This window comes from Ignavibacteriales bacterium (assembly GCA_026390795.1).
Classification (GTDB): Bacteria; Bacteroidota; Ignavibacteria; order Ignavibacteriales; family Melioribacteraceae; genus Fen-1258.
Genome location: JAPLFG010000003.1, coordinates 692,057 through 749,727, shown reverse-complemented (window position 1 = coordinate 749,727; position 57,671 = coordinate 692,057). Strand labels below are relative to the sequence as shown.

The 57,671-nt window shown below is 36.0% G+C and carries 54 protein-coding genes (2 of these 54 running past the window's edge); 34 read left to right on the top strand and 20 right to left on the bottom strand.

From position 1 onward, the window contains the following. The 3 genes in view from menH to NTX65_06880 are tightly spaced (each overlapping or abutting the next) and all read right to left on the bottom strand, a layout consistent with a single transcriptional unit that may run on beyond the window. A protein-coding gene (gene menH / locus NTX65_06890) for a 2-succinyl-6-hydroxy-2,4-cyclohexadiene-1-carboxylate synthase (protein MCX6169045.1) crosses the window boundary here: on the bottom strand, positions 1 to 26 show its beginning. It extends 805 nt beyond the left edge of the window; the window shows 26 of its 831 coding nt (coding positions 1-26); its start codon is at positions 24 to 26; the stop codon falls past the left edge of the window. Next, the gene (gene menD, locus NTX65_06885) at positions 10 to 1,776 is read right to left on the bottom strand and encodes a 2-succinyl-5-enolpyruvyl-6-hydroxy-3-cyclohexene-1-carboxylic-acid synthase (protein MCX6169044.1); all 1,767 of its coding nucleotides are present in this window, start codon (positions 1,774 to 1,776) and stop codon (positions 10 to 12) included. Before menD ends, menH begins: the two co-directional genes overlap by 17 nt. Continuing rightward, a complete protein-coding gene (locus NTX65_06880; protein MCX6169043.1) occupies positions 1,754 to 3,160 on the bottom strand; it encodes an isochorismate synthase in 1,407 nt (468 codons plus the stop codon). The genes menD and NTX65_06880 overlap by 23 nt, the downstream gene beginning before the upstream one ends. A 281-nt stretch (positions 3,161 to 3,441) precedes the next feature. Between NTX65_06880 and NTX65_06875 the strand changes: the two genes are divergently transcribed. Then, positions 3,442 to 3,867 carry a MarR family winged helix-turn-helix transcriptional regulator gene (locus NTX65_06875; GenBank protein MCX6169042.1) on the top strand — a complete coding sequence of 142 codons (426 nt, stop codon included), beginning with the start codon at positions 3,442 to 3,444 and terminating at the stop codon, positions 3,865 to 3,867. 4 nt (positions 3,868 to 3,871) lie between these two features. Here NTX65_06875 and prmA read toward each other — a convergent pair whose 3' ends face one another. From prmA to purM, 4 genes are all read right to left on the bottom strand, one after another. Further along, positions 3,872 to 4,720: a 50S ribosomal protein L11 methyltransferase gene (gene prmA / locus NTX65_06870; protein MCX6169041.1), complete on the bottom strand. Its 849-nt coding sequence runs from the start codon at positions 4,718 to 4,720 to the stop codon at positions 3,872 to 3,874. A gap of 14 nt (positions 4,721 to 4,734) precedes the next feature. Further along, positions 4,735 to 6,174 carry a D-alanyl-D-alanine carboxypeptidase/D-alanyl-D-alanine-endopeptidase gene (gene dacB, locus NTX65_06865; protein ID MCX6169040.1) on the bottom strand — a complete coding sequence of 480 codons (1,440 nt, stop codon included), beginning with the start codon at positions 6,172 to 6,174 and terminating at the stop codon, positions 4,735 to 4,737. A 13-nt stretch (positions 6,175 to 6,187) separates the two neighbouring features. After that, positions 6,188 to 7,546 (bottom strand): YchF/TatD family DNA exonuclease, encoded by a 1,359-nt coding sequence (locus tag NTX65_06860; GenBank protein MCX6169039.1) that lies wholly within the window; start codon positions 7,544 to 7,546, stop codon positions 6,188 to 6,190. 111 nt (positions 7,547 to 7,657) lie between these two features. Further along, positions 7,658 to 8,653 (bottom strand): phosphoribosylformylglycinamidine cyclo-ligase, encoded by a 996-nt coding sequence (gene purM / locus NTX65_06855; GenBank protein MCX6169038.1) that lies wholly within the window; start codon positions 8,651 to 8,653, stop codon positions 7,658 to 7,660. Positions 8,654 to 8,825: 172 nt separating this feature from the next. Between purM and hrcA the strand changes: the two genes are divergently transcribed. The 7 genes from hrcA to coaD all read left to right on the top strand — a co-directional run bounded on the left by hrcA (position 8,826) and on the right by coaD (position 14,334). Next, complete coding sequence (gene hrcA / locus NTX65_06850) at positions 8,826 to 9,872, top strand: heat-inducible transcriptional repressor HrcA (GenBank protein ID MCX6169037.1); 1,047 nt, start codon at positions 8,826 to 8,828, stop codon at positions 9,870 to 9,872. Beyond that, positions 9,832 to 10,572: a nucleotide exchange factor GrpE gene (locus tag NTX65_06845; GenBank protein MCX6169036.1), complete on the top strand. Its 741-nt coding sequence runs from the start codon at positions 9,832 to 9,834 to the stop codon at positions 10,570 to 10,572. The genes hrcA and NTX65_06845 overlap by 41 nt, the downstream gene beginning before the upstream one ends. Positions 10,573 to 10,584: 12 nt before the next feature. Further along, on the top strand, positions 10,585 to 11,694 hold the full coding sequence (gene dnaJ / locus NTX65_06840; protein MCX6169035.1) for a molecular chaperone DnaJ: 1,110 nt from the start codon (positions 10,585 to 10,587) through the stop codon (positions 11,692 to 11,694). Between the two features lie 67 nt (positions 11,695 to 11,761). Then, positions 11,762 to 12,268 (top strand): helix-hairpin-helix domain-containing protein, encoded by a 507-nt coding sequence (locus tag NTX65_06835; GenBank protein MCX6169034.1) that lies wholly within the window; start codon positions 11,762 to 11,764, stop codon positions 12,266 to 12,268. Between the two features lie 29 nt (positions 12,269 to 12,297). Continuing rightward, positions 12,298 to 13,212, top strand: coding sequence for a hypothetical protein (locus NTX65_06830; GenBank protein MCX6169033.1), 915 nt, complete (start codon positions 12,298 to 12,300; stop codon positions 13,210 to 13,212). After that, positions 13,212 to 13,775 carry a 16S rRNA (guanine(966)-N(2))-methyltransferase RsmD gene (gene rsmD / locus NTX65_06825; protein MCX6169032.1) on the top strand — a complete coding sequence of 188 codons (564 nt, stop codon included), beginning with the start codon at positions 13,212 to 13,214 and terminating at the stop codon, positions 13,773 to 13,775. Before NTX65_06830 ends, rsmD begins: the two co-directional genes overlap by 1 nt. Before the next feature lie 70 nt (positions 13,776 to 13,845). Then, positions 13,846 to 14,334: a pantetheine-phosphate adenylyltransferase gene (gene coaD / locus NTX65_06820; GenBank protein ID MCX6169031.1), complete on the top strand. Its 489-nt coding sequence runs from the start codon at positions 13,846 to 13,848 to the stop codon at positions 14,332 to 14,334. Between the two features lie 72 nt (positions 14,335 to 14,406). Here coaD and NTX65_06815 read toward each other — a convergent pair whose 3' ends face one another. Continuing rightward, positions 14,407 to 16,524, bottom strand: a complete 2,118-nt coding sequence (locus NTX65_06815) for a sodium:solute symporter family protein (GenBank protein ID MCX6169030.1) — start codon at positions 16,522 to 16,524, stop codon at positions 14,407 to 14,409. A 7-nt stretch (positions 16,525 to 16,531) separates the two neighbouring features. Continuing rightward, positions 16,532 to 16,744 (bottom strand): hypothetical protein, encoded by a 213-nt coding sequence (locus NTX65_06810; protein MCX6169029.1) that lies wholly within the window; start codon positions 16,742 to 16,744, stop codon positions 16,532 to 16,534. A gap of 174 nt (positions 16,745 to 16,918) precedes the next feature. On the opposite strand from NTX65_06810, the gene NTX65_06805 reads away from it, so the two are divergent. The 6 genes from NTX65_06805 to NTX65_06780 all read left to right on the top strand — a co-directional run bounded on the left by NTX65_06805 (position 16,919) and on the right by NTX65_06780 (position 23,967). Beyond that, positions 16,919 to 19,003: a peptidylprolyl isomerase gene (locus tag NTX65_06805; protein ID MCX6169028.1), complete on the top strand. Its 2,085-nt coding sequence runs from the start codon at positions 16,919 to 16,921 to the stop codon at positions 19,001 to 19,003. Between the two features lie 100 nt (positions 19,004 to 19,103). Next, a complete protein-coding gene (locus tag NTX65_06800) occupies positions 19,104 to 19,805 on the top strand; it encodes an outer membrane beta-barrel protein (GenBank protein ID MCX6169027.1) in 702 nt (233 codons plus the stop codon). 138 nt (positions 19,806 to 19,943) lie between these two features. Next, positions 19,944 to 20,495: a shikimate kinase gene (locus tag NTX65_06795; GenBank protein MCX6169026.1), complete on the top strand. Its 552-nt coding sequence runs from the start codon at positions 19,944 to 19,946 to the stop codon at positions 20,493 to 20,495. Continuing rightward, positions 20,482 to 21,579, top strand: coding sequence for a 3-dehydroquinate synthase (gene aroB / locus NTX65_06790; protein ID MCX6169025.1), 1,098 nt, complete (start codon positions 20,482 to 20,484; stop codon positions 21,577 to 21,579). The genes NTX65_06795 and aroB overlap by 14 nt, the downstream gene beginning before the upstream one ends. A gap of 17 nt (positions 21,580 to 21,596) precedes the next feature. Further along, positions 21,597 to 23,309, top strand: a complete 1,713-nt coding sequence (locus NTX65_06785) for a family 10 glycosylhydrolase (GenBank protein ID MCX6169024.1) — start codon at positions 21,597 to 21,599, stop codon at positions 23,307 to 23,309. Positions 23,310 to 23,415: 106 nt separating this feature from the next. Next, the gene (locus NTX65_06780) at positions 23,416 to 23,967 is read left to right on the top strand and encodes a DUF192 domain-containing protein (GenBank protein MCX6169023.1); all 552 of its coding nucleotides are present in this window, start codon (positions 23,416 to 23,418) and stop codon (positions 23,965 to 23,967) included. Positions 23,968 to 24,048: 81 nt separating this feature from the next. Here NTX65_06780 and NTX65_06775 read toward each other — a convergent pair whose 3' ends face one another. Beyond that, a complete protein-coding gene (locus NTX65_06775; protein ID MCX6169022.1) occupies positions 24,049 to 26,586 on the bottom strand; it encodes an aconitate hydratase in 2,538 nt (845 codons plus the stop codon). Positions 26,587 to 26,798: 212 nt separating this feature from the next. Between NTX65_06775 and NTX65_06770 the strand changes: the two genes are divergently transcribed. Next, positions 26,799 to 27,308, top strand: a complete 510-nt coding sequence (locus tag NTX65_06770) for a hypothetical protein (protein ID MCX6169021.1) — start codon at positions 26,799 to 26,801, stop codon at positions 27,306 to 27,308. A gap of 78 nt (positions 27,309 to 27,386) precedes the next feature. Here the strand turns inward: NTX65_06770 and NTX65_06765 are convergent, their stop codons facing one another. Further along, positions 27,387 to 29,561, bottom strand: coding sequence for a Tex family protein (locus tag NTX65_06765; GenBank protein MCX6169020.1), 2,175 nt, complete (start codon positions 29,559 to 29,561; stop codon positions 27,387 to 27,389). Between the two features lie 111 nt (positions 29,562 to 29,672). Further along, entirely contained in the window at positions 29,673 to 30,254 is a 582-nt protein-coding gene (locus tag NTX65_06760) for a D-sedoheptulose 7-phosphate isomerase (GenBank protein ID MCX6169019.1), read from the bottom strand. Positions 30,255 to 30,479: 225 nt separating this feature from the next. Here NTX65_06760 and NTX65_06755 point away from each other — a divergent pair, with 225 nt between their 5' ends. The 3 genes from NTX65_06755 (at position 30,480) to pepF (ending at position 35,371) form a co-directional block, all read left to right on the top strand. After that, entirely contained in the window at positions 30,480 to 31,244 is a 765-nt protein-coding gene (locus NTX65_06755) for a hypothetical protein (GenBank protein ID MCX6169018.1), read from the top strand. Positions 31,245 to 31,350: 106 nt separating this feature from the next. Next, a complete protein-coding gene (locus NTX65_06750) occupies positions 31,351 to 33,330 on the top strand; it encodes an oligopeptide transporter, OPT family (protein MCX6169017.1) in 1,980 nt (659 codons plus the stop codon). 160 nt (positions 33,331 to 33,490) lie between these two features. Next, complete coding sequence (gene pepF / locus NTX65_06745; protein MCX6169016.1) at positions 33,491 to 35,371, top strand: oligoendopeptidase F; 1,881 nt, start codon at positions 33,491 to 33,493, stop codon at positions 35,369 to 35,371. Positions 35,372 to 35,421: 50 nt separating this feature from the next. Here pepF and NTX65_06740 read toward each other — a convergent pair whose 3' ends face one another. Beyond that, positions 35,422 to 35,583: a hypothetical protein gene (locus NTX65_06740; protein MCX6169015.1), complete on the bottom strand. Its 162-nt coding sequence runs from the start codon at positions 35,581 to 35,583 to the stop codon at positions 35,422 to 35,424. Positions 35,584 to 35,665: 82 nt separating this feature from the next. On the opposite strand from NTX65_06740, the gene NTX65_06735 reads away from it, so the two are divergent. Next, a complete protein-coding gene (locus NTX65_06735; GenBank protein MCX6169014.1) occupies positions 35,666 to 36,805 on the top strand; it encodes an aminotransferase class V-fold PLP-dependent enzyme in 1,140 nt (379 codons plus the stop codon). A 67-nt stretch (positions 36,806 to 36,872) separates the two neighbouring features. Here the strand turns inward: NTX65_06735 and NTX65_06730 are convergent, their stop codons facing one another. The 3 genes from NTX65_06730 to NTX65_06720 form a co-directional block, all read right to left on the bottom strand. Beyond that, entirely contained in the window at positions 36,873 to 37,091 is a 219-nt protein-coding gene (locus tag NTX65_06730) for a hypothetical protein (GenBank protein ID MCX6169013.1), read from the bottom strand. A gap of 61 nt (positions 37,092 to 37,152) precedes the next feature. After that, positions 37,153 to 38,499, bottom strand: a complete 1,347-nt coding sequence (locus NTX65_06725; protein MCX6169012.1) for a phosphomannomutase/phosphoglucomutase — start codon at positions 38,497 to 38,499, stop codon at positions 37,153 to 37,155. A 281-nt stretch (positions 38,500 to 38,780) separates the two neighbouring features. Beyond that, complete coding sequence (locus NTX65_06720; protein MCX6169011.1) at positions 38,781 to 38,927, bottom strand: hypothetical protein; 147 nt, start codon at positions 38,925 to 38,927, stop codon at positions 38,781 to 38,783. A gap of 174 nt (positions 38,928 to 39,101) precedes the next feature. Between NTX65_06720 and NTX65_06715 the strand changes: the two genes are divergently transcribed. From NTX65_06715 to cobO, 5 genes are all read left to right on the top strand, one after another. Then, complete coding sequence (locus NTX65_06715; protein ID MCX6169010.1) at positions 39,102 to 39,689, top strand: YceI family protein; 588 nt, start codon at positions 39,102 to 39,104, stop codon at positions 39,687 to 39,689. Further along, on the top strand, positions 39,686 to 40,135 hold the full coding sequence (locus NTX65_06710; protein ID MCX6169009.1) for a MarR family transcriptional regulator: 450 nt from the start codon (positions 39,686 to 39,688) through the stop codon (positions 40,133 to 40,135). Before NTX65_06715 ends, NTX65_06710 begins: the two co-directional genes overlap by 4 nt. Positions 40,136 to 40,347: 212 nt before the next feature. Then, positions 40,348 to 42,483: a S46 family peptidase gene (locus NTX65_06705; protein ID MCX6169008.1), complete on the top strand. Its 2,136-nt coding sequence runs from the start codon at positions 40,348 to 40,350 to the stop codon at positions 42,481 to 42,483. Positions 42,484 to 42,627: 144 nt separating this feature from the next. Continuing rightward, positions 42,628 to 44,808 carry a S46 family peptidase gene (locus NTX65_06700; protein MCX6169007.1) on the top strand — a complete coding sequence of 727 codons (2,181 nt, stop codon included), beginning with the start codon at positions 42,628 to 42,630 and terminating at the stop codon, positions 44,806 to 44,808. 338 nt (positions 44,809 to 45,146) lie between these two features. Further along, positions 45,147 to 45,680, top strand: coding sequence for a cob(I)yrinic acid a,c-diamide adenosyltransferase (gene cobO / locus NTX65_06695; protein MCX6169006.1), 534 nt, complete (start codon positions 45,147 to 45,149; stop codon positions 45,678 to 45,680). Positions 45,681 to 45,695: 15 nt separating this feature from the next. Here cobO and NTX65_06690 read toward each other — a convergent pair whose 3' ends face one another. Next, positions 45,696 to 46,748: an ATP-grasp domain-containing protein gene (locus NTX65_06690; protein MCX6169005.1), complete on the bottom strand. Its 1,053-nt coding sequence runs from the start codon at positions 46,746 to 46,748 to the stop codon at positions 45,696 to 45,698. A 100-nt stretch (positions 46,749 to 46,848) separates the two neighbouring features. Between NTX65_06690 and NTX65_06685 the strand changes: the two genes are divergently transcribed. Together NTX65_06685 and NTX65_06680 are read left to right on the top strand one after the other, a co-directional pair. Next, positions 46,849 to 47,685 (top strand): hypothetical protein, encoded by an 837-nt coding sequence (locus tag NTX65_06685; protein MCX6169004.1) that lies wholly within the window; start codon positions 46,849 to 46,851, stop codon positions 47,683 to 47,685. Between the two features lie 33 nt (positions 47,686 to 47,718). Then, entirely contained in the window at positions 47,719 to 48,276 is a 558-nt protein-coding gene (locus tag NTX65_06680) for a hydrolase (GenBank protein ID MCX6169003.1), read from the top strand. Positions 48,277 to 48,289: 13 nt separating this feature from the next. Here NTX65_06680 and NTX65_06675 read toward each other — a convergent pair whose 3' ends face one another. Beyond that, complete coding sequence (locus tag NTX65_06675) at positions 48,290 to 48,790, bottom strand: histidine phosphatase family protein (GenBank protein MCX6169002.1); 501 nt, start codon at positions 48,788 to 48,790, stop codon at positions 48,290 to 48,292. A gap of 36 nt (positions 48,791 to 48,826) precedes the next feature. Then, positions 48,827 to 49,438, bottom strand: a complete 612-nt coding sequence (locus tag NTX65_06670) for a hypothetical protein (GenBank protein ID MCX6169001.1) — start codon at positions 49,436 to 49,438, stop codon at positions 48,827 to 48,829. Between the two features lie 180 nt (positions 49,439 to 49,618). Between NTX65_06670 and NTX65_06665 the strand changes: the two genes are divergently transcribed. From NTX65_06665 to NTX65_06655, 3 genes are all read left to right on the top strand, one after another. Continuing rightward, entirely contained in the window at positions 49,619 to 50,287 is a 669-nt protein-coding gene (locus NTX65_06665) for a class I SAM-dependent methyltransferase (protein ID MCX6169000.1), read from the top strand. A gap of 144 nt (positions 50,288 to 50,431) precedes the next feature. Next, the gene (locus tag NTX65_06660) at positions 50,432 to 51,202 is read left to right on the top strand and encodes an SDR family NAD(P)-dependent oxidoreductase (GenBank protein MCX6168999.1); all 771 of its coding nucleotides are present in this window, start codon (positions 50,432 to 50,434) and stop codon (positions 51,200 to 51,202) included. A 252-nt stretch (positions 51,203 to 51,454) separates the two neighbouring features. After that, positions 51,455 to 51,691 carry a hypothetical protein gene (locus NTX65_06655; protein ID MCX6168998.1) on the top strand — a complete coding sequence of 79 codons (237 nt, stop codon included), beginning with the start codon at positions 51,455 to 51,457 and terminating at the stop codon, positions 51,689 to 51,691. Positions 51,692 to 51,796: 105 nt separating this feature from the next. Here NTX65_06655 and NTX65_06650 read toward each other — a convergent pair whose 3' ends face one another. Next, positions 51,797 to 52,411 (bottom strand): L-threonylcarbamoyladenylate synthase, encoded by a 615-nt coding sequence (locus NTX65_06650; GenBank protein ID MCX6168997.1) that lies wholly within the window; start codon positions 52,409 to 52,411, stop codon positions 51,797 to 51,799. 171 nt (positions 52,412 to 52,582) lie between these two features. Between NTX65_06650 and NTX65_06645 the strand changes: the two genes are divergently transcribed. From NTX65_06645 to NTX65_06625, 5 genes are all read left to right on the top strand, one after another. After that, on the top strand, positions 52,583 to 53,749 hold the full coding sequence (locus tag NTX65_06645) for an MFS transporter (protein ID MCX6168996.1): 1,167 nt from the start codon (positions 52,583 to 52,585) through the stop codon (positions 53,747 to 53,749). Between the two features lie 75 nt (positions 53,750 to 53,824). After that, positions 53,825 to 54,514, top strand: coding sequence for a 7-cyano-7-deazaguanine synthase QueC (gene queC / locus NTX65_06640; protein ID MCX6168995.1), 690 nt, complete (start codon positions 53,825 to 53,827; stop codon positions 54,512 to 54,514). Positions 54,515 to 54,680: 166 nt separating this feature from the next. Further along, on the top strand, positions 54,681 to 55,055 hold the full coding sequence (queF, locus tag NTX65_06635; protein MCX6168994.1) for a preQ(1) synthase: 375 nt from the start codon (positions 54,681 to 54,683) through the stop codon (positions 55,053 to 55,055). Between the two features lie 64 nt (positions 55,056 to 55,119). Next, entirely contained in the window at positions 55,120 to 56,505 is a 1,386-nt protein-coding gene (locus NTX65_06630; GenBank protein MCX6168993.1) for a tryptophanase, read from the top strand. 81 nt (positions 56,506 to 56,586) lie between these two features. Continuing rightward, on the top strand, positions 56,587 to 57,671 hold the 5' portion of the coding sequence (locus NTX65_06625; protein MCX6168992.1) for an HD domain-containing protein. The gene runs 1,471 nt beyond the window's last position; 1,085 of the gene's 2,556 nt are visible here — the first part of the coding sequence; it begins with the start codon at positions 56,587 to 56,589; its stop codon lies off the right edge, out of view.

Here is a 57,671-nt window from a genome sequence, read left to right as displayed (position 1 = left end):
TCAATATCGTCAACTTTTAATATCATGGATAAATTTTACAATTCGATTAGATACTGCGTTCCAATATTCCTGGCGCTGAAATTTTGACTCTTTTGCGTCGGTTTGAATCTCCAGAACGGTAAGTTTTTTATTCCTCGAAGACAATATCACTTTTTCTTTCAAATCTTTCCAGTTTTTTATTCTATAATAAGTTGCACCGTAAGCTTCAACAATCTTTTTAAAATCTATTTTCAATGGTGTTGAAAAGTTCTCTGTAAAAAACTCTTTGTATTCAGAAATTGGAAGGGATTCAAATATTCCGCCGCCATTATTGTTAATCAGAACTATCGTCATTGCAATGTTATATTTGATTGCGTTGTGCAATCCGTTAAGATCATGGTAGAATGCTAGGTCGCCGATGAGAAGATAATTATTCTTTTTGGATGTTTTGGCAATTCCAAGTGCCGTTGAATTGATTCCATCAATTCCGCTTGCACCGCGGTTTGTAAAAATATTTATCTGTTTTAGATTTGAGGAGGCAAAAAAATCAATATCGCGAATCGGTGATGAGTTCGATATCATAATGCTTGATCTATTCGGTATTGCGTTTAACAGCTCAATTGCTGCTCTGCCTTCAAATGGAAATTTAATATTTTTGAAATACTCATTTTTTATCTCTTCAGAAAAATTATTCATTGCTTGAAAATCAATCAACCAGCAGCTATCACGATTTTCTTTATTAGCAGCCTTTTGAAGTAACGAATCACAAAATTCGGAAGGATTGGCAAGTATAACAGTTTTTGCGGTTAGAGAAGGATCATTTTTATCTCCAAACTCATTCACTAAAATTTTTTCAGCTTTCGAGTTCTTAAAATAATGCTGTAGAACATTTGAAGTCGGAGTTCCGCCGAATTGAATGATTATTTCGGGATCGAAGTACTTCTGAAAATCTTTTGCGCGGATTATGGCTGTTAGGTTATCAACTAAATTTTCTTTTGAATGACTGCCGAATCTAAGTGATGAAGCACCGTCCACGTAAATCGGGTAACCAAATTTTTCAGATAAACGGATTACTTGTTTTGCAAAATCATTCTGATAATGTCCGAACCCGATCAATATTATGCCGCGTTCTTTGGAATAAAATTTTTTGGAAAGTGCATTAAAATTTACTTTACTCTCAGTCACAGGTGTTATTTCAAGAAATGTATTAAAAAACACTTTCTCAATCGCATCAACTTTAATTTTGTCGGTGAAACTATGCGGCTCAAAAGGTTTTTCAAATGGAAAGTTTATATGGACCGGACCTAAGTTATCTATAGATGAGGAGAGTACTGCTTTTTCTGCAACTTGTTTGATTACAGATAGCTTTTTAATATCAGGCAATCCGGCATCAATAAATAATCTGATATGATTTTCATAAATATTTTCTTGATTGATAGTTTGATTTGCGCCCCGGTTTCGTAAAAAAGGAGGACGGTCGGCTGTACAAATTATCAACGGAACTCTTTGATAATACGCTTCAATAATTGCGGGATACAACTCAGCAACCGCAGTTCCGGAAGTAGTCACAATGGCAACCGGTGTATTTGTTTTCTTAGCTAGTCCAAGTGCAAAAAATCCAGAAGATCGTTCATCAACAATCGGAATGACTTCAATATTTTTATTAGATGCAAAAGCTAAAGTTAGCGGAGTACTTCTGGAACCTGGTGAAATACAAGCGTACTTAACGCCTAACTGTACTAGACGGTTAATAAAAATATCGCTCCAGACAATATTACGATTTATAGATAGTTTCATTGGCAAAGAGATTTAGTATTGGTTTTAGTTTTAATTCTGATTCATTGAATTCAGAAAGCGGGTCGGAGCCGTTTACAATACCGCATCCTGCAAATGCATTTAAAATTTTTCCGGATAAAAGTGCGGAACGAATTCCAACTGCAAATTCCGCTCTGCCATTTAAATTAAACCAGCCGATGGTGCCGGCAAAAAGTCCGCGGTCAAAAGTTTCCAGTTCATTAATGATTTTAAGTGCTTCATTGCTTGGAGAACCGCAAACTGCGGGTGTTGGGTATAATTTTTCCAGAAGGGAAAATATTGCTACTTCGTCTTTCAATTTTCCCCGGATCTGCGAATAAAGATGCTGAATGTTAGAGTATTTCTTAACCTTTGGTTGTGAATCAAAAAGTATTTTTTCCGTAAATGGACTTAGTCTGTCGATAATAAAGTCAACAACGCTTTCATGTTCCGCTAAATTTTTGCTGTCTTCAAGAAGCTGTAACTCAAGAGCACGGTCTTGCTCGTCGTTAATTCCCCGCTCTATGGAACCGGCAAGTGCATCTGTTTCTACAAAGCCGTCATTCAATTTAAAAAGACTTTCCGGCGTTGCCCCGAAGAAAATGGATGCTCCGGATCTATAAGCAAAAGTAATACAATTGCCATAATTTAATTCTAATTGTTTCAGTTGTTTAAATATGTTTGGAACTGTGTTGAATTTAATCTCATTTGAGCGGGCAAGAACGACTTTTTTTAATTCATCCGGAGATAACTTTTTGAGTGCAGAATTAACCTGAACCGACCATTGCGCAATATCAACGTTTGGTTTTTGGGAAAGAATTCTAATTTGATTCCCCTCATCTTCTATAACTTCTTTCTCTGGCTCACTTTTATGCGAAAGAATATTCTCAATATAATCCCAAGTGGATTCATTGTTTAATTCATTGCCGAAAATATTTATAACGATTTTATAATTTTCACCTTGTCGGAGCGCAAGGATATGTGGTATGCTCCATTTGGCAAATTCAAAATCTTCCCAAAGTGTTCCGGTCTTTTCTGAAGGGAATTTTATACCTCCAACAAACAATGGATATGAAGTTTCACTAATATCTTTCGTGCCGGGAACAATTTTAAACGGTAAGTGTTTTAATAGATCGTCGAACTCAGATAAATTCTTGAACTCTTTTCTGCTTATCGAATAGATATCTCCATAAGCTATGAAAGAGAAATCTTCAGATGGACTGCACCAATAGAACAAGAAATTATTATTGCTCAGTAATTTTTTTTTGAGTTCTTGATATTCTTGCTCATCAATCTTTTGAGAAAACGAAAATAAGTGTGACGCTTCAAATTGATTGTAGTAAGTGTCAGAACCTTTATCTAAAAATATTTGTTTATTTATTATCAATTTCGCGATTAGAAAAGTTGTTATTTATCTGGATAATATAATTTATCCTTACTTAGTTTCAAACTACGTTTAAATTTTATAAGGAAATAGTTAGAAGAAAAACATTAATAGTTCAAAAAAGTGGAAAAACATTGAAATCCCTTTTTTTTCTAGTTATAAAAATTTATTTTAACTGGAGCTATATTAAATAATTAAAAATGCCAGATCTAATTAACTATTAATTGATATACTAGATTTTCTGTTTTACATATTAATTTTTAAATAAAGAAAGGAATGAAAATATGGCCAGTGAAAAGAAACAATTGGCATTAGACTTATTTGAAAAATTATCCAAAGCATACGACAAGTATCACAAAGTTCAAGCTAAACAGATGTTTTCCGAAAACTTGACTTCTCCTCAATTTGGAGTTCTTGAAATTCTTTATAAGACCGGTCCTGTACCATTAAAGAGACTCAGCGAAGAAATGATGGTTACCGGCGCAAACATTACTTGTGTGATGGATAATTTGGAAAAAGAAGGATTTGTTAAAAGAATTTTTTCAAAGGAAGACAGAAGAGTTATTCTTGCGGATTTAACTGCTAGTGGAAAAGCGAAGATCGGATCCATTATGCCGAAGTATTCGGATAATATTGCATCTCTTACATCTGTCTTGAGCGACCATGAGCAAAAGGAATTGGCAAAATTATTAAGCAAATTCGAAGCTTAATTTTTTAGTCCAATTGAAGAACGAGCGCGCACCATTCATCCATCTCGTTCTTTTGTAGCAATCTAAATCCTATTGAGGAATATTTTTCTATTATATCTTTCTCGTCAATAATTAAGAGACCGGACAATATTAATGTTCCGGTCTTTTTTATTTTTCGTTTGATCTCTTCAGCAATATCAAGTAAAATATGCTTATTAATATTGGCAACTACCAAATCAAAATTATTTTCTTCTATCTGCTGAATCTCAGCCAGACGAATTTCAACTTTGTTTTCAAGATGGTTAGCTTTCACATTCTCATCACCGTTTAAGGAACACCATTCATCGTTGTCGATACAAATTGCGGATTGAGCGCCGATCATAACCGCGCTAATGCCAAGCACGCCGGTTCCAGAACCAACGTCCAGAACTTTTTCACCTCCAAGAACATATTTATCAATCAATTGAAGAACAAGTTTAGTTGTTGCATGTTCTCCGGTGCCAAAAGACATTTTAGGATCAATCGTAATTATAATTTGATCAGGTTTGATTGCATAATCTTTGAATGACGGCTTGATGACTATTCTGTCAGTTACTTCAATTACGCGGACATTTTTTTCATATTCCTCGTTCCAGTTTTTATCTTCAAGCGTTTCTTCTAATATTGTGAAGGACTGAATCTGCCCTTCACCAACAATCCGGTCCAAAATGTTTTTTATATCGTTTTGAGAAATATTTTTTGCCGAGCCTGCAAATACAATCAAACCGTTATCAGTTTCATTGATGCCGTCAAGATCAAGCTGCCAAAGCAATCCGCTAACGAGTTCAACGTCAACAGGATCAGTTTGAATTCTGTATTGTTTATAAGTTTTCATGAAATACCATTTTACTAATTGGTTTCAAAAATAATTTTACATACATCATCTTGAATTGCGCGTGCTTGATTTGAGTTCCCTTTGTAATTTTGAAGCAAAATTGAAAAGGCTATCAAGTGATCATTTCTGCTCATCAAATAACCAGATAAACTATTTACACCTCGCAGGGAACCGGTTTTGGCAAATACACGCCCTTCTATGGAAGATCCTTTCATGCGGTTTTTTAGGGTACCATCATAACCGGAGATAGGGAAAGAATTAAAAAGTTTTTTAAATATTATTGGTTGTTTGTAATAAAAATATTTCATCACATTGGTAAGTAATTCAGCTGAGAGTAAATTATAAAATGATAATCCGGACCCGTCAACAATCATGAAATCTTTTGGATTTGACCCAGAGAGTGTTATCAAACTATCAACCAGTTGAATTCCTTTTTTTGCCGACGCGTGTTTGCCGTAAATATTTAACGAAATTGTTCTAAGCAGTAATTCTGCGCTCAAGTTGTCGCTGGCTTTGTTTGTGTTTATAATGACCGGCTCAATGCTGCGTTCATACGAAGAAAGAATGACTGCATCTTTGTTCAATCTGGAGGTATCAATTTTTCCGCTGAATGAAATTCCGTTTCTCTCAAAACTTTCTTTCATCAAATTAAGGAAGTAAAATGTAGGATTGAAAACATTAAGCAGAACAGTATCCGGTTCTGCAGATTTTAAAAGATTTCCGCTGATAAGAATTTTATTATTCCGGTTTAACCAATCACGAGTGATTTTTAAAGTAGTTTTGCCGGTATCAATTGTTGAAGAAGAATTCTCGATCGTAAAAGCATCTGTATCTGGAATTAATTCTGTGATTACCGGTTTGCCGAAATCATTTGGCTTGGCAACCACACGAATACTATTTTTGTTGATTGTAAGCGGTGTTAAATAAGCGGCAAAAGCTTCCGGATCATCATCCCACATCCAACCTTCACCCCAGAAAAGAGAATCCATTGCAGAAACATCGCCATAAATATTTCCCTTAATTTCTTTTATTCCGGCAAGTTTGATTTTTCTAACCATTGAATCTAGATCGGTTGATTTAAAATCCGGATCAAATCCGCCAACTACATAAATGTCCCCACTGCAGACCGAGTCTTTTATTTCACCTGAATAATAAACAGATGTCTTGAAATTGTAATCATCGCCAAGAAAAAGATAAGCCGCGCCGGTAGTTAAAATTTTTTGATTGGATGCCGGGCGCAGTAAAAGTTTTTCGTTGTGTTGATAGATTGACTTATTATCCGTCAGATCATAAACCGAAATTGCCCCTTGAGAGGATTTAAAAAAATCTGAATTGAGTAGACTATCAATTCCGTTTTGTTTTACAACCATCTCTTGTTTGAATGTGGCACAAGCCTGAAATAGTAATGAGGCAATGAGCAAAAGAGAGAGCAAGTTTTTTTTCTGTGTTATCATATAGGGTGGTAGATCAAAAATATTCCCGCTCGCGGAAATCAACGCCGATTTCTTCGGTTACGAATTTTTTAGCAGCTTCAGAATCAACATCGCTTAATCCAACAATTGATAAAACTACGTGTGTATAATTTTTTGCTTTCCTTGCAAAGTCTAACATTACGCTGTGCATCGAAGGATCTACGCGCATCAATTTCCCGTACTGTTCTGCATCAATAGAATTTAGGCTAATAGAGACAGTATCAATTAACCCTTCCAGTTCAGGAGTAATATCACGTTTGTTGATGAAACTTCCGTGACCGTCGCTGTTCATTCGTGTTGAGCCTCCGTTATCTTTAATGTATCTAGCTACATTTTTTACAACATCCCAACGAATTGTCGGTTCACCGTAACCACAGAATACTATTTCCTTGTAGTTTTTAGGGTCTCCAATTTCTTTGATATAAACTTCCGCATCCGGTTCTTCCGATTTTGTCATCTTGAGGTTATAACCATTAATGATAGCTTCACCTTTGCGGTCGCAAAAAACGCAATCCGCATTACAACGGTTTGTTACATTAACATAAAGCGATTGCCCAATTTTGTATGTAAAGCTTAGACTTGGTTTCATTCCGATTCCAAAAAGTTTAAATGTATTATAAGAAGTTGCTCTGCCAACGTCTTCTGTTGTTAAATGATGAATCTCCGCAATTTTTTCTGCAATCAAATTTATATATGCCGGTTCATTCCGCTGACCGCGATGAGGTGTAGGAGTCATAAATGGTGAATCAGTCTCGAGCAGTAAATTTTCAATTGCAACTCTGCTAAGAACTTTACGGATGCTCTCCGCATTTTTAAATGTTACAATTCCCGGGAAAGAAATAAAGTGATGCATCTCTACAAGTTCGCGTGCATCTGCAACCGAGCCGGCGAAACAATGATACTGAGCACGCAATCCCGAGTCTTTATATTTACGGGCGAAATTCATTATGTCTTCATTCGATTCCCGGTTGTGCACAATAATCGGGAGATTAACTTTAAGCGCCAATTGAATTTGTTCTTCGAATGCTTTTATTTGAATTTCACGAGGAGAAAAATCATAGAAGTAATCAAGACCAATTTCACCGATTGCTACAACTTTTTTGTCTTTTGAAAGTTCTTCAAGTTCATTAATGATCGAGTCATTCCAATCTTTTGAGTCATGTGGGTGAACGCCAACAGCTGCATAAACACATTCATGTGCATTTGCGAGTTCAACTGCTTTGTGAGACGTGACAAGGTCGGTTCCGGGTACAATAATAAAATCAACCCCGGCTTGTTTAGCCCGGTCAATTATCTGATCAACTTCACCTTTGAAATTTTTGTAAAACAGATGTGCGTGTGTATCTATGAACATTATTAAGTCTTTCTAAATTTTCTCTTGATCTTAATCTTGCACTTTCTTGTTAGTCAATTATGGATTTGTAGAGCAGATTGATTGCAAGCGCAAGAATAATATTTGATTTATCTAAATTACTTCTCCAACAATAATACCTTTTTCACCAAATGCTTCTGAAATTTTTAATACTTGCCCGGCATCATTTTTATCAACAACCGCAATCAACCCAATTCCCATATTGAAAGCTTTTCTCATCTCATCTTCTGCAATTTTTCCGGTTTCCTTAATCAGTCTGAAAATTGGCGGTACACTCCATGCGCTCCAATCAATCTTGATCTGCATATCTTTAGGTATAACGCGTTTGGTGTTGCCGATAATTCCGCCGCCTGTAATGTGCGAGAAAGCATGGATCGAAATTTTTTCTTTCAACTCTCTGATCAAATTCAAATATGATTTATGCACTTTCAATAATTCTTCGCCAATAGTACCACTTAGTAAATCGTGATTGTCATTCACAGAAAAATTCTCAAATAATACTTTTCTCGCAAGAGAATAACCGTTTGTATGCAATCCACTTGAGGCAAATCCAATCAGTACGTCGCCTACATTAACGGTTCGTCCGTCAATAATTTTATCTCGTTCTACAATGCCAACAATTGTCCCGGACATATCATATTCATTTTCATTATATAATCCCGGCATCTCAGCAGTTTCACCACCAATTAATGCAACTCCATTTTCTTTACAGGCAATTGAAAATCCTTTTATGATCTGCTCGGCTTTTTCCGGCACAAGTTTTCCGAATGCAAGATAGTCCATAAAGTATTGAGGTTCGGCTCCGCAAACTGCAATATCATTCACACAGTGATTTACCAAATCTTGACCAACGGTATCATGTGTATCCATTGCGAAAGCAATTTTTAATTTTGTGCCTACACCGTCAACGCTGGATACAAGAACTGGATTTTTCCATCTCTTCAAATCGACTTCATAAAAGGCGCCGAAGTGACCAATACCCGAAAGAACATTTTTATTAAATGTTGATTTAGCGAGAGATTTTATCTTTTCGACAGTTTCGTCTCCGGCTTGTATATTAACCCCGGAAGATTTGTAAGTTATGGCCACAATTTCTCCAATAGTTCATCTTTTCCATTTAAAATATACATAAAAACTTTTGCGAAATTTTACCTTAACGGTTATCAGGACCACAGTTTATTATGAAAAAGAGTCATTCGTGAAAAATTTCTATTTTTTTGATAACTTTGAACCCGCTAAAAATGAGTATGTTTGATTTACAATGGAAGAATATCAGTTAAAAGATAGGGAAAAAGCGATTCTGCGGTTTGTGATTCATCAATTTATACTAACTGCAAATCCGGTCGGCTCACGAAATATTTCGAAAAGGTATGATATTGGTCTCTCTCCGGCATCTATTAGAAATATTATGTCGGATCTTGAAGAAACAGGATTTCTAAATCATCCGCATACATCTGCCGGCAGGGTCCCGACCGATAAAGGTTACCGGTTTTATGTAGATTCACTTATGGATCCGCCCAAGCTCGATCTAACATCAAAAAATATTATTGATGTAAACTTAAGCTCTGCATCAACCGAAACAGAAGAACTTTTGAGAGTCACTTCTTCGATTCTAAGTGATTTAACGAATCAACTGGCAATGGTTACCTATCCAAAATTTGAGAATGCGGTTCTTCAAAAAATTCAAATTGTACAACTCTCTTCTACAAGAATATTAGTTATTGTTAGTATCAATTCGGGTATGGTAAAAACAATCACATTAGAGATTGATGCCGATGTGAAAGAAGAAGAAGTGTCGACGGTTCAGCAATTATTGAACGAACGATTGACGGGGTTACGTTTCTCTGAAATTAGGAATACGATTGAAGAGAGAATGAAAGATTTTAATTCGGAATCTTACCGACCGATAATCCGGGTATTTTTAGATTCTGTTGATAAAATTTTTACAGATCAAAGCAGCGAAAAAGCAATTATATCCGGCACCAAAAATATTTTAAAACAGCCTGAATTTGAAGATGTAAATCAATTTCAAAGCGTTATTGAACTAATTGAGAATAAAGAAATCATTATTCATATTCTTGATGGAAAGAAACTTCCGATGGAAGATGATGTTTCAATAACAATAGGTCAGGAAATTCATGAAGAAAAACTTTCCGATTATAGTATGATTGCAAAAGAATATAAAATAGGCGATATGCATGGCACACTTGGAATTATGGGACCGAAGAGAATGGACTATTCCAAGATTGTTGCAGCAGTAGTTTACATTGCCGAACAGCTTACACAAGAATTCACCAAACAAAGATAAATTAATAACAATGGAAGACGAAAAATTGAATAAACAGAATTCCTCTAATAAAGAAGCAGATAATAAAATTCCGATTGAAAGAGAAGAAGTTTCCAAAACGGAAACAGAAAATAAAAGCAGCGGATTGGAATCAAACGAAGCAGAACTTAAAAAACTAAATGATAAGATTGCTGAAATTGAAAAGCAAAATTTGGAACTCAAAGATGCTCTCTTAAGAAAAGCTGCTGAGTTTGAAAATTTCAAACGCCGTAACGAAAATGATCAACTTAACATTATTAAATATGCGGCTGAATCTTTTATTAGAAATATATTACCTGTCTACGATGATCTTGAACGATCACTTTCTCATATTGATGAAGTACCAAATTCTGCGGGTACTTCCGGCGGATTCGATTCAACAAAAAAAGGTTTAATGCTTGTATTCGAAAAATTCGGAAAGATACTTGAGAATCAAGGTGTTATGAAAATAGATGCAAAGGGAAAACCATTTGATGTTCACTTTCATGAAGCACTAATGCAGCAACCTGCTCAAGGTGTTGCACCGCATACTGTTCTCGAAGTTTTAGAACCGGGATATCTGTATAAAGATAGAGTCATTCGGCACGCTAAGGTTATTGTTAGTCAAGAGATGGATCATTCTCAAATTAAACCTGATAATGATTCCAGTACTATAGAAGGTAATTCAAATGAGCAAGAATAAGGGAAAGATTTAATGGCAAAAAGAGATTATTACGAAGTTTTAGGTGTAGGCAAAAGTGCAACACAGGATGAGATCAAAAAATCTTATAGAAAACTTGCAATGCAGTTTCATCCGGATCGTAATCCGGGTGATAAGCAGGCGGAAGAAAATTTTAAAGAAGCCGCAGAAGCTTATGAGGTTCTAAGTAACGATGAAAAACGTGCTAAGTATGATCGTTTTGGACACGGCGGATTAAAAAGTGATCCGGGCTTCACAAATGTGAACGATATCTTTAGTCACTTCTCTGATATTTTCGGAGGATCGTTCGGCGGTTCGACAATTTTTGACGATTTCTTTGGCGGTTCACAACAACAAAGATCCCGTCAACGTTCAACAGGTCATCCCGGCTCGGATTTGAAAATTACTTTGAAATTAACACTCGAAGAAATTGCAACCGGAACCACTAAAAAAGTTAAAATAAAAAAATTCAACAAGTGTACTACATGCAATGGTTCAGGCGCAAAAAGTTCAGCCTCATTCAAAACATGTTCGGTCTGTAACGGTACGGGAGAAGTGCGTCAAGTCTCTAAATCAATCTTTGGACAGTTTGTAAACATTGCGCCATGTAATAATTGCGGCGGAACCGGAAGAATTATTTCCGAACCGTGTCATACTTGTTCCGGCGATGGACGCGTACAAGATGAATCTACTATCAAGATAAATGTTCCGGCCGGAGTTTATGATGGAAATTATATGACTTTGCGTAGTGAAGGAAACGCCGGAAAAAATAATGGACCCGCCGGAGATATAATAGTTCTCTTTGAAGAAATGCACCACCAATATTTTACACGCGATGGTGACAATGTAATACACGAATTATTTATTAGTTATCCGGAAGCAGTGCTTGGAACAGAGGTTGAAGTTCCGACTTTAAACGGCAGAGCCAAATTAAAAATTGAACCCGGAACTCTGCCCGGAAAATTTTTAAAGATGAGAGAAAAAGGAATTCAACACCTTAATAGTCACGGTGCAGGAGATCAACTTGTTAAAATTAATATTCACGTTCCTAAAAATGTAACTGCAAAAGAAAAAGAAATGTTGAAGGAACTTCAAAAGTTGCCAAACATGAAAGCTTCCAGCTAGTTAAAATTTGTTCTTATTTATCTGATTTTTTCCGGCTCCTGATATAATTAATAATTTAGGGGGAGAGATGAAATCATTAGAAAAATTTTCAAAGAAGATTGGCTTTACTTCCACAGAGACAAATGTAATCCTATTTATCTTGACGGCTTGTTTGATCGGGGTTGCGGTCAACATTATTAAAGATGTAAAGAATGACAAAACGTTTCTCGAATTCGATTCCAAACAAGAAGACAGTTTATTCAATGCCGCATCAGGCGGTTCCGGAGTAGAAGATTCAACCATCCTTCAAGTAGAAAAAAAGATTGCTTCTAAACCTGAACTTTTGGATTTTAATAAAGAAGTTAAAACCGGTTCAGTGAATAAAATATCTTCTCTGCGGCAAAAAATTAGTTTAAACAAAGCAAATATATCGGAGCTGATGAAACTACCCGGATTTGGACAAAAAACAGCCGGGGCATTACTTGAATACAGGAACAAACACGGTAAGATAAAATCACTAAATGAGTTGTTGAATATCAAAGGTATTGGTAAAAAGAAATTAGAAAAAATTAAGAATCTGGTTATAATAGAATAATTTTCTTTAAGAAATAAAGTTGAGAAACCGTGTTTAACAATCATGCCGGAATTAATTTAACCGAATCCAAACTTCAGCTTGTTGAAATTGGCTACAAAGACGATTCATTCTATCTGGAAAATGTAGATCAGACCATTCATACCGAAAATTTTACCACTGCGTTAAGCGAAGAAAAATTGATTGGCATCATGCAGACATCGTTCAATAAGATTGTAAAAAGAAAACCTTTTAACTCTCAGAACGTATCCTTTGCTTTGCCGAATAATTTCTTCAAAATTTTTGAAGTACCTTATGATGATTCACTTGTAAAAAAAGATCTGCATGATCATTTCCGCTGGGAAATCTCTATTCTCTTTCCCAATTGCGATAAAGATAATTTCTTCATCCAGCATATTGAGATAGATAAAAGTTCGGTATGCCGGGAAAAGAAAGCAATTGTCTTTGCCGTAGATAAAAATTTGGTAGTTGCCATAAATAAATTCTGCGCTCAGAATTCACTAGAATTAAAATATATTGATAATGTTCACCTTGCATCAAATGCTTTTTTGTATTTGGATAAGAAGCAGGTAAATAACGACTACACTTTGAGTATTTATATTGACCAAAAATATTCTTCCATATCTGCAATTGACGGAGTTTATCCGTTCTTTTTCAAAAACCTTGATCCGGCTGTGCATAATATATTTGATGAAATGAGATCCGTCGTTAAAAAATTAAGTGAGTATAATTTAACGATCGCAGATTTCAAGACGGTTCTTCTTTTTGGACAAGATCTTACTGAAGAATTTGAAAATAAAATGAAAAATTATTTTGGTCATGCACTAAAAAAAATTAATCCATTCGAGCATTTAAAACCCGAAGAGGATGTTTTGAATAATCCGCTTTATAAAATAAAATTCAATTCATTTGCTGCTGCAACCGGAATTGCTATAAGAATGGTCTGATGAGAATAATCGCCGGTAAATTCAAAGGACGCACAATAAAATTCCCAAATTCAAAATTGGTACGCCCCACGACGGATAAAAACAAAGAATCGATTTTTAACTATCTGGTACATTCAATTGAGTTTGAGGGAATTAAAGTTTGCGATATCTATGCCGGATCCGGTTCACTTGGCTTGGAAGCCTTAAGCCGGGGAGCCGATGAGGTGCATTTTATCGAGAAAGATTTCCATGTCTCAAAAATGCTTCAAGAAAATATTTCATCTCTTAATGCTGACAATGAGTGTAAAATATTTAGAATGGACGCAATAAAATTTTCAAAAATTGCAGATCATGAAAAGTATGATCTGATTCTAGCCGATCCGCCGTTTTTCAAAGATGATATTTATCTTGTTGTTAAAAATATCCTGGCAAATAACTTTCTGGCTGATGATGGAATAATTCTAATTGAGCGTTCCATTCAAACAAAAAAAGAAGATGAAGAAGCATTTCGCAAAGAGGCATTCAAAAGATTGGGTGATAGTTTGATTTACCTTTTTGAGAACAATTCAGGCAGTACTGAATAATTTAAATAGGATCGACTTTTTTATTTAGCACAAAGAATTATATTTTAGCTGCACACAAATTAGAGTAGTTATGGCAAAAGTAATTTATCCCGGCACATTCGATCCAGTAACTAACGGACACATTGACATTGTTAGTCGTGCTATTGAATTATTTGAAGAGGTAATTGTTACGGTGGCAAGAAATCCCGGTAAGACCTCACTCTTCACTGTTGATGAACGTGTTGAAATGCTCAAGGTGAGTTTAAAGGATTATAAACGCGTTGTTGTTGATTCGTTTGATGGATTAGTCGTAAATCATGCTAAGCAAGTCGGCGCGGTGGGAATTATACGCGGTCTGCGTGCAATAAGTGATTTTGAATATGAATTTCAGATGGCATTGATGAATAGAAAACTTGCCGGAGAAATTACAACAATTCTTTTGATGCCGCATGCAAGGTATACTTATCTTAATTCAACAATTGTGCGCAATCTCGCACAGTTTCAAGGAGATGTTTCGGAATTTGTTCCGCCGATAGTTGTAGAGAAACTGAAACTTAAATTTGGAAAGAAGAAGGAGTAAAACGTATTAGGTTAGATGTAAAAAGTAAATTTTAAATACCTCTCACTTCTAACCTCTTGCTTCTAATTTTAGTTACATCTCTTTTTCGGCCTCTAATATTTTTCCTTCAACAAATAGTCCTTTTCCTATATGTAATTTTCTAATGTAAACTATTCCGTCTTCATTATGAGGTTCACCATAAACTGTGTGACATGATTTTAATCCACCAAGCCATCTGCGTGCATCTGATATATATACCAGATCGCCGGTTTCGGCAGCCATTTTGTGCATATCTTTTTTAGAAAAGTTTATTACATCTTCATCATCGCTTTCGTTCAGTTTCCAATTGAGCTTTATAATTTCACCTTCGCGTTCATTCAATTTCCTTCCCTTAAACCATTCTTTTGCTTTGTGAATTGACCAAACAGTTAAGCCGGCTGTTTGCGCTTCAGCATCATACTTAACGTAAAATGTGGTAATCAATGCAACGAATGCAGAAGCAAAGATTGTAGCCCAAAATAAAATTCCCAGTGAAGCTATCTTGAATCTGAAAATTGCATCAAAAATATCGATAAGAACAACCACAACACTAAAGACAACCATTGAATACATAATTGCAGTATGATTAGGATTCTTTTTAATCTTAGCAGCAAAATGTTTCAGTTTGTTTTGGGAAAGAGTTACCAAAACGGCAACACCGGTGCACACTATCAAATTATATAATGCCGCCATGTATGTAAATGGATGAACCGGATCATAAGGTGTACCTTGAGCAAGCGGTCCAATTAATTCTAATGGATACCTATTTCCAAGTAGCATGAATGCAATACCGCCAACCACGGTAGTTATTAATCCGGCCGGAGTAAATTTTTTCCAGAAAGCGCCAAAGAAAATGGCGATCATTAAAGGAGGTGTAAGCGTCGCATGAAAAAATGCATGTGCTTGATAAACTGTTGGATAAGAATTGAACGCGTAAACAGCAAAAACACCAAGCATTGTAAACGCAACTGTAGAGGTTCTTGCAACAACCATTGCTCTTTTTTCATCAACCGGTTCTTCACGTTTTATTTTCTTGAGCCAAATTCTAATCGGCCGGTCTACATCGTTTACCCAAATTGCCGCAGTGGCATTAAGAAGTGTACTGACAGTTGACATCAATGCAGCTGCTATTGCCGCAATAACAAATCCAAAAACACCTGGACCGGTAATTATATTTGAGACTACAACGAAAACGCTGTCAGGATTAATATCCGGAGGAAGTAAACCTGGAAACTTTACAGAGATTGCTTTAGCAACCCAACCGCCGCCACCAACAACTATTGCAGAGATTGGAAGCATAAAAAGAATATTTATAGTTGCCGCTTTTCTCCCTTCATGAACATTCTTCGTCGCCATGAACCGCATTATCAATCCCATGTTCATAAACAGAAATCCAACGGAACCGGCAATTCCATCTTCCCAAAATGTACCTACAGAATTAAATTCTGCCGGAGAATTAAATCCAGCAAATGGAAGTTTCCAGCTATTAGGAAGAAGATGCCAGAATGAATCCCACCCGCCGACATAGTAAACACCTACAACAAAAATCATCAAACCGGCAAAGAGAAGCATCAATCCCTGAACAAGGTCTGTGAAAATAACTGCTGTTTGTCCTCCGAAGGTAATATAAATTCCTGTAATGACGGCGGTAACCCAGATTAATCCCATTAAAGTAACGTGAATTTGCATTCCAAAAATTGTGAAATGTTCCGGCATCAATGGCATAATTGCCTTTCCCATTGTAAGGAAACCAATTCCAACATATCCTACTAAATACATTAGTTGAAGAATTGTAACGAAAAATCGTGCGGAAGGAGAAAATCTTCTTTCGAAATATTCCGGAATAGATTTTATTCTTGAATAGACAATGATAGGAAGCCATCCGAACAGAAAGAACGGAACGAAAAACCAATCATTCATATATGACATCGAAGAAGAGAATCCATACTTAAAACCCATAGCAGAATATTTTACAAAGCTATGGCTGCTGATACCGGTAGCGACAATTGACATTGCGATTAACCACCATGTAAAGCGCCTGCCGCCGAAGAAAAAATCGTTCGTGTCTTTATTGTATTTTGCAAAGTAGCTTCCAAATAATAACATAGCAATCATATAAACTATGAGTACTATCCAATCGAGTTCACTACCAATGTTATGTATTTGTTCCATTTTTATCTCACAAGTAAAGAGCAGCAATTATTAAAAAGGCGTGAATTACCATAAAGTAGAAAAACCCAAAAATCATAGCTTTCCACCAAAAACGATCTCGTTTAAGTCTCATATCAATTGCTTTTGTTTTACGAATGAGGATCATGCCGGCAAGAAAAAATAACCCGCCGCCAACGTATAAATAGATAAATGGTAACCAACTATTAAAAAAGGAGGGCATTTATAAATCCTTGAAATTTGCTGCACAAATTAGGCGGCACTCGCTTTAGACGCAAATTAAATTTCTGTTAATTTGTCCTACTTTTCTTTAATAAACAAAAATTGCATTTGAAAGGGGGTTACTCTAAATTTACCGCCTAAAATTTTACTATTTCTAAATCGGAGGTTGTGTTTTATGCCCATGATGGCCAGAATGAGGAGTTTAGCTCCGTGGTTTATGCTCACTGTTGGCGGTGTTTTTGTTTTGTTTATGGTTCTTTCTGATTCCAAAGTGACGGATTTGATACATCAACAAAAACAGAACGTTGGCTCAATTGATGGTGAAGAAGTAACGTACCAGGAATATTCTAATGCAATTGATAATCTAAAAAAACAGCAGGAACAGGCTGGTCAGACAATTGATGAATCGCAGATGGATTTTTTTCGAGATCAAGTTTGGGATTATATTGTTGCTCAGAAACTGATTGCTAAAAAGATTAAAGATTTCGGTATCGTTGTTACAGATGATGAAGTCAGAAATACATTGTTAGGACCTAATCCTCCGGCACAATTAACACAGCAGTTTAAAGACTCTACCGGGAATTTTAACAGACAAGCTTATGAAGGGGCACTGAAAGACCCTCGTAATAAACAGATTGTTATTGGCGTTGAAGATCAGATCAAAGAACAACTTGTTCAGCAAAAATTACAAAGTTATGTCTCGGCTTCTATAACGGTTAGTGATGCAGAAGCTAAAGATCAATATTTCAAGCAAGCTATTAAAATGAAAGCCGGTTATGTTTTAATTGATGCCAATACTATTCCCGATGCAGATGTTAAAGTAACAGATGCAGATATTAAAAAATATTACGATGAACACCCTGAAGATTTCAAACAAGTTGCTGAAAGAAAATTAAAATATGTTCTCTTCCGCAAAGAGCCCTCTCAAGATGATTCGATTGCTATCAAAAAAAATCTTGAAGCAATTGTTACAAAAATGAAAGGCGATACCGCTTCATTTAAAAGTTATGTTCAAATCTATTCCGAGCGCCCATATTCCAAAGATACAGTCTCATTATCAACTGTTCCGGTTGATATTAGAGATGCTTTGGTTAAAGGTAAAAATGGTGAAATTTTGGGGCCGGTGGCAACTCCGGAAGGTTATGTTGTTTACAAATTAAATGACAAGGTAAAATCTAAAAAAGAACAAGTTAGAGCTTCTCATATATTGGTTAAATCAACCGGGAATGATAATGCCGATCTTCAAAAGGCAAATGAAATTTATAATCAATTAATGAAAGGTGCAGACTTTACAGCCGTTGCAAAAGAAAAATCTGACGATGGAAGCAAATTCCAAGGTGGAGATTTAGGATGGTTTGGACGCGGACAGATGGTAAAACCGTTTGAAGATGCGTCTTTCAATGGGAAAGTCGGAGTAATCCAAAAGCCCATTAAATCACCTTTCGGTTATCATATAATTAAAGTAACAGACAAATCCAACCAGGATTTTGTAGTTGAAAAAATTGTAAATAAAATTCAGCCATCGGCTACAACAGCAGATAAACTTTATCAGGATGCACAAGATTTTTCTTTCGTAGCTAAAAAGGACGGATTTGAAAATGAAGCGAAGGTAATGAAATATGCTGCTATCGAAACTCCGTCATTCGATGAAGAGGCACAAGGAATTCCAGGTATTGGTGTAAACCGTGCGCTGGTCAAATTTGCTTTTGATAATAGCGTTGGAGAAGTTAGCGATGTTTTTAGAGTTGCTGCGGGACATGTTGTTGTAATGGTATCGGATGTTACTAAACCCGGCGTAAAAAACTTTGATGCAACAAAAGCCCAGATCAAAAATACACTCACTCTTAAAATGAAGTTGAACAAAGCGGCTTCGATTGCAAAAGATATTCGTTCTAAAATCGACGACAACGGAGACGGTAATATTGCAAAAACAATATGGCCTAGTGCAAGAGTTGATACTACAACAGAATTTACTTCTTTCGGGAGTATACCTGGTATTGGTCGTGATTTTGCATTCAGCGAATACGCGTCTAAAGGTGATTTGAACAAATGGTCTGAACCGGTCAAAGGTAATTCAAATGTTTATTTGATAAAAGTTAATTTCAGAACAAATTACGATCCATCTTTATTCGAGGCGCAAAAGGCAGAAATTAAAAAACAACTTTTGTTCACAAAGAAATCGAATTTTTATGGTCAATGGATTCAAGATTTAAAAAAAGAAGCAACTATTGTTGATAATCGCTTTCAATTCTATAGATAACATGATTTATTGATTTAATAAACCGTCCAGGTAAATCTGGACGGTTTTTTTTTGCACTTTCAATTAATAATTCTATTTATCAATTTTCATCAAAGATATGATGAAATTTATTTTTAAAATAATATCAATTTATTTCGTTATAGTCGCTTCAATATTAGCACAAGCTAACGAAAAAAAATTCGGTGTCTCGTTCAACGTTAATTATACGTCTACTTCCAAACTCTATCTGCAGCCGAATGCTACTGATCCGTTTATTCGCGATACACACAATAATCTTGACAAAATCACAAGTTATTCAATCGATTTGCGTTATCAAATTTCAGAATCAATCATTATGGGAGCCGGATCAGAATTAATCCAAAAAACTTTTGATAGTTTTATGAATTTGGGCGGAACCCGGGCTAAAATGAAAGATGGTTATAAAATGATTCCAATCGAATTTTCAGTTTTTTATCTAATTCCATTTTCAACCGAGAAGTTCAAATTTTTTATGGGTGGGGGATTTGGTATTTATATTGGACAACAAATTAGAGAAATAGGAAATGTTACTATTTCTAATGAATCAAAAAAAATCGGTTACGGTATTCATGTGGCAATCGGATTGGATTATGTAATAAATGAATTTTTTTCTATACGCGGACAATTTCGTTCACGCGATCCTGAAATTGAAATGACAAGTAAATATTCAAATCCGGTTGTTAACTACAATGATGCTGAATACACATTTCCATCTCAGACATTTAGTTCTAAAGTTAATATAGACGGAATTACATTTACACTTGGAGCCGTAATTAATTTCTAAAACTGAATGAGAGAGGTAATTCGGCCTTAATTACTTCATTTCAAAACAGAATCATTTTGTCTAATTCTGAAACATTATTCAAAAACTTCCTTTTCGTTTAATTATATTGTGTTCCGAATACCATCAGATAAATCATTAATGAACGAAAAGCGAATTTACTTAACCGGATTTATGACAAGCGGTAAGAGTACAATAGGGCCAATACTAGCAAATGTACTTGGACTGGAATTCTTTGATCTTGACAAGGTGATTGAAAACGAAGAGAAACAAACGATTGTAGAGATATTCGAAAAGAAAGGAGAAGCATATTTCAGAGAACTTGAATATGCGATATTGCACAATCTTTCCGAAAGAGAAGGAGTTGTAATCTCTCTTGGCGGAGGAACTCTAACAAGTCAGACAAATTTTGATTTTTTGAAATCAACCGGAAAAATAATTTATCTAAAAGTTTCACCAAATAATTTATACAAAAGATTAAAAAATAAAGTCGACCGCCCTTTATTCCGCGATCTGGTTCTTAGTGAAAAAAACGAAGAAGTTTTTTTGGAAAAAATTAAAGAGCTTCTCGAAAAAAGGCGCATGTATTACGAAAAGGCGGATTTAATAATAGATACAGATTTACAACCTCTAGGTAAAACAGTTGATAAAATTGCAAAAAGGATTTCGGTACTAATAAATGAAAAAGATTGAAATAAATATTCCAGGTAAATCATATCCGGTTTACATCGGTGTTAATATTTTTGATTCATTAGATAAAATTATACGCTCAAAAAAATTATCTAGGAATTTGTTTTTAGTAATTGACCGGAACGTAATGAATCTTCATCGCGAAGACATAAAGAGATTCACTTCAAATTTTTCTGGTAAAGTTTCAGTACATGAATTTACAGCAAGTGAAGCCGATAAAAATTTTGTTTCTCTATCCAAAATTGTAGAAGACCTTGTTATTAAAAGTTTCGGAAGAGACACACTTGTTATTGCAATCGGCGGAGGAATTACGGGGGACATAGCCGGGTTCGCAGCCGCTACATATATGCGCGGTGTTAAATTTATTCAGGTTCCAACAACTCTTCTTGGTGCTGTTGATAGTTCTATCGGAGGAAAAACCGGAATCAATTCCGGTGATACTAAAAATACCGTTGGATCAATATACCAGCCGGAATTTGTATTGATTGATACGGAATTTTTGAAAACTCTACCTGAGGAAGAAATCATTTGCGGTGTTGGCGAAATTGTGAAGTATGCGTTTCTTATTGACGCAAAATTTTTTCTAACATGCAAAAATTATCTGCCTAAGCTTCTTAAAACCGATTCGGGAGTAGTTTCCAAAATTATTGACACGTGTATTAGTTTTAAAGGAGACGTAGTTGCAGAAGATGAAAAAGAAGATGGTCTAAGAAAGATATTGAATCTTGGTCATACATTTGCACATGCAGTCGAAATTGAACAAAATTTTAAGGTTAAACACGGTCAGGCTGTAATAATTGGATTAGTCTGTGCGCTTGATCTTTCTAAGCGAGTCGGATTGTTGGACGAAAAACTTTTTAATGAATATTTAAAACTTCCTCTGATGCTAAAAGACAAAATTGTTTTAAGAAAATTTGATACCGCGCGTATTTATGAAATTATGAAGCGTGATAAAAAAGGGCGCGATCACAAAATGAAATTTGTCTTAGTGCAGGATATAGGCAATGTTGTGGTTGATGTTGAGGTAAGCGAGAGCGATGTAACCCAATCTATACAACAGGGAATGAATTATTTTGTTCAACAGTAATTGATTGGAAACAATTGATGAAGGTAAAATCATTTCTGGTCTTTGCAGTATTACTAATTTTTACAGTTAAGATATCTTCGCAAACCGAAAGGGAAACACGTGCAGTTTGGGTTGCAACAAATTTTAGATTAGACTGGCCTCCTCCAACATTTGACCAGCAAAAGCAGAAACAGGCACTCATCGATATTTTAGACAACATCAAGTCTAAGAACTTAAACACAGTTTATTTTCAGGTCGCAAGCAACGGAACAGTATTATTTAAATCCTCATTCGAACCTTTCTCACCTTATATAACCGGTGAAGTTGACGGAGCCGCATCATACGATCCGCTTCAATTTGCCGTTGAACAGGCTCACAAACGCGGTTTGGAAATTCATGCATGGATAAATGTGGTCAAATGTTTCAGCGGAACTGAATCAAACATTTTAAACAATTCAAATCATATATCTAAAAGAAAACCTGAATGGGTAGTTGAAGACAACCGCGACGGACAAAAAAGTTTATGGCTCGATCCCGGTCTTCCGGAAGTGCGCGAGTACATCTCCGAAATGATAGCCGAGATGGTTGAGAATTATGATATCGATGGAGTACATTTAGATTACCTTCGTTATCCGGGCAAAAATTTTGATGATGAATTTTCTTACAGTGTTCACGGAACCGGACTTTCGCGCGATGAATACCGCAGAAAAAATATTACAGACCTCGTTGAATTGATCAGCAAAAAAATTAAAGCGGTTAAACATTACATCAAGCTTGGTGTTGCACCAATTGGTGTGTATAAAAATCAAAAAGGTGTAAATGGCTGGGAAGGTTACACGGAAGTTTATCAAGACTCACGCGATTGGTTGAAGCGCGGAATAATCGATTACGTTGCACCTCAAATTTACTGGGGTTTTAATGATAACCCCCGGTTTGGCGCGGTCGCTAAAGACTGGGTGGAAAATTCTTACGGTCGTAGTGTTGTTCTCGGTATTGGAGCTTATAAACCAAGCGTTAAACCGGATATGGACCAGATGATACAATATGCCAGGTCAATTAATGCAGACGGAGTGTCATTCTTCCGATACGAAAATATTAAGGAGACGGAATTCAATTCATTCCGGTATAAAACCTATCCTGCTGTTATGGCATGGTTGGATGGAATTTATCCTGAACCACCAGCAAATCTGAAGTACAGGAAAACTGAATCAACACAAAATTTATTTTCGCTGAGCTGGGATTATCAAAAAATGAAATCGCAAAATGATAGTATCCGGTATTTTGCATTGTATAATCTTCCAAATTCAAATTCGGAATTGCTGGCGGATTATTTATTTGATGTAATTTCCGCCGACAAATTTTCTATAACACTTGCAATTGATAAGCCGAAACGGGTGAATTATTATTTTACATTGAAATCAGTTAGCAAACTTTGGAACGAAAGTATAGAATCGTCGAACGTGATAGGAATAAAATTCCCGCAGTTGAATGCACTTGCACAAATTGACGATATGCTCAGCAAGCCTGTGTTGGTCAAAGAGTTGAATAAGAAATCAATAATTCTTCTTTACTCAAAAGAGAAAGAGAAAATTGAGATTACAGGTCTAAAAGAAAAAGTGAATAATATTCTGCTTTCGGGAAACATATTGCCCGGTAAAAATGTATTATCAATTGTAAATGATTTGTCCGGTTACAGTTCAATCAAAATTTCATTTAAGATGTCCCATAAAGAAGTTGAGTTAAAGTTATAATCCATAAATAATCTTAATTTGTCTCTACAGTTATGCGGAAATTATGATCTCTTCATGAAAAAATGGCCGAAGAGAAAAGTTTTCAAAACAAAACCCAGAACAAACCATGGCTAAGAAAAAAAATCAACCAAAAAAAAATCTATTGATGCAGATTGGAGTTGTAATTCTTCTTATTGCATTTGTAGCATATTTTATTTTATCTAATGTGTTGGTTAAAAATGAAACATCAAATAAGGATTTGGACAAAGCAGTGGGATCTAAAACAGCATTCTCATTCTTAAAGGAAGGTGAATTGTTATTCACTAATTCCAAAGGTGATAATATCACAAAAGTTGATATTGAAATTGCCGACGACGATGAACAGCGCGCAACCGGTTTGATGTACCGGGATAAAATGGATGAGAACCAGGGGATGCTTTTCTTATTCGATTCGGAAGTTCAGCAAGCTTTCTGGATGAAAAATACAATCCTTCCTCTAGATATCATTTACGTAAACGCCAAAATGGAAATTGTCTCGATTCAAAAGAATGCGGAACCATTTTCTGAAAAATCTTTACCATCAATAAAACCGGCTCAGTATGTTGTTGAAGTTAACGCAGGCTACTGTGAGAGACACGGTATTAAAGATGGAGATAAGATTGCCTGGAGAAAGGAATAGTTTGCGTGAAAAGTGAAACGGAAAACGTGAAAAAGATATAATAATGTGTAGGATCGAGGTTACCTCGACCCTACAAAGTGATTATTTTTTCTTTCGAACAATCTTCTTTACTAATTTCTTGCCAACTTTTTTAATCGGAGTTTTCTTTACAGCTTTTTTAACAATCTTCTTCGCTAATAATTTTTTACTATTCACAATCTTCTTCACAACCGCTTTAGCAGTTTTCTTCTTAACTGCCGGTTTGACTTTTTTCACAACGACTTTCTTGGGTGTAGTTTTCTTCGAAACAATTTTTACTTCTTTTCTTGTTTCCTTCTTTACTTTTTTGTTCACAACTTTTTTCTTCTTGACTGCTGACCGCTGAAAGCTGCTGGCAATTAAATTCAGCGCACTTCCTGCTTTGAACCATGCGATTTGACCGGCGTTGAATGAATGGTTAAGTAATATTACTTCTTGAAAACCATCATTGTGCTTGATGATCATAGTAAGTTGCTTCTCAGGTGCAAATTCATTTAAGTCAACAATACTAAGTTTATCACCTTCCTGAATCCTATCATAATCAGAGGGATTTGTAAACGTTAATGGAAGCATACCTTGTTTCTTCAAGTTAGTTTCGTGAATACGTGCAAAACTTTTGGTTATGATAGCCTTGCCGCCGAGGAAGCGTGGTTCCATTGCGGCATGTTCACGTGATGAACCTTCGCCGTAATTTTCATCGCCAACAACAATCCAACCGATGTCTTGAGCTTTATAATCGCGCGCTACTTCATGTACTTGTTTGTACTCGCCGGTAAATTGGTTTTTGGCTTCTCCCGGATTCCCAGTGTAAGCATTGATAGCGCCAAGGAACATATTCTTAGAAATATTATCAAGATGACCGCGGTATTTTAACCATGCACCAGCAGGAGAAATATGATCCGTTGTACATTTGCCTTTGGCTTTCAGCAGGAGAGGAAGATCAATAAAATCCTTTCCGTCCCACGGTTTGAATGGTTCCAAGAATTGTAAACGGCTGCTTTCAGAATTTATCTTCACTTCAGTTTTGAATCCGTTAGGTGTTGGTGCGAGAAATCCTTTTGTGTCTCTCTCAAATCCTCTGCTTGGAAGTTCATCGCCGAATGGTGAATCAAGTTTTACCTGTTCACCGTTTTCATTTACCAAATAATCTGTTTCCGGATTGAATGAAAGGCTTCCTGAAATAGCAAGCGCCGTCACCAATTCCGGACTTGCAACAAAAGAAAGAGTATCCGGATTGTTATCGTTTCTCTTTGCAAAATTTCTATTGAATGAATTAACAATTGTATTTCTATCGCCGGTTTTAATATCCATTCTTTTCCACATTCCAATACATGGACCGCATGCGTTGGCTAATACTTGCCCTCCGAACTCTGTAAGCGTTTGCAGTTGACCATCGCGTTCAATGGTTGCTCGAACTTGTTCGGAACCGGGAGTAATTTTGAATTCAGATTTTGCTTTTAATCCTTTTGAAAGAGCTTGACGCGCGATGTTGGCTGAGCGGTCAATATCTTCGTAACTGGAATTTGTACAGCTACCAATTAATGCAACACTGATTTTATCCGGATAATTATTTTCTATAACTGCTTCTTTCATTTTTGAAATTGGATGAGCAAGATCCGGTGTGAATGGACCGTTGATATGCATTTCAAGTTCGCTGAGATTTATTTCAATCAGTTCATCAAAATATTTTTCCGGTTCAGCATAAACTTCATTATCGGCTCTTAAAAGATCAGCATTTTTTCTTGCAAGATTTGCAACGTCTGCACGGTCTGTTTTTTCTAAATAAGCCGCCATTTTTTCATCGAACGCAAATAAGGATGTAGTCGCGCCGATTTCTGCGCCCATATTGCAAATTGTTGCTTTGCCGGTACAAGAAATTGAATTTGCCCCTTCACCAAAATATTCAACGATGGCTCCGGTTCCGCCTTTAACTGTTAAGATGCCAGCAACTTTCAAAATTACATCTTTAGGAGAAACCCATCCGGAAAGTTTACCGGTTAATTTTATACCTATAAGTTTCGGCCATTTCAATTCCCACGGCATACCTGCCATAACATCTACAACATCCGCTCCGCCGACTCCGATTGCTATCATACCAAGTCCGCCGGCATTGGGTGTATGAGAATCCGAACCGATCATCATCCCGCCGGGGAATGCGTAGTTTTCTAAAATCACTTGATGAATTATTCCGGCACCGGGCTTCCAGAATCCAACTCCATATTTTTGACAGATGCTTTCAAGAAAATCATAAACTTCACGGTTCTCATCAATTGCACGTGCAAGATCTTCCTCAGAACCGCTTTGAGCAACAATCAAGTGATCGGCATGAGCGGTTGCCGGAACAGCTGCAGATTTTCTACCTGCATGCATAAATTGAAGCAGCGCCATTTGGGCAGTTGCATCTTGCATCGCTACACGATCTGGTGCAAAATCCGCAAAATCTTTTCCGCGTTGTAGCGGTTCTGTTGCATTCTCCCAAAGGTGTGCATATAGAATTTTTTCTGCGTAAGTCATTGGTCTTCCAACAACTTTTCGCGCTTGTTTAATTTTATCATTAAATCCAGCATAAACTTTTTTGATCATATCAATATTTGCGGTCATTTTAAATCCTTTTGTTTTTAATAATCATTGCAAAGATAAAAAAAATTCAGATTGGATATAAAATATGAAGGCAGTTAATCAAAAAAACAGATATAATAAAGCAGAATTTTGATTACTGAATTGCAAAAATACAAAAGGTCGACGGGACATAGACCCTACATTTGAATTATATCTGTAAAAAAAATAAATTTAAAATAACATTATGACTTGCAATGTTAGCACGCAAAAGAACACGTCTCAGAGAATTCGATTACTCTTCGCCTAACTACTATTTTATTACAATCTGTACTAATGATAAAAAACCACTTTTTGGCTCTGTGAATAATGAAGCTGTTCATTTAAATGGAAATGGTAAAATTGTTGAGAAAAGTTGGACAGCTATTCCAGATCATTTTTTGAACGTTGAGATAGATAAATCTATAATTATGCCAAACCATTTTCATGGAATATTGATTATCAATGGTGTCGTAGGGTTGAGGTTTCCTCAACCCGATATTAAAACGAAGAAATTTTCGTTAAGCCAAATTGTTGCTTATTTCAAATATGAATCAACAAAAAGAATAAATGAAAATAATAAAACTGCTACCCGTAATATTTGGCAAAGATCGTTTTACGATAGAATAATTAGGAATGAAAAGGAGCTGTATAATATCCGTAATTATATTCAGTACAATGCACTTAAATGGAATTCCGACTTTGATGATGAGAATCTTGAATTATAAGATTATTTTTTTCGAAAGAATGAAGATCAGTACACCTAACATTAGGCATTCAAATCTAGGGTCGACGGGACGTCGACCCTACATGTTTGAAATCATACTAAGTGCAATTCTTTGCTTCGGAATATCAATAGAGAGTACCGTTACATCAATTATGTCTCCAACTTTTAACAACTCTAGCGGATTCTTGACATATTTATTCGCGATCTGAGAAATATGAAGAAGTCCATCTTGTTTAACACCGATATCTATAAATGCACCGAAATCAACCACGTTTCTAACTGTTCCTTTCAATTTCATTCCTTCCTCAAGATCTTCCATTTTCAAAACATCGCTTCTTAGAATTGGTTTTGGCATCTCCTCGCGCGGATCTCGTCCCGGTTTTTTTAGATTATCAAGTATGTCTATTAATGTAGGTTCTCCAATTCCGATTTGTTCAGCAATTTTTTGTGTTCCTTTATTTTTCACAAACAACTCCACAAGATTTCCTTTTTCGTTTATGTGAGTTGTCGAAAGTTCACACAGTTTTAAAAGTTTTGTTGTTGCATCATAAGATTCAGGATGAATGAATGTATTATCAAGCGGATTTTCTCCGTTTGGAATTTTTAAGAATCCGGCACATTGCTCAAACGCTTTTTCTCCCATGCCGGTTACTTTCATAAATTGATCGCGGTTTGTGAATCTCCCTATCTTATCACGGTGCTTAATTAAATTGGTTGCGATCCGTTTGTTCAGTCCGGAGACATGATTTAACAATGATACAGAAGCAGTATTGACATCAACACCAACATAATTAACGCAGCTAACCACTACATCATCCAATTTTTTTAAAAGTAATTTTTGATCGACATCGTGCTGATAAAGTCCTACGCCAATTGATTTAGGATCAATCTTCACAAGTTCGGCAAGAGGATCGAGCACACGCCGTGCGATTGAAATATTTCCTCTTTGACTTGCTTCCAATTCCGGAAACTCTTCTTTTGCTAGCGGACTTGCAGAATAAACAGAAGCACCGGCTTCGTTCACAATTAAATAATGACAATCAAGTTTGTTCTCTTTTATCAGATCGGCAATTAATAATTCTGTTTCTCTGCTTGCAGTTCCATTTCCAATTGCAATGAGATTAACCCCGTATCTTTCTATCAAATCAAGAAGAATTTTTTTTGCATCTGCAGATCTGTTTTGCGGAGGATGGGGATAAATAGTTGTCCCTTCAATATATTTTCCAGTTGTATCAATAACAGCAAGTTTTGAACCGGAATAAAATCCGGGATCAATTCCTAATATGTTCTTGCTGTTAATCGGCGGCTGAAGAAGCAATTGACGGAGATTCGCTGCAAAAATTTCAATTGCATGTAAATCTGCCTCTTCACTTAATTGATTTCGCACATCCCTTTCGATGGAAGGATAGATTAAACGTGAGAATGAATCTTCAACTACTTCGTTTAATATTTCATCGAATACGGATTTGTCATATGAAAAATACTTATCAAAAATCGTATTTAGAATTCCCGGCTTATCATAGCTCAAAGTCACCTTTAGAAAAAATTCCTTTTCGCCGCGGTTAATGGCAAGCAATTGATAAGGTTTGATTTTGTTTAACTGGCAAGCAAAATTATGGTAGACTTCATAAACATCTTTTTTGTTAGCGCGTAGTTCTTCTTTTTTAGGATCTGCTTTTGAAGAAACAATTGATGCATCATCGAACAAGAATTCGCGTGCGGATTGCCGGACCTCGGCAGTTTCGCTAATCATTTCGGCAATTATATCCTTTGCTCCCTGCAGAGCTTCTTCAATTGTATTAACGCCTAAATCCGGATTTATATATTGAGCGAGCACTTCATCAAAATCATTTTTGAAGTTTGGATTTTCGAGAATGAATAATGCGAGTGGTTCAAGACCTTTGGCTTTCGCAATTGTACCGCGAGTTTTCCGTTTCGGTTTGTAAGGAAGATAAAGATCCTCTACTTCCTGAAGTTTAACTGCCGCCAAAATTTTATCTCGCAATTCATCAGTCAGTTTTCCTTGCTCTTCAATGCTTTTAAGAACTACCAACTTTCGTTCTTCGAGTATTGTCAAATAACTAAGGCGGTCTTCAATTTGGCGCAAATAATCTTCATCTAAACCGCCGGTATGCTCTTTACGGTATCTGGCAATGAAAGGAACTGTCGCGCCTTCACCAAATAGATTTATTACAGAGGTTACTTGTTTTTCCTGTACGTTTAGTTCTTTAGCAATGAATAAAGGAATGTTCATTTATTATCCGATTTTTTTTGAAGTGCAAATCACTTGTAAAGAAAGGTAAAATTCTTTTAAAAAAGTGAAGTCGTGCTTAATGCAACCTAAGTTTTATTCAGTAAAATATTTTTATTTGTATAATTCTAATTCCACCAACTCACAAACTATATGCGCAACGGTAATATGCCCCTCCTGAATGCGTTGTGTATTTGATGACGGAATCACAACCGGAAGATCAACAATCTCTTTCATCTTTCCTCCTGTCCCTCCGAGGAATCCAATAACAAACATTTTTTTCTCGTGTGCTTTATTTACTGCTTTAATAATATTCTGTGAATTACCGCTTGTTGATATTGCAATCAAAACATCTCCTTCGTTACCAAGACCTTCAACATTACGGGCAAAAACATTTTCGAAACCGATATCATTTCCACCAGCGGTAAGGTTTGATGAATCGGTTGTTAATGCGATAGCCGGTAATGCCGGTCGTTGCACATTGTGGCTTAATCGTATCATAAATTCGGCAGCGATATGCTGGCTATCTGCTGCACTGCCGCCGTTACCGCATAACAATATTTTTTTTCCATTCCTAAAAGCATCAACTAAACTTTGAACCGCAACCAAAATTTCCGCTTTGCAAGCTGATTCCATTTTTAGTTTAACTTCGCTGCTTTCCTTAAGCGAATCGGCAATGAATTTTTCTTTATCCAAATTTTCCTCTTTCGAATTGCAAATCAAAAATAGCAAAGTTTAATATCATTCTCTCAAAATTTGCACCTACAAAATCAAATTTAACTTAGGACACTTAGCATTCACCACGAAAGTTGTTCTAGATCAATTACAATATTTATAAAATGTCGGCAAATTTAGATTGTTCCTAAAATCTACATTCACTAAGTTTGCCCTAAACTTTCCACAAAAACAAAAGAGCTGCGGATGAAAAGAACAACACTATTTTGGCTTATTGCAATTGTAGTAACATTAATTTCTGCATTTTATCAACGTGTAACTGGCCCTACATTTCCTCTGTCTGGCAAAGTAATTCTCGATAGAAAAGAAATTGCATGCACACTTGAAAGGAGTCACAGTTCAAGTTCCAATTATCTTATCGAGATTATTACAAACGACAGCTCAATTCATGGAAAATTATATTTTAGAAAGTTCAATACTCAAAATGAATTTTCGGAAGTTAACATGACCGGCGGGGAAATATTGAAAGCAGAGCTTCCGGCACAAAAAAGATTAGAAAAGCTTGAATATTACATAATGTTATTTAAGGATCAGTCCTCAGTCAAGATGCCTGCGGGTGAAAACATAATTATCCGTTTCAAAGATGATGTCCCTTTGGTGGTTTTAATTCCACATATTTTCGCGATGTTTTTTGCTATGATGTTATCCACTAGAACGGGTCTCGAATTATTCAATAAAGAACCGCGGTATGAAAAACTCGGACTTTGGACTGTAATTGTTTTATTCATCGGTGGATTTGCACTCGGGTTTGCAATGAATGGATTAGCGTTCGGAGATATATGGGGCGGCTGGCCGTTTGGTCATGATGTTACTGATAATAAAACTCAGATTGCATTTATAATATGGCTCTTTGCCTTTTACATGATAAAGAAGAATAAAAAACCTGGGTGGTGGGCAATGCTTGCTGCGTTAGTTATGATAGTTATTTATAGTATTCCGCATAGTTTGTAATGCAGAGTAAGAATAAGAAAAAGATCAAAAATGAGATCAAGAACATAATCAAGAGTAAGAATGACATCGAAACATTTTTTCAATCCTAAATTTTAGGAGATAATGAATGAGTTCAAACGAAAAACCAACCAATGGCGGATTACCGGTTAACGCCTACACAGAATTAAAACCCGGAGAAGAGTACGTTCCAATTATGTCGCCTCATATTGCTTTCCCCGAGGTAACACCTTATTCCGTAATCACCGGACTTGTAATGGCAGTAATTTTTTCAGCTGCCGCCGCATACTTAGGATTAAAAGTCGGTCAAGTTTTTGAAGCTGCAATTCCAATTGCGATTCTAGCAGTTGGATTAACTACTCTGCTTGGCAAGAAAGGCGGAATGGGTCAGAACGTAATTATTCAATCTATCGGCTCTTCATCCGGTGCAGTTGTAGCGGGTGCAATTTTTACTTTACCGGGAATTTATATTCTTGGTCTTCAGGCAACTTTCTTTCAGATGTTCTTTGCATCAATGCTCGGTGGATTTTTAGGAATACTCTTTCTTGTTCCATTTAGAAAATATTTTGTTTCTGAAATGCACGGCAAACTTCCATTTCCAGAAGGAACAGCAACAACAGAAATTTTAGTTGCCGGAGAAAAGGGTGGAAAGCAAGCTTTGATTCTTGTCGTAAGTGGACTTATCGGCGGTATCTACGATTTTTTAGTCGCAACATTTGGTACTTGGTCTGAAATATTTACTTCACGCGTAATAGGTGTAGGAGAAGTTCTCGCTGATAAATTCAAATTAGTATTCAGATTGAATACAAGTGCGGCTGTTGTTGGACTTGGTTATGTAATTGGTCTTAAGTATTCAACAATTATAGTCGCCGGATCATTTTTATCATATTTCGTGTTCGTTCCATTGATAGCTTACTTCGGTGCAGATCTAACAGTAACTGTTGGTTCCGGAGTAACAATGCTTATTAAAGATATGTCTGCCGAATTGATATTTAGAAATTATGTTCGGCACATTGGTATTGGTGCAATTGCTATGGCTGGATTTATTGGAATTGTGCGTTCCTCCGGTGTTATTCGGTCTGCATTCTCACTTGCCATTAAAGAAATATTTGGCGGAAAGAATTTAGAATCTGCAAATTTACGCACTCAACGTGATCTCTCGATGAAAATTATTGTTGTGGGTATCATTCTTACAGCAGTTGTGATCTTTCTATTTTTCATGTTTGGCGTAGTATTCAACTTAGTCCATGCTTTAGTTGGATTAGCAATTGTAATGATAATGTCTTTTCTATTCACTACTGTTGCTGCGAATGCTATTGCTATTACGGGTAACAATCCGGTTTCAGGTATGACTTTGATGACGTTAGTATTATCGTCAATCATCCTTGTTTCTGTTGGTCTTTCCGGACCAGCCGGAATGGTTTCCGCATTAATTATCGGCGGAGTAGTTTGTACCGCTTTATCTGTTGCGGGCTCATTTGTAACAGATTTGAAAATTGGTTACTGGTTAGGTTCGTCCCCATATAAACAGGAAAAATGGAAATTTGTCGGTGCTATTATTTCGGCTGCGACAGTTGTTTGGATTATTGCTCTCTTAGATAAAATTTATGGATTTGCTGGCGGCGGACTTGCGGCTCCCCAAGCAAATGCAATGGCTGCAATCATTCAACCTCTTCTGTCAAATCAACCGGCACCCTGGATGCTATATATTGCCGGTGCAGTTATTGCACTGCTTTTAGTGATGGTCAAAGTGCCGGTTCTAGCATTTGCATTAGGAATGTACTTACCTCAAGAAATAAATACTCCACTCATGGTCGGTGGATTAATTGCTCATTATGTATCAACTAGAAGTAAGGATGAAGGATTGAATAATGCTCGCCGTGAAAGGGGAACATTGATTGCATCCGGATTTATTGCCGGCGGTGCTTTGATGGGTGTTGTTAGTGTAATTATAAGGTCCACAGGCGCAAATTGGATTATGACCGAATGGTTTGAATCTAATTCTGCCGAAGTACTTTCGATTGTAATGTTTGCTCTTCTTTGTCTTTATACAATTTGGGATTCATTGCGCGCAAAGAAAGAAGACTAATTCTAATTTTAAAATGAACTTAGACGCCCCCGGTCCACCGGGGGTTTTTGTTTCTATTAAATATTTTAGGTGAAAAATTTTTGAATTACCGGAGATACTAAAATTACAAAGTTATTCCATAATTTTTATGCGGCTGATTTACTAATTTTAAGGAGAAATAATGAGACACATTTTCATTTTTTTAACAATCATTCTGGCGGTTATAATGGTATCAGAATCAACTTTTGCTCAGAATCTAGAACGTAAAGATGTTCCGGATAAATTTAAGTGGGATAATTCCATTCTCTATAAAAGTATTGATGAATGGCAGAAAGACCGCGAATCAATTGATAAACAAATTGATAGATTAAAAAATTATCAAGGGAAATTGGGTGAAAGTGCAGATACATTTTATTCTGCTCTTCGTTTATTTTTTGATATTTATAAAAGCTACTATAAACTTTCCGATTACTCCGCACGCGTTGCAGATGAAGATTTACGTATCAGTTCAAACCAATCTTTGAATCAGCAGGCAACAATACTCGGCACTAAACTCGGTGAAGTTTCCGCTTTTATGAATCCGGAGATTCTAAAAATCGAAGATGAAAAGATCAAAAAGTTTTTTGGCGAGAAAAAAGAATTAAATGAATTCAAATTTTTTGTTGATGATATTCTAAGGCTGAGAGAACATACATTAAACACGCGCGAAGAAGAAATTCTTGCAAGTGCAGGACTAATTACTTCAACTCCGGATGAAGTTTACGGAATCTTTGACAATGCGGAAAAACCTAATGCCAAAGTTAAACTATCGACTGGCGAAGAAGTTGAACTCAGTTCTTCTGCATACACCAAATATAGAACGGTTGAAAACCGGGCTGACCGTGAATTAGTAATGAAATCAACATTCGAGAATTATAAAAAATTTCAAAATACAATTGGGGCGAACCTAGCCGGTAAAATCCGGGCTGATTATTTCTACGCAAAAAATAGAAATTATAAAACGGTTCTTGAGAGTTCTCTTAACGGAAATAAAATCCCAGTTTCTGTCTACGAAAATCTTATCGATCAAATTCATAAAAATCTACCAACGTTGCACCGCTTTCTAAAATTGAAAACTAAAATGCTCGGTGTTGATAAACTTCATTATTACGACCTTTATACGCCGCTTGTAAAATCTGTTGATTTTAAATACACAATTGAAGAAGGACAAAAACTTTTGCTGGATGTTTTCAAACCAATGGGAAGTAAATATGTTGCGACTGTTAAGAAAGCATTTAACGAACGATGGATTGACTACATGCCAACAACCGGTAAAAGGAGCGGGGCATATTCTTCAGGTGCTCAGTACGATACTCATCCATATATATTAACCAACTGGACGGATGATTACGGCTCTGTTTCGACTCTTACTCATGAGCTGGGACATACAATGCATAGTTACTTCTCTAATAAACATCAGTCTTTTGTTGATGCTCAGTACGCCACATTCGTTGCGGAGATCGCTTCTACAATCAACGAGACTCTTCTTAACGATTATATGGTCAATAAAGTAAAGAACGATCAAGAAAAACTTTTCTTGCTCGGTTCATATCTCGATCTCCTACGTACGACAATATTCCGACAAACCTCTTTTGCAGAGTTCGAATTGGAAATGCATAAACGGATTGAAAATGGAAGTCCTCTTACCGGCGAGGAAATGAGTAAGATCTATTATGACATCGTTAAGAAATATTATGGCAATGATGAAGGCGCATGTGTGGTTGATGATTATGTGGCTTACGAATGGGCATATATTCCTCACTTTGTAAATTACACTTATTACGTTTATCAGTATTCAACTTCACTGATCTACGCTACGGCATTTGCTGAAAAAATATTAAATGAAGGACAGCCGGCAGTTGATAAGTTCTACAATATCTTAAATGGCGGTTCTTCAGATTATCCTATTGAGTTAATTAAGAAAGCAGGAATTGATCCTTTATCATCCGAAGCATTTGATTTAACAATGGCAAAGATGAATAAAGTTATGGATCAAATGGAAGAAATTTTGAAGAAGAAATAATTTCTTTATAAGATCTTGAAACGCCCCCGCATTTGGGGGCTTTTTATTTTCTATCTATTCAAGTTCAATTTTCTAAGTGCTAATCCGACTGCAGTTTCTACTGAATATCGCTCATCCAAATATTTTTCCGCAAAAAGCAAAAAATTCTTCTGGGATTTTCTTGGAACTAATACTCCGTAAAACGCACGGGCAATTTCTAATAGTTTGTACATATCAATTTCCTTTATTTCTAATCTTATTATCGGAAAGTTTCTATAATTTTAGAGGGATTAAAATCAAATTCATTGGGAAAATATGGACATTAATGAAGTCAGAAATTTGTTTCCGCACTTACAGACCGATCAGATCTATTTCAATCATGCGGCGATAGGGCCGTGGTCATCTCTTGTCTTGAATCGCATAAATGAATATGCTCAGCAGCGGAGCGGTTCTAAGATTGAGAATTATCCATTCTTATTGAAATGGAACAGCGGTGCGAAAGAAAAACTTGGAAAGATTCTTGGAACAACGACGGACCGTCTTGCCTGGGTGGATAATGTTTCAAACGGATTGAATATTCTGGCTCAAGGATTGGATTTGAAAGAAGGCGATAGAATAATTTTGAACGACATTGAATTTCCTTCAAACATCTATCCCTTTTTAAATCTACAAAAACGAGGAATTGAAATTGATCTGATAAAATCGCGCAATGGAATTGTTGATATTGAAGATATTGAGAAGGTGATAACACCAAGGACAAAATTAGTTTCGATAAGCCTAGTTCAATTTCTTTCCGGTTACCGTGCGGATATCGATGCTATTGGTGAATTGTGTAGGCAGCGTGGAATTATATTTTGTGTTGATGCCATTCAAGGTGCCGGTGTGGTTCAAATAGATGTTAACAAATCTAAAATTGATTTTCTCTCCGGCGGAACGCAAAAATGGTTTATGAGCAGTCAAGGGTTGTCATATATCTTTCTAACTGAAGAATTACAAAACCGGATTGATCAAAAAAATGTCGGTTGGACTTCAGTTGATAATGCGTGGAATCTACTTGATTACGATCTCGCACTAAAATCAAGCGCGGACCGCTTTCAGAATGGAACTGTGAATGCCCTCGGTGTTGCAATATTTGATGCAATGCTGAATCTATTTCTAGATTTTGGAATGCAGAATGTCGAAAATAAAATATTAGTTAACACAAATTTCTTTATCGAAAAATTATCACAGATAGGAATAAAAACTATTCTAGAAAATGTAACTGAAAATAATAGAGCGGGAATTGTAACCTTCCGCCATGAAGATTCAAAAAGAATCTATGATGAATTAGAAAAGAGAAAAATATATTCGGCAGTCCGTGAAGGAATGATACGGTTTTCGCCGCATTTCTATAACACAAAAGATGAAATAGAAAATGTTGTTAATGAGTTAGGAAAAATTACTGGGGGTAGATAAAAAACTAGGGAGAAGAGCCAGACCCAGGTTGGGGGGAGACCTAAGCCCAGCCGCAACTCCCTAAACTTTATTGCTCTGGATTATAACTTAATTCAATTTTAATGTGAAAATCCGCACCGCTGAACATTGTATACTTAACTTCTCCGATGGTGCATTTGTAATCTTCACCAACCATATCACTTACAACTTTCGAAATAGAATTTTCTAAAGAACCAATACTCACTGCTTTTAATTTATTCTTCAAAAGCTTATCAACATCGATTGCTTTTTCTTGTTCCTTCGGCATTTGTATTTACCTTTTTGGTCTTTAGACGTCAACACTAATCAATTGTTCTATGCAAATATAACTATCCTCGTATAAATTTCAAGAGTTCATCGGTTTTTTTTTGCATTAATTTTTCATCTTTTTTTGATTCAACATTTAAACGAAGAAGCGGCTCAGTATTACTCATTCTGACGTTAAAACGCCAATTTGGAAATTCGATACTAACTCCATCTAATTCATCCAATATCCCATCCGAATATTTTTCTTTCAATTTCTGGATCATTAATGCCGGTTCCGGGATAGTTGAATTAATTTCCCCCGAACATGGGTAAGAACTAATCATTTCACCGACAAGATCGGAAAGCTTTGATTTCTCATTAGACATTAATTGAAGAATTAGTACAAATGGAATAAGTCCGCTGTCTGAATAAAAATTATCACGGAAATAATGATGTGCCGACATTTCTCCGCCATAGACTGAATTAACTTCTCTCATTTTTTGTTTTATGAATGCGTGTCCGCTCTTGGAGACTATCGCTTCGCCACCGGCTTTATTTACAACGTCAATCGTATTCCAAATGAGTCTTGGATCATGAACAATCTTGCCACCCGGGTTTAATTTTAAAATTGATTTGGCGAGCAAACCAACAATATAATATCCCTCAATAAAATTTCCACGTTCATCAAAAAAGAAGCAGCGGTCGTAATCGCCGTCCCATGCAACTCCAAGATCAGCGCCATATTTTTTAATTGCGTCAATAGTTGGCTGACGGTTTTCGGGGAGAAGGGGATTGGGTACACCGTTCGGGAAATTTGAATCCGGTTCATGAAAAACTTTTATCATTTCAATAGGTAAATATTTTTCCAGAGCATCTAGTGCCGGGCCCGCACAACCGTTACCCGCATTCACAACTACTTTATACGGTAGAATTTTCTTGGCGTCAAAAAATTGTGTTACTTTAGAAATAAATTCATTCATAATATTTTTTTGAATTACTTTCCCTTTTACAGCAGCCATCTCAACGAGTTCATTTTTAAGAACCATTTGTTCAATTACGTCCAAGCCGGATTCGTAGCCCATTGGCACCGAACCTTTTTTCACAAATTTCAACCCATTGTATTCAGGTGGATTATGGCTTGCAGTTATCATTACTCCGCCGTCAGCATTAAGGAATGGTGTACCGAAGTATATCATCTCTGTTCCGCACAAGCCAAGGTCCAGAACATCGCATCCTACATCATTTATTCCTTTAGATAAAGCGTCGGAAAGCTCCGGCGATGATTTTCTTACATCTCTGCCGATCACAATCGATTTAGCATTCAAATATTTTACAATTGTACGACCAATTTTATAGGCGAGGTCAATGTTCAAATCACCCGGCACTTTACCTCTTATATCATATGCTTTGAAAGATTGAATTTTTTCCATCGGATTCTCCAAAATTTCTTAAAATTTTTTATTGAACAAATTTAATCAAATCAAAAGGATTTACTAACCTTATAGGATTAATTTTTGCATCGAAATGAATCTATAGCTGGTTTATATTTGCAACGTTTTCTATGAGGAGGCTGTTATCGAAGCTATTTCTACGAGTCTGCACAAATTTACTTGTTGCAGCAATTCAAATTGTAATACGATTTTCCCAATCGAACTAAAGGATAAATACACAGATACTGATTTCCTTTGCAATGATTGCGTGAAGCGTTTATTTACAAATCATATAGTGCAATGCAGAAACTGCCATTCGATTGTAAATTTCTTTTCTCTTGAAGGATCTGAAGAACCGGTCGTTTTTTATACCCGCAAGTGCCATCTTTGTAATGGTACTTCTGAAGATGAAAGAAAAATACAACCATTTATGTATCCGGAGATTTTTATGTAATTAAGCTGACTGTATAATATCCACCCCAGAAAACCTTGCCGCAATTTCATGTTGGGAACTAATAAACCAGCATATACGTTACAACATTAAACGTCGCAACATTTATTCTAACTCGTACTAAATATAAACTAATATATAGGAGTTCCAAATGGCAAAACTTCGTTTTGCAGCAATTCTGTTGTTAATCAGTCTCATGACTATTAATGCACAAACAAAATGGACTGTAGATAAAGCTCATTCCAAAGTTCAGTTTACAGTTACTCATCTTGTAATATCGGAAGTTAGCGGTGAATTCAAATCATTTGATGCAAATATTGAATCATCCAAAGATGATTTTACAGATGCCAAGATTGATTTCTCGGCAGATGTTAACAGCATTAGTACCGATAATGATTCCCGCGATAAACATCTTAAATCGGATGATTTTTTTAATGCCGAAAAATTTCCGAAACTGACGTTCAAAGGAAAATCTTTTAAGAAAGTAAGTGGCAAGAATTACAAACTTGTTGGCGATCTTACAATCCGAGATGTAACTAAAGAAGTAACTCTTGATGTTGTTTATAACGGTTCGGTAAAAGATCCATATGGAAATATTAAAGCCGGATTTAAAATTAAAGGTGAAATTAACCGTTTCGATTATAATTTGAAATGGAATGCGCTCATCGAAGCCGGCGGTGCAGTTGTGGGTAAAACAGTTGAAATGACTGTTAATCTTGAGTTACAAAAATCGAAATGAAGCTCGAAAAAGAAATAAAACAGTCTAAGTTTCGGAATGAGTATCACAAACTTGCCGTAAATGTTATTTACACTTACGGCTGGTTAATGAATTCGCAATCCAAACTTTTTACTAAGTATAAAATAACAAGTAATCAATTCAATATTCTGCGTATACTTAGAGGGCAGTATCCAAATCCCGCAACAATTAATTTGCTGAAGGAAAGGATGCTCGATAAAATGTCAGACGCATCAAGACTTGTGGAACGTTTACGCATCAAAGGTTTCGTAAAGAGAAATCTTTCATTAGATGACCGGAGATGTGTAGATGTAATCATAACGGAAGATGGTTTAAAATTACTATTGGAGATGGATAAGTTAAATGAAAAATATGATTCACTTTTCAAAAACCTTTCTGTTTCGGAATCCAAAAAGCTGAACGAGCTATTAGATAAACTAAGAGGGTGAATTACACTAGAATTTGCTCTTTTTTATAAGGACGACTCAGGTCGTCCTTCCTTTTTTAAATCTTTTCTCACAAATCTTAATTTTAAAATGATTTTATGAGGAATATCTTCCTCTGTTTCGTCTAATCTCGGTCTCGGATGTCTTGGTTATCATTCCGAAGTGTTTTATTTTTGACGCAATTCAATATCACAATCAATAACAAAAGGTGTTGTATGAAAAGAGCATTATTCAAATCAATAATTTTTTCATTTTTATTTGTTTTCATCCTTCCGTTAAGTGCCCAATCTAACTTAGATACAGTCAAAGCACAAAAGTTTGATACGGGAAAAATGTGGACGTTTGAAGATTACCCTAACGCTTATATTAAATCAACGTACGGTTTTGATGCATCCGATGAATGGTTAAAAAAAGTAAGACTAGCCGCGCTAAGATTTGGTGGAGGATGTTCGGCTTCATTTGTATCCGAAGATGGATTGATTATGACAAACCATCATTGTGTTGATGGATTTCTTGAAAAATTGAGCAAAGATGGTGAAAACATACCGAAGAATGGTTTTTTCGCACCAACTTTAGCTGATGAAAGAAAAGCTCCGACTTATGTAGAACAACTTGTTCTTATTGAAGATGTAACTGCTCCAGTTATGGAAGCTTTTAATTCAGGTAAAACTGATGCGGAAAAAATTGAAAAAAGAAACAGCGCAATTAAAGAATTGGAAGCCAAATACAATAAAGACACAGGATTAAATTGTAAGGTTACTTCTCTTTATAACGGAAGTAAATTTTCCTTATATGGATATAAAACGTACAATGATATTCGTTTAGTTTACTCGAATGAAAGAGTAGTAGGTTTATATGGCGGCGATCCGGATAACTTTACTTATCCGCGATATGATGCAGATTTTGCTTTTCTCCGCGCTTATGATGAAAACGGCAAACCAATGAAGACAGAAAATTTTTACAAGTTCAGTCAAAACGGTGCACAAGAAAATGAACTTCTGTTTGTTGTCGGAAATCCTGGTTCAACACAGAGATTAAAAACAGTTGCACAGCTTGAATATTACAGAGATGTTACTTATAAAAACGGCACATTTCTTTTGAATCGTCTTTTTTCAATTTATGATGAAATGATTGCGGAAGAACCTGCTAAAGCAGATGAATACAGAGGACAGCAATTTTTCATTGGTAACAGTGCAAAAGTTTTCACCGGTGTTCTTGCCGGTTTAGAAGATCCACAATTTATGGCTCGTAAGAAAGATTTTGAGAAAAAGCTTAAAGATGCAGTTGCGGCTAGTCCGGAACTCACTAACAAATACGGTCATCTATGGGAAGGAATAGAACAAACGAGAAATGAAGCAAGAAAATTTGCGTTTGAAGCTGCCGCTTATAGTATCTCTCCTCGTACGGCTCCAGTTTATTTCTCTATTGCAAGAAAAGTAGTTGAACTGGCAAACAATCTTAAAAAACCGGAAGCTGAAAGAGCTCCCGATTACAAAGCCGATAAGTTAGACGCTACAATAAACGGTTTATTCCCGGAAAAAGTAAATGAAAGCATGAATAGCAAACTAACTGCTATGATGGCAGATTATTTTATTATGAATCTTGGCAACAATAACACATTAGTTAAAAAAATGTTCAATGGTTTGAGCGGAAAAGCAGCTGCCGATTATGCATTAAAGAACTCATCTCTCACATCAAAAGAAAATGTAATTGAACTGGCAAAAAAAGATGCAGACGCAATATTAAATTCTAACGATCCGTTCATTTATTATATACTTAATACACAAGACAAGGCAAAAGAATTTGCTGCTAAGTCAAAAGAAATTAGTGAAACAGAACAAGCGTTGGAAAGTCAATTGGGACAAGTATTATATGCTGTGTATGGAACATCAATTCCACCCGATGCAACATTTACACTACGTATAAGCGATGGTGTTATGAAAAGCTACAAATACAACGGAACAATCGCACCAACAATTACGACTTTCTACGGATTATATGACAGATATTATTCTCACAAGAAACAGTATCCTTGGGATCTACCTGCACGATGGACAAAACTGAATCCCGATTTCGATCTTAGTACTCCATATAATTTCATCAGTACAAATGATATCATTGGCGGAAATTCAGGCAGTGCTATTATCAACACGAAAGCAGAAGTAGTCGGTGCCGTATTTGATGGCAACATGGAAAGTTTGGCAGGCAATTTTATCTTTACAACTGAAGCAAACAGAAGTGTCTCAGTTGCATCACAGGGAATTCTTGAGATTCTTCAAGATTTACTTGGCGCACAAAGAGTTGCAGAAGAATTAAAAACGGGAAAAATACCCGATGAATTAAGAAAATAATTTTTATTGAAGCCCTCGAATTAGAGGGCTTTTTTTTAACAAAATTTAACAATTCACTCCGGCAACTTTATTGGTTGGCAGCGACAGCTATCTTATTTTTTGGATAGCATTCTAGCTATTCTACAATTAACGCACAGGTGGTTTATGAAAAATTTTTCAAATGTTAAGAGATATTTAACAATTTCTCTTTTACTGATAGTTGTTTTCTCATTTCAGTTCAATGCTCAGACAATCAATCAGGATACTGTAAAATCACAAAAACTTGATACCGGAAAGATGTGGACTTTTGAATTTCCTCCATTCGATTATTTAGAAAAAACATACGGATTCAAAGCAACACAGGAATGGTTTGATGATGTTCGTTTATCGGCATTGCGTATTCCCGGATGTACAGCTTCATTTGTTTCTGAAGACGGTTTGATAATGACGAATAATCATTGTTCACGCGGAACCAGAAGACAAGTCCAAAAAGATGGAGAAGATCTGGCAAGTACAGCCTTCTTTGCGCCGACTCTAGCAGATGAGAGAAAAGTTCCAAACTATACGGCCGAACAATTAGTTATGCTGAAAGATGTTACAAAAGAAGTATTGACTGCTTTAGAAAAAGGAAAAGATGAAAAAGAAAAGATCGATTTACGTAATACCAAAATGGAAGAATTGAAAAAACAATATGAAGCAGAAACAAAATTAAAATGTGACGTCGTTTCATATTACAATGGAAGTTTATTCTTTGTTCAAGGATTCAAAACTTATACCGATGTTCGTTTAGTATTTCAACCGGAAGAACAAATTGCTTCTTACGGCGGAGATCCTGATAATTTCACATATCCGCGTTACGATCTCGACTGTACATTCTTAAGAATTTATAGTGATGATGGCAAGCCGATTAAATCCGATCATTATTTCAAATGGAGTGCAAACGGTGCATCTGACGGTGAACTTGTTTTTACCGTTGGTAATCCCGGATCTACAAATAGATTAAGAACTGTGGCTCAGCTAGAATATTTAAGAGATATTACATACCGTAACAGCGCGTTTCTCTCTGATAATGTTTACAATCGTCTTGATCAATTAAAATCAGTTAATCCCAAAAATGCAGCCGCCTATGAAGCAATGCGCCTTGTATTTAGTAACGGTTGGAAAAATACTGTTAATACATACAAAGCTTTAAATGATCCATACTTGATAGCACGTAAAAAAGATTTCGAGAAGAAACTTCAAAAAGTAGTTTTTAGCAATCCGGAATTAACCAAACAATACGGACATGTTTGGAAGACAATCGAAACTACACGTGAAGAACTTAGAAAAGTTGAGCCAAAGTTAGCTGCCTTTGCACCAAACAGACAATATTCCTCCCGCTATATGATGATTGCAAATGAATTAGTTGCTTATGCAAAGTATCAAATGCTGCCGGAAGAAAAAAAGAAAGAATTAGCTGAAGAAGCTAATCAGCGAGCTGCGCGTTTTGGAGGTGCAAGAAGAGGCGGCAGTCTAACACCTGGATTTACTGATAATTTGTATCCTGATAATTTTGATAATCTGCTTGAAGAAGCAAAATTAGAGATTGACCTTGATTTTATTACAATGAATCTTGGCAAGAACGACGCAAATGTTACAAGATTTTATCAGGCAAAAGAAGGTAAAGATGCGGCTAAAGAATTGGTTGCTAAATCGCTCTTCACAAATAAAGCCGCTGTTCAAGAACTCTTCAAAAAAACTCCGGAAGAAATCTTAGCCTTAAATGATCCGTTTGTTCAGTACTACGCAAAAGTTTACGATAAGATTGAACCGTTGAGAATTGAGCAAAGAGAAATTATGGACACAGAAAACATCGCATTTGGATTGTTGGGACAAATTCTCTATAAAACTTACGGAACATCGGTTACACCTGATGCAAACAGAACTTTAAGATTGAGCGATGGTGTTTTGAAAGGGAATGAATACAACGGAACAATCGCCCCAATCAAAACAACATTTTTCGGAATGTACGATCGATTTTACGGATTCGAAGGAAAATATCCTTTCAATCTTCCTGAAAGATGGAAGAATATTCCAAAGGATTTGGATTTGAAGACTCCCGTTAATTTCATTGCAACAAATGATATAGTTGGTGGAAACTCGGGAAGCGCCGTTATTAATAAGAACGCAGAAGTAATCGGTCTTGCCTTTGACGGTAATATCGAAAGTCTTCAAGGTAATTTCATCTATTTACCTTCATATAACAGAACAGTAGGCGTTGATTCGAAAGGTATGTATGAAGCAATTAAAAACGTTTACAAGTTTGATCGTCTTGCAGATGAATTAAAAGATGGTAAGATGAAATAAAGGTAAAGAATGAAAATCTAAAGTTATAACATAAAAGGGTCGAATTTTATTCGGCCCTTTTTTATCTTCATTTGAAACTTTTATTCCCTAATTTATGGTTAATGAAGAATGGGGAAAACAAAAAACGAAAGGGAATGCATGCATTCCAGTCAAAATCAATTTTCGCCATGTAACAAGAAATGTATTATGGATCCGGTAACGCATTATTGTAGAGGATGCCTACGCACCATAGATGAGATAATCCAATGGACTCAATACTCACAGCAGGAACGAGATCAAATTATACAGCAAGCTGAGATCAGAAAATTATCCTTTAGGAAAAATAGACTACATTCTTGATGAATTATTTTGCGCACGGATATATTCAAATCTATACAGGAAACGGAAAAGGCAAAACAACCGCCGCAATCGGTTTAGCGGTGCGGGCTGCCGGTGCCGGTCTTAAATCTTACATCATCCAATTCATGAAAGATTTTCCTTACAACGAATCGATTAGTCTGAAAAAATTAAGCGAATGGATAACAATTGAAAAAGTTGGAAAGGATGATTATGTATTTAGAAAAGAACTGCCGCCGCAAGAAGAAATAGACAAAGCCAAGCTTGCCCTCCAAACTGCAAAAGAAAAAATGCTTAGCAACAATTATAACTTGATCATACTTGATGAAATTTGTGTTGCAATTTATTTCGGGCTATTTACTGCGGATAATGTTTTGGCATTTTTAGATTCAAAACCGGAAAATGTTGAATTGATTCTGACCGGGAGATATTGTCCGCAAGTTCTTATTGACCGTGCAGATCTTGTAACAGAAATGAATGAGGTAAAACATTACTATCAAAAGGGAATTTTATCACGTAAAGGAATTGATTCTTAAAACATGTGACAAAAGCTAACGGCTAATTGCTATCTTCTTTCTTTCATACGCAAAATCTACAATCATCTTTAAAGTTTTTTTGTAAGAATATCCCGCATTTTTGGCAGACCGCATAAATCCCGCTCCTTCGGTTAAATCCGGATTCGGATTAACCTCGAGCACATAAAGTTTATTATCATCTTTCGAAAGACGCATATCAACTCGTGAGTAATCGCGGGTTCCAACGGCGCGGACGCATTGCAGAGCCATCCTTTCAGCTTCTTCCCGTATTTCATCTGGTAAAATAGCCGGGCAAATTGGAATTGTTTTATGATATGCTTCATGCATTGGGTCCCACTTTGCCTGAAAACTTACTATGGGATGCAAATTTTCCGGCATTCGTGAAAAATCAATCTCACTGATTGGTAATACAGATGGATTTTTATCACCGAAGACTGAAACATTTAATTCTCTGCCAACAATAAACTCTTCAACAAGAGCGGGCTGTTTGAAAGAATTAAAAACATATTCAATTCGTTTCTTCAATTCATCAACGTTATTTACAATTGAATCATTCTCAATGCCGACACTTGCGTCTTCCCACGCAGGCTTTACAATTAGAGGATAACGCAGTCCAAGCCGGAATGACCGGTCCATGTTTTTAATTATTTTATATCGCGGAGTACGGATTCCCAGAGTGCCAAGAATTCTTTTTGTTAAAGTTTTATTTTGACATGTGCCCAGAGCCATTGGCGGAGCCCCGGTGTATGTTACATTTAGCAATTCTAAGATTCCGGTAAAACTCATCTCAAGACGCGGTTGGTCCTTAAATATTTCTACCAAATTGAAAACAACATCCGGTTTATTTTTTTCTAAATCTTTTATAAGAAGTTGCAGGCTATCCATTATATTTAATGTATATGCATCATAACCGACTTTTTGCAAGGATTTAGCCATATCTTCATATTCGGAGATGGGATTCAAACTTTCCAACCCAAAAACGGGCTTAAAGTCAAGGTCCTTGGCTCTTCCTTTCGTCTTCTGGTACAAGTCCGGGTTTACTTCGTTGTATACTATAGCTACTTTCATTATAAGGATATTTTTTTTTAGAAAGTTAGACAATTTTGTTTTGCATATCAAAAGTTTTGTTATTTTTGTCTCTGAACATGAAGGATAAATATTTCAGAAAATGAGTTTCTACCCACAACCTAACAAATACCAATGCGGTCCATTCGCTTTAAAATATGCTCTGGTAATGCTTGGTATTTTTAAAGATGAAGATCAAATTGGAACAATTGCCGGCAGCACCTGGTGGTCCGGCACCGATGAGATTGGACTTTCAAGAGCAGCACGAAGATTCAGCTGCAAACTAAAACATTTTCAATCAAGTAATCCCGACGATGCTCGCAGAATGCTGATTGGTGAACTTAAGAAAGGACACCCTTGCATTTTAAGTGTAAAAAATTGGGAACATTGGTGCACGGTTGTAACTTACCAGCAGGGAAAATTTGTTGTTATCGACAGCGAACTTGATAAAGTTGTTTCTATTCAAACTGCCGGGCAGCTTGCAAGAAGGTGGAAATATGTTGAGAAGGGAACCGGTATAAAAAGTTTCGACGGATATGCACTTCTTCCAAAATCTAAAGTTCAAACCCGCGCAAAATTTACTTTAGATAATGCGAAAGAAGTGATGTATGATAAAAATGAAGACATAGCTAAAAAGTGGGATCAATACACAAACGATTTAATAAACATTTGTAAACCGCGTACAAAGTTGAGTTATAATATCATTACATTTTCAGAATTCCTCCGGCGTAATGAAGAAAATCTAGTTAAACGCGTTGCCAATTGGCATGGTGAACCAACCTATTCCGAATTAAAAAAAATATTGGCCAATATGAAATTTATTGCCGAAGTGTATGATCTGGTTGTTCACGAAGATGATGAAAAGCGCGCCGCAATAGATCTTGCTTCTATTCTAATGATGTATTCATGCGGAAAATATGGAATGAACCCGATTTACTAATTGATAATTTAGAATTGCAGATTGAATGTCATGATGGGAAGAAGTCAATATATTTTGCATAGAGAAAGCTCGGCATTACTTGTAATTGATATGCAGGAAAAAATTCTTCCTGTTATTTTAGAGTCTGAACGAGTTGTGGAAAATACTTTGAAACTTATTAACGGTTTTAAAATTTTATCTGTACCAATCTACTTCACGGAACAATATCCAAAAGGACTTGGACCGACCGAATCGAAGATCAAAACCGCACTTGATAATACAGAAGCAATTCATAAAATGACATTTAGCTGCAGCGGTGCCGGCGATTTGTTCGAAGAGTTAAAAGGAAAAAGAATTAAACAAATTGTTGTATGCGGAATTGAATCGCATGTTTGCGTTATACAAACAGTATTGGACTTACTTTCGGAAGGATTTCAAGTTCACGTTGCCGCAGATGCAGTTTCTTCCCGTAGAAAATTTGATTACGAGATTGCGATTCGACGCATGGAAAGTAACGGTGCAGAAATTACTTTGACCGAATCTGTGTTGTTTGAATTACTTAATATTTGCGGTACTGATGAGTTTAAGGCAATATCAAAGCTGGTTAAGTAGTCCCTCAATCACTTCAATTGATTATTTGTTTTTTAGGATATTCAAATAAAAAGATTTTTCCGCAATGTCTTTCGGCTTGATCCCACTGCGCAACTCCAAGTTCCAATCCAACAATCGAACATGTCGGCATATCGGGAATATATTTATCGCCTAATAAATTTGTGAAAGAAGTAAAACCCGGATTGTGACCGAAGATGATTACTGTATTATTCATGTCGTCAATTTCACGAACTAGAGTTATTAATTCTTTTATTCCGGCTTCGTAAATCCTTTCATCAGTTGTTATCGTATTAAGATCATACTCTAGTATTTCTGCAAATATTATTGCGGTTGAGAGTGCGCGGTTAGCCGGACTGCTTATTATTAAATCGGGTTCGACACTTTTCATTTTTAGTATGTCCGCCATCAAAGGTGCATCGTGTTTGCCTCGCTTATTTAGCGGGCGGTCAAAATCGGTTTGGTCTTGGTCATCCCAGCTTGATTTAGCATGACGAATTAGATAAAGTGTTTTCATAAAGTAAGCAGTTTTCAGACGGCGGTTTGAAAAAAATTATCTGGATTGATTAATTATTTGATCAAGTTGCTCTTGAAGAATTTTTAAATTTATTTCTTTCTGTGCGGAAAAATTCTTGAGAGCATATTCGGTGAAAAAATGATGTCGCGTTATAAAATCAATTGTCTTTGTTATCCATTCATACTCTGATAGTTTACGGTTTATCTGATTTTCATACTCTATTCTGAATAAATCATTCCGCTCGAAAAATACTTTTCTGCCTATGTGATTAAGATCCGAGTCGCAAATTATTTTTTCCAATTTATTCTTAGGTTTTTGAGGAACCTTAGTCGCAATAATAGAGCCAATGACTGCTTCAATCCGGTCAGCGGGATAATTTTCTTCGGATAAAAAATTACTGGCATACATGGCGCTAATCTCTTCATGACCTTCCGATTTATCTATGTACCCAATATCATGAAACCATGCAGAGATTTGAACGATTTCCATTTCGTCCGGAGTTAGGTTTTCGCCTATACCGATCTCGATACTTGAATTAACTACATCTTGAGTATGAGCAACACTGTGATATCTATTTTGAATTGGAGTTCTCTCGGTAAGAATGAAAAGAACATAGTCTTCGACTTTTTGAAGGTGTGATTTGTGCATCAAATATATCATTATCTAAAATTTCAAAAGGAATTTAAGAAAATAAAATAAAGAGACGAACGAAATTATAATTTTATCATAAGTATGTGATCTGGGATAAATATCAAAAATTGAAAAAATCTATTATTGTGTGTAAATAGGGCTCCGTATTTTTAGTTCTGAAATTAATATAGGTGGTGTTTGAATAAAATAAAAAAAGACGAGCAAATAGGGAGTGAGAATCAACCCTATTTTAAATTATTCCGTCCGGAAATATTCGATCTGATCCCGAAAACAACAAAGCGTCTTTTGGATATCGGATGTGCAGAAGGAGTTCTGGCTAATGAAGCGAGGAAAAAATATGACCTCGAAATTGCGGTTGGAATAGAACTAAATGAAAATGCTGCAAAAGTTGCTAGGACTAAATTAGACAAGGTTTTAGTCGGCGATATCGAAAATATGAATCTTGATTTTTCCGAAAGATATTTTGATTGCATTATCTGTGCAGATATACTGGAACATCTAAAAGATCCGTGGAAAGTGCTTTCATACTTGAAAAATATTCTGGATAATGATGGAACGGTTATTATTAGTTTACCTAATCTAAGGCATATTGTTCCGGTTCTAAAAATAATTTTTAACCGTTTTGAATATACCGATTCGGGAATATTGGACAGAACACATTTAAGATTTTTTACTCTTCACACAATGAAAAAAATGATTGACGAATGCGGGTTTAGAATTGAAAGCATCAACTCAAATAAAAGCATCAGTTATAAATTCAGATTAATCAACTTCCTTTCGTTTGGATTGTTCACACCTTTTTCAATATATCAATATATTTTCTTACTGAAAAAGAAAGAGAAATGATTTTATTTCAAAAGTTTTCTCTTCTTAATGTTCTGTCCTAAAACATTTTCATAATAAATAATAAGAATGGGTTTTCGAATTAGAATTGATTTGTAATTGTATTAAATTTGTGACACTTAATTCGCAAAACATTATGAGGAAATGATGGAATCATTAAAAGGTAAAACTGTTTTTATTACAGGCACAACATCCGGAATAGGAAAATCATCAGCATATGCATTTGCCGGGCAAGGGGCTAATCTTGTTATTTGTGCCCGAAGAATAAATCTACTCAACGAAATTGCCGAAGATATTAGACAAAAAACGGGCGTAAAAGTTTATGCTTTCGCATTAGATATAAGTAAACGTGTTGATGTGATAAATGCAGTTGCAGCTTTACCGGAAGAATTTAAGAATATAGATATTCTCATCAATAATGCAGGTCTTGGGCGTGGTCTAAATAAATTTTATGAAGATAATCCTGAAGGCTGGGATGAAGTTATAGACACCAATGTAAAAGGTCTGTTAAATGTTACATTTGTTATTCTTAATGGCATGATTGAAAGGAAGGGCGGACATATTATAAATATAGGCTCAATTGCCGGAAGAGAAGCGTATCCTAAAGGAGCTGTTTACTGTGCATCTAAACATGCTGTGGATGCAATTACACGTTCAATAAGAATGGATACAATTGATAAAAATATTTTGGTTAGTACAATTGATGCGGGATTGGTTGAAACCGGTTTTAGCAAAGTCCGGTTCTACGGCGACGAGGAGAAAGCTAAAGGTGTTTACAAAGGTTTAACACCGCTGACAGGCGATGATGTTGCAGATGCTATTATATTTTGTGCTTCACGACCGCCGCATGTAAATATAGCCGAAATTACTCTTCTTGCCGCAAGACAAGCATCGGCAACTCTCTCATATAGAGACTAGACGGCTAAATAATCTGTACTGAATTTGCGGATTTATTTTAGAAGAAATCGAATTTTTGAATAGAGATTTCGTTTATTAGAATTTTTCAAAGCTTGAAATGATTCTTAATAATTAAGAGTGGTACTAAATTTAATCTCCTTGAGATTAACAGTTACTTCTCTCCTCCATTTTTTGTATATTTGGTGCGAGAAATTTACTCCTCACATTCATCATCATTCTTCTCTCGTAACAAAATTATTATAGGAGGTACAAATGAACGTACTGACTATCAATCATTCAAATCCGAAGTTAGATTGGACAAAGCTTCAGAATATTTCTGAGAAAAAAGATAGGGCTGCTTCATCAAATATCTTTGAACCGTCTTCTTTTGTTCCGGAGTTTCCATCACCTGCAGACGAAGTGAAAAAAACAATTTCGAAAACTGAAGCACAAAATTCAGATAAAAGAAGCAGGCCGTTCTCTCATACTTCGGAAAATTGGATCGGTTGATTCTAATAAATATGAGATTCAAATTGACTGCTTGTTAACTCTCAGAAAGTGCAAATCTTAAAATCTAGGATTCCGCAGATTTATATTTCCCGTTAAGTAAATTTATTATGAATAGAACATACTAACATCGCCGGCACCCTCGCGTAAAATCTCAGGTTCCTCGCTGCTCAAATCAATAATGCTTGACGGCTTTCCTTCTAACGCTCCTGATGAAAGCATCAGATCAACCCTTGAGTTAAAGACTACTTGTATTTCAAGAGGATCAAACAAAATATTCCCGCTATGATTTGTCACGCTGGTACTGATTATTGGGTTGCCTAATTCTTTTGCCAAAGTAAGTGCAATATTATTATTAGGAATCCGGATTCCAACTGTCTTTCTTTTTGTCCAAAGTTTTTTTGGCACCTCGCGTGCAGCAGGCAGAACAAAAGTATAAGGACCAGGTAATAATTTTTTCATACTCTTATACGCATAATCGGAAACCTTAGCATATTTAGAAATGTCTTTAAGATCGTGGCAGATGAAACTAAACAACTTTGATTCAGCATCTTGCTTAATTGTGTAAATACGCTCGAGAGCTTCTTTATTAAATATATCGCAGCCAAATCCATATACCGTATCCGTAGGATAAATTATTACTCCGCCATTTTTCAATACATCTACCGCTTTATTGATGTAGCGCATCTGCGGCGTTATCGGATGCAATTCGTAATATTCCATCTATAATCCTTAATTATATCACAAGAGAAGTTATGAAGATTTTACGTGAAGTTCTATCTGGGTTCTGCTAATTTGTTCTAACGAGAATGAGATTAAAAATAAATAATCAGCAGAATCTTTTTGGAATTTTGAATTGGATTTAAGAAATTAAATTAACAATATTTTTTTAAGATGAAATTTAAAAACATATCACGTTCTGTAATTATACTTGGATTGGTAAGCTTCTTCACTGATTTTGCCAGTGAGATGCTTTATCCTATAACTCCAATTTTTTTGACATCAATTCTCGGCGCTTCAATGTCTGTGGTAGGATTAATAGAAGGTGCTGCAGAAGTTACTGCAGGACTTTTAAAAGGATACTTTGGCTCACTCTCGGATAAAGTTGGTAAACGTTCGATCTTTGTAATAATCGGCTATAGTCTTTCTGGATTGTTTAAATCTCTTCCCGGTTTTATAGCAACCATTCCATCTGTAATATCTGCCCGCATTGTTGATAGAGTTGGTAAAGGAATTCGTACAGCTCCGCGTGATGCACTGCTTGCAAGTTATGCTAACGGCAATACTGGCGCGGTGTTTGGGTTTCATCGAGCAATGGATACTATGGGGGCGGTTGCCGGACCTCTTGCGGCAATTGCTCTACTTTACTTTTTCCCGGGAAAGTACAGCTGGATCTATTTGTTTGCTTTAATTCCTTCATTTTTTGCAATCGGTTTTACTTTTGTGGTTAAGGATACAAAAGGCACAACAAAAAATTCTCAAAAAAAATTGTACCGGAGGTTTTGGAAAAGTGCACCCTTTGAATACAAAATTCTTCTTCTAGTTTTAACAATGTTTTCATTGGTAAACAGCAGCGATGTTTTTTTGATTTTGAAATCAAAACAAATATCTCATTCGGATACAACTGCTATTCTTGGTTATGTGTTCTATAATTTAATTTATGCGCTCTCGTCTTATCCCATAGGAATTCTATCCGATAGATTCGGAAAGAAAAACATTTTCATCTTTGGATTATTAATTTTTTCTGCTGTCTATTTTGGTTTTGCAATGAACACAGAAAATGTGATAGTCTGGATCCTCTTTGCGTTCTATGGAATTTATGCTTCTTCAACTGAGGGAATTTCCAAAGCTTGGGTATCAGATCTTGTGCCCGATGAATTTCGCGGATCAGCTATTGGTCTGCTCACGGCACTTTCAAGTTTTGCAATTATGTTCGGTTCTTTTCTTACCGGAATTTTATGGGATCGTTTTGGAGCGCAGGTACCCTTTTTAATATCTTCTATAGTCTCTATAATGATTGCTCTAATGCTTTCCTTTCTTAAGAACGAACAAAAGTCTTAAGAAAGCTTTCAAAATCTGTTTTCCATCTCACTTTCCAATTTGTTATTTTTAAGCCGCTATTAAAAAGAATTATTAATGAAAAGAAATAAATTAGCAGTTGTTGCCGTCAGCGGCGGAATGGATAGTTGTGTAACGGCTGCTATTGCTGATCAAACTCATCGGCTTGCGTTAATTCATATCAACTATGGTCAACGCACAGAGACTCGTGAGTTGAAGGCTTTTCATGACGTAGCTGATTATTATAAAGCTGAAAAAAGATTGGTAATAGACTTCGGACATTTTTCAAAAATCGGCGGCTCATCTTTAACAGATAAATCCATTGAAGTTTCAAAAGCTGACTTAACCAGTAAAGAAATTCCTAGTTCTTATGTACCGTTCCGTAATGCTAATATATTAAGTGCATGTGTCAGCTGGGCAGAAGTGATCGGCGCGGATGCCGTTTTCATAGGTGCTGTTTACGAAGACGCAAGCGGTTACCCGGATTGCCGTCCGGAATTTTTTGAAGCATACGAAAAGATGGTTGATCTTGGTACCAAACCCGAAACTAAAATTAAAATTGAAACTCCTATAATTCATTTCTCTAAAGCCGATATTGTTAAAAAGGGAATTGAACTAAATGCTCCATTAAGTTTGACTTGGTCTTGTTACCAGAGAGAAGATGTGGCTTGCGGTGTCTGTGATAGTTGTGCATTCCGTTTGCGTGGGTTTGAACAGGCAGGTACAGAAGATCCGATTCCTTATAATGTAAAACCGAGGTATGATTAATTGAGAATTGAAAATGGCGAATTGTGAATGAGTTGTAAAAATTTTTATAATTATATGATTGATGTAATGAATTAAAAGATTGCTACAAAATAATTAATCTGTGAAAATCTGTTGAATCTGCGTCATCTGTGTTCTATTACTTTTGAAATTATTAAAGAGAAATTTAATGAACGACAAACAAAAACTTCTCGTAACATTTCCTAATCCTAACCCGGAAAGGGATTACACAATTATACATACCGCGCCGGAGTTTACTTCCGTTTGCCCTGTAACGGGACAACCGGATTTTGCAACTATTATCCTTGAATATATTCCGGAAAAAATTTGTGTAGAACTAAAGAGTTATAAATTTTATCTGCAATCATTCCGTAATGAAGGAATTTACTTTGAAGCTGTAACAAACCGGATCCTGAACGATCTTATAAAAGTTATGAAACCGCGTTATATCAAGATAACTGCGAATTTCAATACTCGCGGTGGAATCTCTTCGGAAATAATAGCCGAACAGAAAAGAAAAAAACTAAAGAAAAAATTTGTATGACGGTTCAATGTTTGCAAGCATGATAACAATTAACAAGTAACTAATTAATGATAAAGGAGAAAGCATGTCTAAAATAATTAAAAGAAGCTGGGCGGAACCGTATAAAATAAAAATGGTAGAGCCGATCAAGATGACGACTCGTGAATATAGAGAGAAAGCAGCTAAGACAGCTGGTTACAATACTTTTCTACTCAAGAGCGAAGATGTGTACATTGATTTACTAACCGATAGCGGCACAAACGCTATGAGTGATTATCAATGGGCTGGTATGATGCTAGGCGATGAAGCTTACGCCGGCAGCAGAAATTTTTATTACTTATGGGATAACGTAAAAAAATATTATGGTATGCCTTACTTTGTACCAACCCATCAAGGACGCGCCGCCGAACATATGATTTCTAAAATATTAGTTAAACCGGGTTCCATAGTTCCGGGCAATATGTATTTTACAACAACACGCGAACACATAGAACTTGCCGGCGGAAAATTTGTTGATGTTATTATTAATGAAGCACACGATCCTCAGAATACACATCCGTTCAAAGGTAATGTAAACGTTAATAAACTTGAAGACTTGATTAAGAAAGAAGGCGCAGATAATATTTCTTATGTTTTTATGGCCGGACCGGTAAACATGGCAGGCGGTCAACCGTTCTCGATGAAAAATTTAAAAGAAGTTTCTTCCTTATTAAAAAAACACAAAATACAACTTTGGTTCGATGCAACAAGAGCAACTGAAAACGCATATTTCATAAAGATGAGAGAGAAGGGATACGAGAAAAAAACAATTGAACAGATTCTATTAGAGATATGCTCTTACTTTGATGGATTATGGGTAAGCGCCAAAAAAGATTTGATGGTTAACATAGGCGGTATTCTTGCTACACGCAATAAATATGCTTATGAAGAAGCTCGTAACATGGTTGTTGTTTACGAAGGACTTCATACCTACGGCGGTTTAGCAGGACGTGATATGGAAGCTATGGCTCGAGGAATGGAAGAAATGATTCAGTTCGATAACGTCAAGGCTCGCATTGGACAGGTTGAGTATTGCGGTAAACAGCTTGAAAAATATAATATTCCTCTTGTTTATCCTTTCGGCGGCCACGCAATATTCGTTGACGCAAAAAGATTCTTGCCTCAACTTAGTCAGGATCTTTTCCCGGCGCAAACACTAGCTGCGGAAATTTATGTTGATAGCGGTGTACGTGCAATGGAAAGAGGAGTTGTATCAGCCGGGCGTGACCCGCAGACGGGAAAACACCGTTATCCAAAATTGGAATTAGTCCGTTTGACTTTCCCGCGCCGTGTTTATACTCAAGCTCACATTGATGTTACCGTTGAATCGATTGCTCAAGTTTTTGAAAACAGGAAGAAGATCAAAGGATTGAAAATGGTTTATGAACCCAAGCACTTGAGATTTTTCCAGGCAAAATTTAAAAAATTATAGATACTTGTAACGTTAAACCGTTCCGTAATTTGTAGGGGCGAGGTAAACTCGCCCCTACGTGCATTATATGTTAAGAGTAAAATGGATCCTCTAAAACTAAAAGAAAAATTTTTTGAAGATCGTAATCATATTTTCAATGATGAAGAACTTCTCAAAGATCCTTTCAAGTTCTCTGTTAAATGGAGTTTGCTAGTTGAAGAATATATTCAAAAAATCTTAAAAGGAATTAAACTCAACTGCGCGGTTGCATCGGTCGGAAGTTTTAGCCGGAGAGAACTTTCGCCCTACTCCGATATTGATCTGATGTTCATTTTCGAAAAAGTGGAAGGACACGAACAAACTATAAAAGATTGTGTTACTCTTTTATGGGACTCGGGTATAGAAGTCTCCTCCACTTTGCGCGAATTTTCAGATATACAAAAATTTCTTGATGAAGATCTGCATGCCTTCACACAATACTTTGAGACGCGTTATATTCTTGGCAATGAAAAACTTTATTTGAAGTGGAACAAAAAAGTCTTTGATACAATTACAGCCGAGTACAAAGAAAAATTGGTAGTCGAATTTTTCGAGGATATAAAACTTAGATATGACAAATATGGTAGTTCTGCAAAAGTTTTAGAACCAAACGTAAAATATAGCGCGGGGGGGCTTCGCGATCTTCAAGTTGTTGAATGGATTTATATACTTCAAAACAATTTGATGCTAACATCGCAGGAGGAAATTACACAGACTCAATCTTTCATGAGTGTGCTCAAGCAAAACAAAATATTAATTCCGCGCGGCGTTGTTCGCCTCCAGGAAAGCTACCGCCAAATTTTAAACACAAGGAATCATCTTCATCTCTTAAGCGGGAATAAGAATGACCGGCTGGAATTTATTTATCAGGAAAGAATTGCAAATGTTCTTGGATACTCCGGCGACGGCTGGCACGCATTCATGCGTAAATATTTTGATGCTGCAAATGTTGTAAAGAGATTTTCAGTTACAATGATGAAACGGTTCGAAGAAGAACTTACTCCACCTCTAAGCAATTATCTTTCTATTCAACTCGATGACGACTTTTCTCTCAAAGGAAAAAGTATTTCTTTGACGCATGAAAAAAGATTATCGCTATCTACAATTCTTAGGGCATATTATTACCGCGGTTTGCATGATGCCCGGTT

Coding starts and splice junctions, on each gene's coding strand:
- menD (MCX6169044.1), bottom strand. CDS start 1,776: ATGAAACTATCTATAAATCGTAATATTGTCTGGAGCGATATTTTTATT.
- NTX65_06875 (MCX6169042.1), top strand. CDS start 3,442: ATGGCCAGTGAAAAGAAACAATTGGCATTAGACTTATTTGAAAAATTA.
- prmA (MCX6169041.1), bottom strand. CDS start 4,720: ATGAAAACTTATAAACAATACAGAATTCAAACTGATCCTGTTGACGTT.
- dacB (MCX6169040.1), bottom strand. CDS start 6,174: ATGATAACACAGAAAAAAAACTTGCTCTCTCTTTTGCTCATTGCCTCA.
- NTX65_06860 (MCX6169039.1), bottom strand. CDS start 7,546: ATGTTCATAGATACACACGCACATCTGTTTTACAAAAATTTCAAAGGT.
- hrcA (MCX6169037.1), top strand. CDS start 8,826: ATGGAAGAATATCAGTTAAAAGATAGGGAAAAAGCGATTCTGCGGTTT.
- dnaJ (MCX6169035.1), top strand. CDS start 10,585: ATGGCAAAAAGAGATTATTACGAAGTTTTAGGTGTAGGCAAAAGTGCA.
- NTX65_06835 (MCX6169034.1), top strand. CDS start 11,762: ATGAAATCATTAGAAAAATTTTCAAAGAAGATTGGCTTTACTTCCACA.
- rsmD (MCX6169032.1), top strand. CDS start 13,212: ATGAGAATAATCGCCGGTAAATTCAAAGGACGCACAATAAAATTCCCA.
- coaD (MCX6169031.1), top strand. CDS start 13,846: ATGGCAAAAGTAATTTATCCCGGCACATTCGATCCAGTAACTAACGGA.
- NTX65_06815 (MCX6169030.1), bottom strand. CDS start 16,524: ATGGAACAAATACATAACATTGGTAGTGAACTCGATTGGATAGTACTC.
- NTX65_06810 (MCX6169029.1), bottom strand. CDS start 16,744: ATGCCCTCCTTTTTTAATAGTTGGTTACCATTTATCTATTTATACGTT.
- NTX65_06805 (MCX6169028.1), top strand. CDS start 16,919: ATGCCCATGATGGCCAGAATGAGGAGTTTAGCTCCGTGGTTTATGCTC.
- NTX65_06800 (MCX6169027.1), top strand. CDS start 19,104: ATGAAATTTATTTTTAAAATAATATCAATTTATTTCGTTATAGTCGCT.
- NTX65_06795 (MCX6169026.1), top strand. CDS start 19,944: ATGAACGAAAAGCGAATTTACTTAACCGGATTTATGACAAGCGGTAAG.
- aroB (MCX6169025.1), top strand. CDS start 20,482: ATGAAAAAGATTGAAATAAATATTCCAGGTAAATCATATCCGGTTTAC.
- NTX65_06785 (MCX6169024.1), top strand. CDS start 21,597: ATGAAGGTAAAATCATTTCTGGTCTTTGCAGTATTACTAATTTTTACA.
- NTX65_06780 (MCX6169023.1), top strand. CDS start 23,416: ATGGCTAAGAAAAAAAATCAACCAAAAAAAAATCTATTGATGCAGATT.
- NTX65_06775 (MCX6169022.1), bottom strand. CDS start 26,586: ATGACCGCAAATATTGATATGATCAAAAAAGTTTATGCTGGATTTAAT.
- NTX65_06770 (MCX6169021.1), top strand. CDS start 26,799: ATGTTAGCACGCAAAAGAACACGTCTCAGAGAATTCGATTACTCTTCG.
- NTX65_06765 (MCX6169020.1), bottom strand. CDS start 29,561: ATGAACATTCCTTTATTCATTGCTAAAGAACTAAACGTACAGGAAAAA.
- NTX65_06755 (MCX6169018.1), top strand. CDS start 30,480: ATGAAAAGAACAACACTATTTTGGCTTATTGCAATTGTAGTAACATTA.
- NTX65_06750 (MCX6169017.1), top strand. CDS start 31,351: ATGAGTTCAAACGAAAAACCAACCAATGGCGGATTACCGGTTAACGCC.
- pepF (MCX6169016.1), top strand. CDS start 33,491: ATGAGACACATTTTCATTTTTTTAACAATCATTCTGGCGGTTATAATG.
- NTX65_06740 (MCX6169015.1), bottom strand. CDS start 35,583: ATGTACAAACTATTAGAAATTGCCCGTGCGTTTTACGGAGTATTAGTT.
- NTX65_06735 (MCX6169014.1), top strand. CDS start 35,666: ATGGACATTAATGAAGTCAGAAATTTGTTTCCGCACTTACAGACCGAT.
- NTX65_06730 (MCX6169013.1), bottom strand. CDS start 37,091: ATGCCGAAGGAACAAGAAAAAGCAATCGATGTTGATAAGCTTTTGAAG.
- NTX65_06725 (MCX6169012.1), bottom strand. CDS start 38,499: ATGGAAAAAATTCAATCTTTCAAAGCATATGATATAAGAGGTAAAGTG.
- NTX65_06720 (MCX6169011.1), bottom strand. CDS start 38,927: ATGGTTGTATTTTTCTTTCATCTTCAGAAGTACCATTACAAAGATGGC.
- NTX65_06715 (MCX6169010.1), top strand. CDS start 39,102: ATGGCAAAACTTCGTTTTGCAGCAATTCTGTTGTTAATCAGTCTCATG.
- NTX65_06710 (MCX6169009.1), top strand. CDS start 39,686: ATGAAGCTCGAAAAAGAAATAAAACAGTCTAAGTTTCGGAATGAGTAT.
- NTX65_06705 (MCX6169008.1), top strand. CDS start 40,348: ATGAAAAGAGCATTATTCAAATCAATAATTTTTTCATTTTTATTTGTT.
- NTX65_06700 (MCX6169007.1), top strand. CDS start 42,628: ATGAAAAATTTTTCAAATGTTAAGAGATATTTAACAATTTCTCTTTTA.
- cobO (MCX6169006.1), top strand. CDS start 45,147: ATGAATTATTTTGCGCACGGATATATTCAAATCTATACAGGAAACGGA.
- NTX65_06690 (MCX6169005.1), bottom strand. CDS start 46,748: ATGAAAGTAGCTATAGTATACAACGAAGTAAACCCGGACTTGTACCAG.
- NTX65_06685 (MCX6169004.1), top strand. CDS start 46,849: ATGAGTTTCTACCCACAACCTAACAAATACCAATGCGGTCCATTCGCT.
- NTX65_06680 (MCX6169003.1), top strand. CDS start 47,719: ATGGGAAGAAGTCAATATATTTTGCATAGAGAAAGCTCGGCATTACTT.
- NTX65_06675 (MCX6169002.1), bottom strand. CDS start 48,790: ATGAAAACACTTTATCTAATTCGTCATGCTAAATCAAGCTGGGATGAC.
- NTX65_06670 (MCX6169001.1), bottom strand. CDS start 49,438: ATGCACAAATCACACCTTCAAAAAGTCGAAGACTATGTTCTTTTCATT.
- NTX65_06660 (MCX6168999.1), top strand. CDS start 50,432: ATGGAATCATTAAAAGGTAAAACTGTTTTTATTACAGGCACAACATCC.
- NTX65_06655 (MCX6168998.1), top strand. CDS start 51,455: ATGAACGTACTGACTATCAATCATTCAAATCCGAAGTTAGATTGGACA.
- NTX65_06650 (MCX6168997.1), bottom strand. CDS start 52,411: ATGGAATATTACGAATTGCATCCGATAACGCCGCAGATGCGCTACATC.
- NTX65_06645 (MCX6168996.1), top strand. CDS start 52,583: ATGAAATTTAAAAACATATCACGTTCTGTAATTATACTTGGATTGGTA.
- queC (MCX6168995.1), top strand. CDS start 53,825: ATGAAAAGAAATAAATTAGCAGTTGTTGCCGTCAGCGGCGGAATGGAT.
- queF (MCX6168994.1), top strand. CDS start 54,681: ATGAACGACAAACAAAAACTTCTCGTAACATTTCCTAATCCTAACCCG.
- NTX65_06630 (MCX6168993.1), top strand. CDS start 55,120: ATGTCTAAAATAATTAAAAGAAGCTGGGCGGAACCGTATAAAATAAAA.